At 60.9% G+C, this 47113-nt stretch carries 37 protein-coding genes, 1 tRNA gene and 2 pseudogenes; 24 read left to right on the forward strand and 16 right to left on the reverse strand.

The genetic code is table 11. The annotated features are described in order from the left end of the window. Positions 1 to 289: 289 nt before the first annotated feature. From trpA to PG896_RS10840, 6 genes are all read right to left on the reverse strand, one after another. Complete coding sequence (gene trpA / locus PG896_RS10815) at positions 290 to 1096, reverse strand: tryptophan synthase subunit alpha (RefSeq protein ID WP_041213215.1); 807 nt, start codon at positions 1094 to 1096, stop codon at positions 290 to 292. Then, positions 1093 to 2286, reverse strand: coding sequence for a tryptophan synthase subunit beta (gene trpB / locus PG896_RS10820; RefSeq protein ID WP_041213214.1), 1194 nt, complete (start codon positions 2284 to 2286; stop codon positions 1093 to 1095). Before trpB ends, trpA begins: the two co-directional genes overlap by 4 nt. 64 nt (positions 2287 to 2350) lie before the next feature. After that, positions 2351 to 3856 carry a bifunctional indole-3-glycerol-phosphate synthase TrpC/phosphoribosylanthranilate isomerase TrpF gene (trpCF, locus tag PG896_RS10825; RefSeq protein ID WP_244812520.1) on the reverse strand — a complete coding sequence of 502 codons (1506 nt, stop codon included), beginning with the start codon at positions 3854 to 3856 and terminating at the stop codon, positions 2351 to 2353. After that, entirely contained in the window at positions 3856 to 4869 is a 1014-nt protein-coding gene (gene trpD / locus PG896_RS10830; RefSeq protein WP_160837483.1) for an anthranilate phosphoribosyltransferase, read from the reverse strand. The genes trpCF and trpD overlap by 1 nt, the downstream gene beginning before the upstream one ends. 10 nt (positions 4870 to 4879) lie before the next feature. Further along, positions 4880 to 5479 carry an aminodeoxychorismate/anthranilate synthase component II gene (locus PG896_RS10835; RefSeq protein WP_069785302.1) on the reverse strand — a complete coding sequence of 200 codons (600 nt, stop codon included), beginning with the start codon at positions 5477 to 5479 and terminating at the stop codon, positions 4880 to 4882. Then, positions 5472 to 7106: an anthranilate synthase component 1 gene (locus PG896_RS10840; RefSeq protein WP_103859105.1), complete on the reverse strand. Its 1635-nt coding sequence runs from the start codon at positions 7104 to 7106 to the stop codon at positions 5472 to 5474. Before PG896_RS10840 ends, PG896_RS10835 begins: the two co-directional genes overlap by 8 nt. Before the next feature lie 424 nt (positions 7107 to 7530). Here PG896_RS10840 and rnm point away from each other — a divergent pair, with 424 nt between their 5' ends. The 7 genes from rnm (at position 7531) to tesB (ending at position 13311) form a co-directional block, all read left to right on the forward strand. Further along, positions 7531 to 8412 carry an RNase RNM gene (rnm, locus tag PG896_RS10845; protein WP_111896898.1) on the forward strand — a complete coding sequence of 294 codons (882 nt, stop codon included), beginning with the start codon at positions 7531 to 7533 and terminating at the stop codon, positions 8410 to 8412. A 125-nt stretch (positions 8413 to 8537) separates the two neighbouring features. Beyond that, on the forward strand, positions 8538 to 9158 hold the full coding sequence (locus PG896_RS10850; RefSeq protein WP_010673702.1) for an L-threonylcarbamoyladenylate synthase: 621 nt from the start codon (positions 8538 to 8540) through the stop codon (positions 9156 to 9158). Then, complete coding sequence (locus tag PG896_RS10855; protein WP_010673703.1) at positions 9151 to 10032, forward strand: segregation and condensation protein A; 882 nt, start codon at positions 9151 to 9153, stop codon at positions 10030 to 10032. Before PG896_RS10850 ends, PG896_RS10855 begins: the two co-directional genes overlap by 8 nt. Before the next feature lie 41 nt (positions 10033 to 10073). Then, positions 10074 to 10766, forward strand: coding sequence for an SMC-Scp complex subunit ScpB (scpB, locus tag PG896_RS10860; RefSeq protein ID WP_043155571.1), 693 nt, complete (start codon positions 10074 to 10076; stop codon positions 10764 to 10766). Next, positions 10759 to 11682: a 23S rRNA pseudouridine(2605) synthase RluB gene (gene rluB / locus PG896_RS10865; protein ID WP_270835694.1), complete on the forward strand. Its 924-nt coding sequence runs from the start codon at positions 10759 to 10761 to the stop codon at positions 11680 to 11682. Before scpB ends, rluB begins: the two co-directional genes overlap by 8 nt. A 205-nt stretch (positions 11683 to 11887) precedes the next feature. Continuing rightward, positions 11888 to 12259 (forward strand): endonuclease domain-containing protein, encoded by a 372-nt coding sequence (locus PG896_RS10870; protein ID WP_161470207.1) that lies wholly within the window; start codon positions 11888 to 11890, stop codon positions 12257 to 12259. A 188-nt stretch (positions 12260 to 12447) separates the two neighbouring features. After that, the gene (tesB, locus tag PG896_RS10875; RefSeq protein WP_039039188.1) at positions 12448 to 13311 is read left to right on the forward strand and encodes an acyl-CoA thioesterase II; all 864 of its coding nucleotides are present in this window, start codon (positions 12448 to 12450) and stop codon (positions 13309 to 13311) included. 63 nt (positions 13312 to 13374) lie between these two features. Here the strand turns inward: tesB and PG896_RS10880 are convergent, their stop codons facing one another. The 3 genes from PG896_RS10880 to PG896_RS10890 form a co-directional block, all read right to left on the reverse strand. After that, a complete protein-coding gene (locus PG896_RS10880) occupies positions 13375 to 14550 on the reverse strand; it encodes a dicarboxylate/amino acid:cation symporter (protein ID WP_104454446.1) in 1176 nt (391 codons plus the stop codon). Between the two features lie 168 nt (positions 14551 to 14718). Next, positions 14719 to 15282 carry a class I SAM-dependent methyltransferase gene (locus PG896_RS10885; RefSeq protein ID WP_223954481.1) on the reverse strand — a complete coding sequence of 188 codons (564 nt, stop codon included), beginning with the start codon at positions 15280 to 15282 and terminating at the stop codon, positions 14719 to 14721. Between the two features lie 91 nt (positions 15283 to 15373). Next, a complete protein-coding gene (locus tag PG896_RS10890) occupies positions 15374 to 16009 on the reverse strand; it encodes a TetR family transcriptional regulator (protein ID WP_045524073.1) in 636 nt (211 codons plus the stop codon). 154 nt (positions 16010 to 16163) lie between these two features. Between PG896_RS10890 and PG896_RS10895 the strand changes: the two genes are divergently transcribed. The 4 genes from PG896_RS10895 (at position 16164) to PG896_RS10910 (ending at position 23246) form a co-directional block, all read left to right on the forward strand. Further along, positions 16164 to 17345 (forward strand): efflux RND transporter periplasmic adaptor subunit, encoded by a 1182-nt coding sequence (locus PG896_RS10895; protein ID WP_104453166.1) that lies wholly within the window; start codon positions 16164 to 16166, stop codon positions 17343 to 17345. Positions 17346 to 17362: 17 nt separating this feature from the next. Continuing rightward, positions 17363 to 20512, forward strand: a complete 3150-nt coding sequence (locus PG896_RS10900; RefSeq protein ID WP_041213203.1) for an efflux RND transporter permease subunit — start codon at positions 17363 to 17365, stop codon at positions 20510 to 20512. Beyond that, positions 20505 to 21920: an efflux transporter outer membrane subunit gene (locus PG896_RS10905; RefSeq protein ID WP_043155092.1), complete on the forward strand. Its 1416-nt coding sequence runs from the start codon at positions 20505 to 20507 to the stop codon at positions 21918 to 21920. The genes PG896_RS10900 and PG896_RS10905 overlap by 8 nt, the downstream gene beginning before the upstream one ends. A 330-nt stretch (positions 21921 to 22250) precedes the next feature. Continuing rightward, positions 22251 to 23246 carry a sulfate ABC transporter substrate-binding protein gene (locus PG896_RS10910; RefSeq protein WP_270835695.1) on the forward strand — a complete coding sequence of 332 codons (996 nt, stop codon included), beginning with the start codon at positions 22251 to 22253 and terminating at the stop codon, positions 23244 to 23246. A gap of 240 nt (positions 23247 to 23486) precedes the next feature. Here PG896_RS10910 and PG896_RS10915 read toward each other — a convergent pair. Both PG896_RS10915 and PG896_RS10920 read right to left on the reverse strand, forming a co-directional pair. Beyond that, positions 23487 to 23562: transfer RNA gene (locus PG896_RS10915), tRNA-Thr, on the reverse strand. An 87-nt stretch (positions 23563 to 23649) separates the two neighbouring features. Beyond that, positions 23650 to 24390: a phosphatase gene (locus PG896_RS10920; RefSeq protein ID WP_039041236.1), complete on the reverse strand. Its 741-nt coding sequence runs from the start codon at positions 24388 to 24390 to the stop codon at positions 23650 to 23652. A 469-nt stretch (positions 24391 to 24859) separates the two neighbouring features. Between PG896_RS10920 and PG896_RS10925 the strand changes: the two genes are divergently transcribed. The 4 genes from PG896_RS10925 to PG896_RS10940 all read left to right on the forward strand — a co-directional run bounded on the left by PG896_RS10925 (position 24860) and on the right by PG896_RS10940 (position 32168). After that, positions 24860 to 25513, forward strand: a complete 654-nt coding sequence (locus PG896_RS10925; RefSeq protein ID WP_005324182.1) for a TetR/AcrR family transcriptional regulator — start codon at positions 24860 to 24862, stop codon at positions 25511 to 25513. Between the two features lie 47 nt (positions 25514 to 25560). After that, positions 25561 to 27885 carry an acyl-CoA dehydrogenase gene (locus tag PG896_RS10930; RefSeq protein ID WP_119197479.1) on the forward strand — a complete coding sequence of 775 codons (2325 nt, stop codon included), beginning with the start codon at positions 25561 to 25563 and terminating at the stop codon, positions 27883 to 27885. Between the two features lie 161 nt (positions 27886 to 28046). Continuing rightward, the gene (locus PG896_RS10935; RefSeq protein ID WP_270835696.1) at positions 28047 to 31109 is read left to right on the forward strand and encodes an efflux RND transporter permease subunit; all 3063 of its coding nucleotides are present in this window, start codon (positions 28047 to 28049) and stop codon (positions 31107 to 31109) included. Between the two features lie 15 nt (positions 31110 to 31124). After that, positions 31125 to 32168 carry an efflux RND transporter periplasmic adaptor subunit gene (locus tag PG896_RS10940; RefSeq protein WP_270835697.1) on the forward strand — a complete coding sequence of 348 codons (1044 nt, stop codon included), beginning with the start codon at positions 31125 to 31127 and terminating at the stop codon, positions 32166 to 32168. Positions 32169 to 32234: 66 nt separating this feature from the next. On the opposite strand, the gene pyk is transcribed toward PG896_RS10940, so the two are convergent. Then, the gene (gene pyk / locus PG896_RS10945; protein ID WP_041214849.1) at positions 32235 to 33674 is read right to left on the reverse strand and encodes a pyruvate kinase; all 1440 of its coding nucleotides are present in this window, start codon (positions 33672 to 33674) and stop codon (positions 32235 to 32237) included. A gap of 160 nt (positions 33675 to 33834) precedes the next feature. Further along, positions 33835 to 34689 carry a MurR/RpiR family transcriptional regulator gene (locus PG896_RS10950; protein ID WP_029314760.1) on the reverse strand — a complete coding sequence of 285 codons (855 nt, stop codon included), beginning with the start codon at positions 34687 to 34689 and terminating at the stop codon, positions 33835 to 33837. A gap of 348 nt (positions 34690 to 35037) precedes the next feature. On the opposite strand from PG896_RS10950, the gene glk reads away from it, so the two are divergent. Both glk and PG896_RS10960 read left to right on the forward strand, forming a co-directional pair. Beyond that, positions 35038 to 36006 carry a glucokinase gene (gene glk / locus PG896_RS10955; RefSeq protein ID WP_270835698.1) on the forward strand — a complete coding sequence of 323 codons (969 nt, stop codon included), beginning with the start codon at positions 35038 to 35040 and terminating at the stop codon, positions 36004 to 36006. A gap of 242 nt (positions 36007 to 36248) precedes the next feature. Then, a pseudogene (locus PG896_RS10960) lies at positions 36249 to 36356 on the forward strand (IS5/IS1182 family transposase); the annotation flags it as partial. A 24-nt stretch (positions 36357 to 36380) separates the two neighbouring features. Here the strand turns inward: PG896_RS10960 and manA are convergent. From manA to PG896_RS10975, 3 genes are read right to left on the reverse strand one after another with little or no spacing between them, the layout of a single operon-like run. Further along, positions 36381 to 37592 (reverse strand): mannose-6-phosphate isomerase, class I, encoded by a 1212-nt coding sequence (gene manA / locus PG896_RS10965; protein WP_102948658.1) that lies wholly within the window; start codon positions 37590 to 37592, stop codon positions 36381 to 36383. Positions 37593 to 37624: 32 nt separating this feature from the next. After that, on the reverse strand, positions 37625 to 39007 hold the full coding sequence (locus PG896_RS10970) for an ATP-binding protein (protein ID WP_270835699.1): 1383 nt from the start codon (positions 39005 to 39007) through the stop codon (positions 37625 to 37627). Then, positions 39007 to 39681 (reverse strand): response regulator, encoded by a 675-nt coding sequence (locus PG896_RS10975; RefSeq protein ID WP_025327574.1) that lies wholly within the window; start codon positions 39679 to 39681, stop codon positions 39007 to 39009. The genes PG896_RS10970 and PG896_RS10975 overlap by 1 nt, the downstream gene beginning before the upstream one ends. A gap of 997 nt (positions 39682 to 40678) precedes the next feature. Between PG896_RS10975 and PG896_RS10980 the strand changes: the two genes are divergently transcribed. The 7 genes and pseudogenes from PG896_RS10980 to PG896_RS11010 form a co-directional block, all read left to right on the forward strand. Next, a complete protein-coding gene (locus PG896_RS10980; protein WP_270835700.1) occupies positions 40679 to 41659 on the forward strand; it encodes an IS5-like element IS5 family transposase in 981 nt (326 codons plus the stop codon). 194 nt (positions 41660 to 41853) lie between these two features. Further along, complete coding sequence (rfbB, locus tag PG896_RS10985) at positions 41854 to 42975, forward strand: dTDP-glucose 4,6-dehydratase (protein WP_270835701.1); 1122 nt, start codon at positions 41854 to 41856, stop codon at positions 42973 to 42975. After that, complete coding sequence (rfbD, locus tag PG896_RS10990; protein ID WP_270835702.1) at positions 42975 to 43862, forward strand: dTDP-4-dehydrorhamnose reductase; 888 nt, start codon at positions 42975 to 42977, stop codon at positions 43860 to 43862. The genes rfbB and rfbD overlap by 1 nt, the downstream gene beginning before the upstream one ends. Before the next feature lie 125 nt (positions 43863 to 43987). Then, positions 43988 to 44866, forward strand: coding sequence for a glucose-1-phosphate thymidylyltransferase RfbA (gene rfbA, locus PG896_RS10995; RefSeq protein ID WP_270835703.1), 879 nt, complete (start codon positions 43988 to 43990; stop codon positions 44864 to 44866). Positions 44867 to 44928: 62 nt separating this feature from the next. After that, entirely contained in the window at positions 44929 to 45483 is a 555-nt protein-coding gene (gene rfbC, locus PG896_RS11000; protein WP_270835704.1) for a dTDP-4-dehydrorhamnose 3,5-epimerase, read from the forward strand. Continuing rightward, complete coding sequence (locus PG896_RS11005; protein WP_270835705.1) at positions 45483 to 46721, forward strand: flippase; 1239 nt, start codon at positions 45483 to 45485, stop codon at positions 46719 to 46721. The genes rfbC and PG896_RS11005 overlap by 1 nt, the downstream gene beginning before the upstream one ends. 76 nt (positions 46722 to 46797) lie before the next feature. Beyond that, a pseudogene (locus PG896_RS11010) lies at positions 46798 to 46974 on the forward strand (transposase); the annotation flags it as partial. Between the last annotated feature and the right edge of the window lie 139 nt (positions 46975 to 47113).

Consider the following 47113-nt stretch of genomic DNA (forward strand, 5'->3'; position numbering starts at 1 on the left):
GAGCAGTGGCTCAACCTACGACCTCGGAAATGTCTCGGATTCAGGCAGCCTGTCAAGGTATTCGAAGAGTACCGTCAGGCGGCATAGGCGAGTGTCGCACTTCGAAGTTGAATTCGCGTTCTTCTCCTATTGCCTTCCCAAGAAACGGTACAACGATGTTAATGATCATAACAAATACGAAATAGAAAGGGAGCCGGTTAGGCTCCCTTTGGTACGCTGATATCATTATGGCTGAGGCGGATACGCAGCCGGACCATTCACGGCCAAGGGCATGTGGCCAGTGCGCCCCTTATCGATTGGTCGCGGCCTTCATCCCTTCCACAAACTCCTTCAGACGGGTGAGCATATGCTCCGGGTTCTGGTGGTGGGTCTCGATGATCTTCACCACTGCCGAACCCGAGATGGCGCCGGCGGCGCCAGCCTTGATGGCATCGCGTACCTGGGCCGGTTCGCTGATGCCAAAGCCGAGCAAGGCGGGGGGGGCGTTGAACTCGCGCAGGGAGTTGATGAGGCCCTCCACCGGCATGCCGGCCTTGGTCTCGGCACCGGTCACGCCAGCACGGCTCACCAGATAGGTGTAACCGTTACCCAGCTCCGCCACCTGCTTCAGGGTTTCGGCGTCGCCATTGGGCGGGGCGATAAAGATGCTGTCGATGCCGAACTTGTCGGCCGCCGCCTTGTAGGGGGCGCACATCTGCACCGGCACGTCGGCCACCAGCACCGAATCCACCCCCGCCTGCTGGCACTTCTCGTAGAAGCCGTCGATGTGGCGCACATAGACCAGGTTCGCGTAGACCAGGAGGCCAATGGGGAGCTGCGGGTACTTGGCGCGGATGCGGGCGAGCAGGCCGAAGCAGTCGTCCGGGGTGGTGTGGCTGGCAAAGGCACGCAGGGCGGCACCCTGAATGGTGGGGCCGTCCGCCACCGGATCGGAGAAGGGAATACCGAGCTCGAGGGCGTCGGCGCCCCCTTGGACCAGGGCATCGACGATGGCCAGGGACAGTTCGGGGGTGGGGTCACCCAGCATCACGAAGGGCACGAAGGCGCCCTGATTGGCCTTGTCCAGACGGGAGAAGAGTTGAGCGTAACGGTTCATGACAAGGTTCCTTCTTTTTCAAAGATGTCGGCAACGGTGAAGATGTCTTTGTCGCCACGGCCGGAGAGGTTGACGATGAGCACCTGCTCTTTTTCCGGTTCACTGCGGGCCATCTTGAGGGCATGAGCCAGGGCGTGAGAGGACTCCAGCGCCGGGATGATCCCTTCGGATTTGGCCAGCTCCTGGAAGGCGTCCAGTGCCTCCTTGTCGGTCACCGAGGGGTACTCGGCGCGGCCGATGGCGGCCAGGTGGGCGTGCTGGGGGCCGACGGAGGGGAAGTCCAGCCCCGCCGAGACGGAGTAGGACTCCTGGATCTGGCCCTGGTTGTCCTGCATCAGGAAGGAGTGCATGCCAAAGAAGACCCCCTTGCTGCCGTGACCCAGCGGCGCGCCGTGCTCGCCGCTCTCGATGCCGTGACCACCGGGTTCGACCCCGATAAGGCGCACTTCAGGGTTGTCGATAAAGTCCGCAAACATGCCGATGGCATTCGAGCCGCCGCCGACGCAGGCGATCACCGCATCCGGCAGGCGCTCCTCCTTCTCGAAGCACTGGGCCTTGGCCTCTTCCCCGATCATCTTCTGGAACTCCCGCACGATAGTGGGGAAGGGGTGGGGGCCGGCGGCGGTACCGAGCAGGTAGTGGGCGGTTTCATAGTTGGCAGCCCAGTCGCGCAGTGCCTCGTTGCAGGCATCTTTGAGGGTGCTGGAGCCGGAGTGCACCGGGATGACGGTGGCGCCCATCAGCTTCATGCGAAATACGTTGGGCTTCTGGCGCTCGCAATCCTTGGCGCCCATATAGACCCGGCACTTGAGGCCGAGCAGGGCACAAGCCAGGGCAGTGGCGACGCCGTGCTGACCGGCGCCGGTCTCGGCGATGATCTCGTGCTTGCCCATGCGCTTGGCAAGCAGGGCCTGACCCAGCACCTGGTTGGTCTTGTGGGCGCCGCCGTGCAGCAGATCTTCACGCTTGAGGTAGAGGCGGGTCTTGGTGCCCTTGGTCAAATTGCGGGTGAGGGTGAGCGGTGTCGGGCGACCGGCGTACTCGGTCAGGAGCGCCTGAAACTCGGCGACGAAGGCCGGATCATCCTTGGCATCGACAAAGGCCTTCTCCAGCTGGAGCAGGGCGGGGATGAGGATCTGGGGCACATACATACCACCAAATTCACCGAAAAACGGATTGAGCAGGGTCATACATTATTCCTTGTGCTTATGGGCAAACGCAGTTCATTAATTCGTTGAATGAGTCACGGGGCGCTCACAGTTGGCGCAGGGCACCAAAGGCGGCCGCCAGCTTGTGGGCATCCTTCCTGCCCGGGGCACTCTCCACCCCGGAGTTGAAATCAAGGCCCACACAGCCCACCCGGGCGGCCTCGAGGGCGTTGTCGGGGTTGAGCCCCCCTGCCAGCATCAGTTTGCTCTTGTCGAGCCCGGCCAGCAGAGTCCAGTCGAACGCCTGACCGGTGCCGCCGCTCTGGCTGCCGACTTTCGTATCCAGCAGCAGGCGATCCGCCGGGTAGTCGAGGGCGGGCAGGGGCTCGCCACTTGTGACTCCAACCGCTTTCCAGATCTGGCAGCCTGCCGGCAGCAGCGCGCGCAGTGCCTCGACATAGGCGGCATCTTCATCCCCGTGCAGTTGCACGGCGGCGAGCCCCAGCGCATCCACCGTCTTGGCGATGGTGGCGGGCTGGGCATTGCGAAACACCCCGACGTAAGAGAGCGGCGCACCCGCCATCACGGCGCGGGCGGCGGGAATGTCCACGTAGCGCGGGCTTTTCGCCACAAAGATAAGGCCGCCGAACACGGCGCCCGCCTGATGGGCGGCGGCGGCGTGCTCGGGACGAGTCAGGCCGCACACCTTGTTCTGGCCGAGCACGAGCTTGCGCACCGCGGCCTCCAGATCCGGCTCCGCCATGAGGGAAGAGCCCACCAGGAAGCCCTTGGCGTGGTGGCGCAGGGCCGCCACCTGGGCGCGGTGGTTGATGCCGGATTCGCTGATCACCACCCGATCCCCCGGGATCCTGGCCGCCAGCTGCCGGGTGCGGGCGAGATCGACGCTCAAATCCCGCAGATCCCGGTTGTTGATGCCAATCACCGGGGCGCCGAGGTCGATGGCGCGGGTCAGCTCCTCCTCGTTGCTCACCTCGGTGAGCACTCCGAGGCCCAATTCTTTCGCCACTTTGAACAGGGCGCGATACCCCTCGTCGGTGAGCACGGAGAGCATCAGGAGGATGGCGTCCGCCTGATAGTGGCGGGCCAGATAGACCTGATAGGGGTCAATCATGAAGTCCTTGCAGAGCACCGGCTGCTGGACGCGGCCCCGTACCCGGGGCAGGAAGGCGAAATCCCCCTGGAAGAACTTCTCGTCCGTCAGCACCGAGATGGCGGTGGCGTAGTGGCCATAGATGTCGGCGATGGCCTCCGGGCTGAAGTCGTTGCGGATCAAGCCCTTGGAGGGGGAGGCCTTCTTGCACTCCAGAATGAAGCGGGTGGAGCCTTGGCGCAGATCCCCCTCGAAGTCCCGATCGCTCGGGGTGAGCGCGTCCTGGAAGCTCGCCAGGGGCTGGCTCTCCTTGCGGGCGGCGACCCACTCCTGCTTGGCCGCCACGATCTTGCCGAGAATGGTCTGGCTGATGGAGGCCATGTTCAGAAAGGCGTGGGGAGCAATGACATCTGACATCTCGTTATCCTTGCGAAGCTGGCTGTTGCCCGTCGGGCGTTCTGGGTGAGTGCCCCTGGGGCACGCTGTGGTGGTGGCTGACATCATGCCTCCTGATGGCTCAGGGTGGCGAGATCCCGGGCGAGGAGGGCGGCCTGGCCGCTTGCCAGCACCGCCAGCACCCGGGCGGCGGCCTGCCGAAAGTCCGGGGCCTCGCCCGCCATGACCAGGAGCGGCGCCACGTTGGCGGCGATGGCGGCGTTGTGGGCCGGGCTGCCGCGCCCTTCCAGGATGGCGGCGGTGATGGCGCGGTTCTCCTCGGGCTCACCGCCCTGGATGGCGCTGACCGGGTAGGTGTCGAGGCCAAAGTCCGCCGGGGTGAGCAAGTACTCGCGAATTTCGCCGTCGCGGATCTCCGCCACCTGGGTCGGGCCGTGGATGGCAATCTCGTCGAGACCGGCGCCGTGCACCACCATACCGGTTTTCAGGCCGAGTGCCAGCAGGGTTTCGGCGATGGGGCGCACCAGCTCGGGGGCATAGACCCCCATCAGCTGATAGCTGGGGCGGGCGGGGTTGATAAGCGGCCCCAAGACGTTGAATAGCGTCCTGGTTTTCAAGGCCTGACGCACCGGCATGGCGTGGCGCACCCCGGCGTGGTACTGGGGGGCGAACAGGAAGCAGACCCCGAGCTCGTCCAGGCAGCGGCGGGCCTGGGCCGGGCTCATGTCGAGCTTGATGCCCATTTTATCGAGCAGATCGCTCGACCCCGACTTACTCGAGACCGAGCGGTTGCCGTGCTTGGCCACTTTCAGGCCGCAGGCGGCGGCCACCAGGGCCGAGGTGGTGGAGACGTTGATGGTGTTGAGGCCGTCTCCCCCGGTGCCGACGATGTCGCAGAAGGCATAGTCCGGGCGCGGGAAGTCGCGGGCTTCGGCCAACAGCGCCTCGGCGGCGCCGGCGATCTCCTCCGGGGTCTCCCCCTTGATCTTGAGGGCGGTCAAAAGGCTCGCGAGCACGATGGGATCCACTTCACCACGAACCACCTGGCCGAAGGCGTCGCGGGCGGCGTCGCGGGTGAGAGACTGACCCTGATAGAGGGTGTTGAGATGTTGATGCATGGTCTCTTCCTTACCGCACGTGGCTTTCTGGACGGGTGACATGGGCGAGGGCCTGGGTGAGCAGGCGGGCCCCTTCGCTGGTCATGATGGATTCCGGGTGGAACTGGAAGCCCAGCACCCGCTCGTCACGCTGCTCGATGGCCATGGGCATGCCCTGATAGTGGGCAATCACCTGCAACTCTTGTGGCACATAGGTGGCCACCAGGGAGTGGTAGCGGGCCACCGGCAAGGGGCTCGGCAGCCCCGCGAAGGCGCCATGGCCGTTGTGCTCGATGAGGGAGCGCTTGCCGTGGACGATTTCCCCCGCCGCCCCGACGGTGCCGCCGTAGGCTTCGCACAGGGCCTGATGACCGAGGCAGATGCCGAGGATGGGCACCCGGCCCCGGGCCAGCTTGATGAGGTCGATGAGGCAGCCCGCCTCATGGGGCGCGCCCGGCCCCGGGGAGAGCACCAGGACGGCGTCCCCTTCGCAGGCGTCGATCTCACTCATGATGCGGCTCGCCTGCAGGCTGTTGCGGTAGATGCGCACCGGGTAGCCCAGGGTGCGGAACTGGTCGACGAGGTTGTAGGTAAACGAGTCGAAGTTGTCGAGCAGGAAGATGTTAGTCATGGCTCACGTCCTTGTGTTGTTCCTGCTGGGCGCTGAGGGCCTGCAGGGAGGTGCCATGGCTGGCAGCGATGGCGGCCAGCACGGCCGCCGCCTTGGCACGGGTCTCGTCCGCCTCGGCCTGGGGTTTGGAGTCATAGACCACCCCGGCGCCGGCCTGGACATGGGCTACCCCCTCTTTCACGAAGGCGGAGCGGATGACGATGCAGGTGTCCATCTCCCCCGCGCCGTTCAGGTAACCCACGGCGCCGCCGTAGCTGCCGCGACGCTTGCCTTCCACCATGCGGATAAGCTCGCTGGCGCGCAGCTTGGGGGCACCGGTCAGGGTGCCCATGTTCATGCAGGCCTGGTAGGCGTGCAGGGCGTCAAGGTCGGCGCGAAGGGTGCCCACCACCCGGGAGACCAGGTGCATGACGTGGCTGTAGCGATCCACTTTCAGCAGATCCTTGACGTAGCGGGTACCGGGGGCGGAGATGCGGGCGATGTCGTTGCGACCCAGATCCACCAGCATCAGGTGCTCGGCCACCTCTTTCTCGTCCTGGCGCAGCTCCAGCTCGATGCGGCCGTCCAGATCCAGGTTGATGCTGCCGTCCGGGTTGAGGCCACGGCGGCGGGTGCCGGCGATGGGGTACATCTCCACCTGGCGGCTGTTGGCGCAGAACTTGACCGCGCTCTCGGGGGAGGCGCCAAACAGGGTGAAGCCCTCGTCCTGCACGTAGAACATGTAGGGGCTGGGGTTGGTCTGCTTGAGGCGGCGATAGGCGGCGACGGGATCCGGGCAGGGGAGGGAGAAGCTGCGGGACGGCACCACCTGGAAGATGTCACCACGGCGGATGAAGCCCTTGAGCTTCTCGACCTCGGCGCAGAACTGCTTGTCCCCCTTGTCGACGGCCAGGACGCCGGTCAGCGGCGCCGAGCCCTGCGGCGCAGGCAGCGGCTGCTGACAGGCCTGCTTGAAGGACTCGAGGCGAGCGGTCAGGCGGGCGTAGCGCGCGTCCAGCTGCTCATCCTCTTCGCCGCCGAACAGGCAGGCCAGCAACTGGGTACTCTGCTTGATGTGGTCGATGGTGATCAGGGTCTCGGCCACATAGAAGCAGTAGTCAGGGCAGTCGTTGCTCCCCTCTGGCACCTCGGGCAAGTCTTCAAAGGAGGCGATGAGGTCGTAGGCGAAGCTGCCCGCCATGAAGAGGGCCTCTTTGCCCTGCTGGCATTGCAGCTCCCGCTGCAGGGTGCGCAGCACGTCCAGCACGCTGCTGCCCTTGAGGCGGCTGTCTTCGTCAAGCTCCCGATCGGACGCCGGGAAGTCGAGGTGCAGCTCGTCCGCCACCCGGGTCTGGGTGATGACGGCGGGCAGGCGCTGCTCCAGCAGGCGCAGCAGGGCGGCGCCGTTGTCGCCGAGGGGGCGCACCTGCACGGCGCGGCCGCGGCACTCGATGCGCAGGCAGGCATCCACCAGCAGCAGGCTCTGGGTACCGGCCTTGGAGTCGATCTCCACCGATTCGAGCAGCAGGTTGTTGGGTCTGTCCTGGCAGAGTCGAGTATAGAGTGCCAGGGGGTCTGTCACATAGGGGGCATTGAGCCGGATGGTATCGAATTCGCCCAGGGGCAAACGGGTCTTGTTGCCTGTCATAATGCCTTCCCTTGCATGTGTTGTGTGTCACCGATGGTCATGGCGCTGTCTCTCTTGAAAATGGGTCGGGTTCGGGTCACGTCAGCGAGTTCGCCATCGCCATGTCAGTGTGCTTCTCTGAATTGTCGGTTTCATCACAGGTCCATTTGCCGGATAATAAAAAAGCCCGCTGGGGTCAGCGGGCTTTTTCTTTGGGTTCTTAACTTGCTGTCAGATTACAGGTACAGCAACGACCACACGCCCGCATGTCAGGGAGTGTGCCACCACCAGATGGTCAGGATGGAAGTCGCTTGCATGAGATTGAGTCCTGTAAAAAGATGTTTGCAATGAAGTGCCTACAGAAAACGATAAAGCCGCGGCCAAGTCAAGTCGCTTTTTTGCCGGCCTTTTCCAGGCAGGTCCCAAACAAGAGCGAAACACGCCGATGAGATTCGATCTTCATTGCCACACCACCGCCTCGGACGGGGTGCTGAGCCCCGCCGACCTGGTGCGCCGCGCCGCCGAAAAAGGGGTGGAGGTGTTAGCGGTCACTGACCACGATACCCTCGACGGGCTTGAGGAGGTGCGCCAGACCATCTTGGCCGACCAGTTGCCACTGCGCCTGGTGAGCGGGGTGGAGATCTCCACCGGGTGGGAGCATCACGAGATCCACATCGTGGCCCTCGGGGTGGACGAGAAAAATCCCCAGTTGCTCGCCTTTCTGGCAGGGCAGCGGGCTCGCCGGGAGGCGCGCGCCGAGGAGATCGGGCGTCGTCTGGAGAAGTGCCTCATCCCGGGCACCTATGAAGAGGCCAAGCAGCTTGCCGGTGACGCCGCCGTGACCCGGGCCCACTTTGCCCGGGTGCTGGTGGCGCGCGGGGTGGCCGACAATATGCAGAAGGTGTTCAAGAAGTACCTGAGCCGGGGCAACAAGGGCTATGTGCCCGCCGAGTGGCCCGGGATGGGGGAGGCCATCGAGGCCATCCACGCCGCAGGCGGGCTGGCGGTGCTGGCTCACCCGAGCCGCTACAATCTCACCGCCAAGTGGATCAAGCGGCTGCTGGTGGCCTTCAAGGCCGTCGGGGGGGATGCCATGGAGGTCTCCCTGCCCCAGCAGAGCCCCCAGGAGCGGGCGAATCTCGGCCAGTGGGCCAGGGAGCACGATCTCTATATTTCGGTGGGGTCCGATTTTCACTTCCCCTCCAACTGGACCGAGCTTGGCCGCCACCTCTGGCTCCCCAAGGAGGGGATGCCGCTGTGGCTCGGTCACCCCGGTCATTTCGGGCTCACCCCCGAGGAGCATGCGGGCCTGCTGGCCAGCCGCTGACCCCCCGGGCCGGCATCTTTGATGCAGGCGAGTCTGCGTCAAACAGGTTAAGGTAGTGTCATGGGCCAAGGGGCCCTTGACCATGAAGCGGGCAACGAGCGTGCCCCCTATCGCGAGAAGAGCATATGAGTCAGCATTTTTACGTACATCCCGACAATCCCCAGGTTCGCCTCATCAGCCAGGCGGTGCAGATCCTGCAAAACGGCGGCGTCATCGTCTATCCCACCGACTCCGGCTACGCCCTGGGCTGCCAGATGGGCAACAAGGATGCCCTGGAGCGCATCTGCCGCATCCGTCGCATCGAGCCGAACCACGACTTCACCCTGGTGTGCCGTGATCTCTCGGAGATCTCCACCTATGCCAAGGTGGACAACACCGCCTTCCGGCTGGTCAAGAACAACACCCCCGGACCCTACACCTTCATCTTCAAGGCCACCAAGGAGGTGCCGCGTCGCCTCATGAACGAGAAGAAGAAGACCATCGGTATCCGGGTCCCGGCCAACAACATCGCGCTGGCCTTGCTTGAGGCCCTCGGTGAGCCGCTGCTCTCCACCACCCTGATCCTGCCGGGCTCCGAGATGGCGGAGTTCGACCCCGAGGAGATTGCCGACAAGCTCGGCAAGCAGCTGGATCTGGTGGTCAACGGCGGGTATCTGGGCGAGCAGCCCACCACTGTGGTGGACTTCTCCGACGACGAGCCCGTGCTGCGTCGCCGCGGTGCCGGGGATCCGACGCCGTTTGAGTGATCTTGCCGACCCCGTGCCCGCGCTGACAACCCCCGCGGGCACGACGGGGGAGGCTTCCCTTCCCCCGCCCATCGCCACCGTGCTGGGGCAGCCCTATCATGAGCTGCCCCAGGACTTGTTCATCCCCCCTGATGCGTTGGAGGTGTTTCTCGACACCTTCGAGGGGCCGCTGGATCTCTTGCTCTACCTCATCCGGCGCCAGCAGCTCGACATCCTCAACCTGCCCATCCTGCAGATCACCGCCCAGTACATGGAGTACGTGGATCTGATGCAGGGGCTCAACCTCGAGCTGGCGGCGGAATACCTGCTGATGGCGGCCTGGCTCGCGGAGATAAAGTCCCGCCTGCTGCTGCCCAAGGCCCCGGAGCTGGAAGACGAGGAGGAGGGAGAAGACCCCCGCGTCACCCTCATTCGTCGCCTGCAGGAGTACGAGCGCTACAAGCTGGGGGCGGAGCGGGTCAATGCCCTGCCGAGGGTGGAGCGGGAGATCTTCGTCGCCGCCGCCATGGCGCCGGATTTTGGTGCCTTGAAGCCATTGGCGCCCGATGTTTCTCTGGTTGAACTCGCCCTTTACATGCAAAGTGTGGTAAAACGCGCGACTCATTTTGAACATCACCAGATCCGCCGCGAGCAGATCCCGACCCGGGTACGGATGGCGGAGATCCTCGCCATGCTCTCCCTGGGCCAGACCCTGCGCCTGGAGCAGGTGCTGCGAGCCGAGGAGGGGCGCATGGGGGTGCTGGTGACCTTCCTGGCCCTGCTGGAGCTGTGCAAGGAACAATTGATCTGGATCTTGCAGGCGGAGCCTCTGGGGCCCATCCATTTTGCCCTGGCCAGTCAGGGGAAAGGGGAGGAGCATGAGCATCTACACTGAGCGAGGGGCTGCGCCAGGGGCGTGGACCCGGGAGGTCCACCGTGGCGCTGCCTGCTGAACGATTGAAGACCCTGATCGAGGCGGCGATCTTCGTGGCGGGGCGTCCCCTCACGGTGAGCGAAATCAAGGGCAGCGTGCTCTCGGACTACCCGGTCACCGGCCGCTATGTCCAGTTGCTGCTGGCAGAGCTCAGACAGGATTACAGCGAGCGGGGGGTCGAGCTCAAAGAGGTGGCCTCCGGCTGGCGTTTCCAGGCCCGCCAGGAGTATGCCGAGGAGCTGTCGCGCCTGTGGAGCGAGCGGGCTCCCCGTTATTCCCGCGCCGTGATGGAGACGCTGACGCTGATTGCCTATCGTCAGCCCATCACCCGGGCGGAGATAGAAGCCATCCGCGGGGTGGCTGTGTCGAGCCAGATCGTCAACACCCTCAAGGAGCGTGGCTGGGTGCGCAGCATCGGCCACAAGGAGGTGGCGGGTCGCCCCGAGCTGCTCGCCACCACCCGTGAATTTCTGGACTATTTCAACCTGCAGAGCCTGGAGCAGCTCCCCGAGCTGGATCCTGAGCTGCAGGCCCCCTTGTCGCTCATGCCGGGCGAGGGCGGTGACGGTCAGCCTCTGGCAGGCCGTGCTGAGCATGAACATGGTGGGGAGGCCAACGGGGCCGTCCCACAAGAGCCAAGGTTGTCCGCGATGTCGGCGGGCAGCGATCAACAATCAGGTAAACCCGATGAGTGAAAAACTGCAAAAAGTATTGGCCCGCGCGGGTCAAGGCTCCCGTCGTGAGATGGAGGCCCTGATCACCGCAGGTCGGGTCAGCGTGGATGGCAAGATCGCCACGCTGGGGGATCGCGTCGAAGTGAACGCCGTGATCCGGGTGGATGGCCACCAGGTCAAGACCCGCGCCGCAGAGGAAGTGATCTGCCGCGTGCTGGCCTACCACAAGCCCGAAGGGGAGATGTGCACCCGCCACGATCCGGAAGGACGTCCCACCGTGTTTGATCGTCTGCCCAAGATGGATGGCGCCCGCTGGATAGCGGTCGGCCGCCTCGACGTCAACACCTCCGGTCTCTTGCTGTTCACCACCGACGGCGAGCTGGCGAACCGCCTGATGCACCCGAGCCACGAAGTGGAGCGGGAATACGCGGTGCGGGTCTTTGGCGAGATCACCGAAGCCATGTTGCAGCGCCTGCGCAAGGGCGTGCAGCTGGAAGACGGCATGGCCAAGTTCAACAAGATCAAGCCCGCCGGTGGCGAGGGGCTGAACCAGTGGTTCAACGTCACCCTGACCGAGGGCCGCAACCGGGAAGTGCGCCGCCTGTGGGAATCCCAGGAAGTGCAGGTGAGCCGCCTGATGCGTATCCGCTACGGCGACGTCAAGCTGGATCGCGGCATCCCCCGCGGCGGCTGGCAGGAGCTGAAACTCCCCGAGGTGAACTACCTGCGCGGCCTGGTGAATCTGCCGAACGAGACCGAGTCCAAGGTGGATCTGCAGCAGGACGGCAAGGCCGGTCGCCACAAGCAGGCCGCCCAGATCCGTCGCGCCGTCAAGCGCCACAAGGAGATGCAGGGCAAGGAGCCGCGCGCGCGCAGCACCACCGCCCGTCGCAAGCCGACCTCCTCCACCCGCAACTCCGGCACCGGCAGCAAGTAAGCCGTCGCCCTGTCGGCCCGGAACAACCCAAGCCCGCACCTTATGGTGCGGGCTTTTTGTTGCCTGTTCCCGCCGGGCTCCTTGAGACTGAATCGCACAGGGGAGAGAAAGGGCCAGACAGGCTCCTCCCCCTCAGAGAGGGGGAGGCCGGGAGGGGGTGGCTGTGGTTTACGCTGAAATAGTTTGTAGCCAAAGGAGCACAGCCATGAGCGAGAGGCCCGTCCGTATTTTCAACCGTGAGGCCACGCTGGATAAACGACGTGAACAAAGAGGCAATCCGACAGAGCCCGAACGGCGATTGTGGCAGGTGCTTCGGGCTGGGCAACTGGGAGTCAAGTTTCGCCGTCAACAAGGCATTGGCCCATACATTGCCGACTTTTACTGTCCCGAGCGGTTATTGGTGATAGAGGTCGATGGTGACAGCCATTTCGACGAGCGAGGCTTGAGCCATGACAAGCAACGGGATGCCTATATGGCGGCCCTGTCGTTGACGGTACTGAGATTTAGCAACAGGGAGGTGATGCAAAATCTACCCGGAGTGGTTGTATCTATTCGGGCATGGCTTGATCACGTCTGACCCCACCCCAGCCCTCCCCTTGCCAGGGGAGGGGGCCAGAGTTGCCTCTGTGTGGGTTGGAGAGCTCATGCTCCTCCCCCTTTTGAAGGGGGAGGCCGGGAGGGGGTTGCGGCCGGGATGCGCGCCAGGAAGGTTGCCCTGCCGGGACGGGCTTGTTAGCCTTTCCCGCACTGATACAGGAGAAACCAATGAGCAAGGTACTGGATGAGCTGCTGGCACTGCTGGCGCTCGAAAAGATCGAGGAGGGCCTGTTTCGGGGCCAGAGCCAGGATCTCGGGTTGCGATCCGTGTTTGGCGGACAGGTGATGGGGCAGGCCTTGTCAGCCGCCAAGCAGACGGTGGCAAGCGACCGCCAGGTCCACAGTTTCCACTCCTACTTCCTGCGCCCCGGGGATGCCAACAAGCCCATCGTCTACGACGTGGAGAACATCCGCGACGGCCAGACCGTCTCCACCCGCCGGGTCAAGGCCATCCAGAATGGCAAGCCCATCTTCTACCTCAACGCCTCCTTCCAGGTGGAGGCCGAGGGCTTCGAGCACCAGGCGAAGATGCCGGCCGGCATCACGCCCCCGGAGCAGCTCAAGAGCGAGCTGGAGCTGGTGCGTCCCTACGAGCAGATGATCCCGGCGGCCCTGCGGGACAAGATCCTGTGCGAGAAGCCCATCGAAATTCGCCCCGTGACCCTGGTGGACCCCATCCGCCCGGATGTTCACGAGCCCCTTCGCTACACCTGGTTCAAGGCCAATGGCCCGGTGCCGGATGATCAGCGGGTCCACAACTACCTGCTGGCCTATGCCTCCGACTTCCACTTCCTGTTCGCCGCCCTGCAGCCCCACGGGGTCTCCTACTGGGAGCCGGACATGCAGGTGGCCACCATCGATCACTCCATGTGGTTCCACCGGGAGTTCCGGCTGGACGACTGGCTGCTCTACGTGGTGGACAGCCCGAGCGCCAGCGGCGGTCGGGGTCTGGTGCGCGGCCAGTTCTTCACCCGGGATGGGGTATTGGTGGCGAGCACCATGCAGGAAGGGGTGATCCGTCGCCGGGGCTGAGACGCCCTCTTGCACCAATAAAAAACGGGAGCCGATGGCTCCCGTTTTTTATTGCCTGCGCTATCAGGCTGCGTCCTGCTCGGTGCTGAGTGCTGGCTCGCCCCGGGCGAAACGATCGGCCCACAGGGCGATGACGCCGTCACCGGTGACGTTGCAGGCGGTGCCGAAGCTGTCCTGGGCCAGGTAGAGGGCGATCATCAGGGCGATGGAGGCCTCACCGAAGCCGAGCATGGAAGTGAGCAGGCCGAGCGCGGACATGACACCGCCACCCGGTGCGCCCGGCGCGGCAATCATGATGACGCCCAGCATCATGATGAAGGGCACCATGGTGCCGTAGCCCGGAATGGCCAGGTGTTCGGAGAGGAACATCACCGCCGTGGCGCAGGTCACCAGGGTGATGGTGGAGCCGCACAGGTGGATGGTGGCGCACAGGGGCACGGTGAAGTTGGCGATGCCGTCGCTCACGCCGTTGCGCTTGCTGGCTTGCAGGGCCACCGGAATGGTGGCGGCGCTGGACATGGTGCCAAGGGCGGTGAAGTAGGCGGGCAGCATGTTCTTGATGAGCATGACGGGGGAGCGCCCCTGAGCGAGGCCGGTGCCGACGAACAGGACGCAGAGCCAGATCCAGTGCATGACGATGGCCATCACCAGCACCACTCCGAAGGTCTTGAGGGTGGCGAAGACGGTGCCTTCCACCGTCATCTCGACGAAGACGCCGGCGATGTAGAAGGGGAGCAGGGGAATGATCACGCGTGCCAGCAGGCGGTCGATGATGTCACGGCCCTGATCGGCGACCCGGCGCAGGTCGGTGGCCTGGGTGGCGCTGATGCCGATGCCGAACACGAAGGCGGCGGCCAGTGCCGACATCACCCCGAACAGGGGCGGGATCTCGAGGTTGATGTAGGAAGCGAGCTTGGTGGCAGCCTCGGCGGTGGGCTCGGCGGCCGTGGTCAGGTGCGGGATCAGGTGGCTTGCCACGGTGAAGGCGAACAGGCCCGCCAGTATGGTGGAGCAGTAGGAGAGCCCCACCGTCTTGCCCAGCAGCTTGCCGGAGTGCTTCGGCAGGCTGGCGATGCCGCTCATGATGAAGAAGAGGATGATGAGCGGGATGGTGAAGGTGATGAGCTGGCCTATCACCGTCTTGGCGGTGAACAGCACGCGGGCGACCCATTCGGGGGCATAGAGACCGAGCAGCAGGCCGGCGAGGATACCGGCAACCAGATTGAGAACGAGTTTCATGGGGGAATCCAGGTGTTGGTGTCTGATTTGTTATTTAATTTTGATTTTAATGCCGCTTTTTAACACAAACACCGCATCTTGTCTGCTTTATGGTGGTTAACTCAGGGTTAAATATTGTTAACGGGCTGAATGCCGTGAGGTGTCACTGTCCCCGGGGGCTTTCGCGGATCAGCGCCGCACCAGCAAGGCGTGCAGCCAGGGGCCGTTCACTTCATCTTCCCCCACCCAGCCATGGTGCAGGGTGAAGGGGAGGGGAGCGATCAGGCGTCGCAGTCCCGCCTCGTCGAGCCGGGTCTGCAGGGGATATTCCCCCGACCGTGGCAGCGGTTCGCCCTTCCCGTGGGGGAAGGAGGCGTAGAGGGGGCCCCCGGCCTTGAGCAGGGTGGCCAGATGACCGAGCGCCGGGGCTATCTCGTGCTCGGGCAGACAGGGGAGGGAGCCGCTGGCCCAGATGCCGTCATAGGGAACGACGCTTTGCATCTGCTCGACGCGGCAGACTCGCACCGGCTGACCGCACAGGCGCGAGGCGGCAGCGGCCTGCGCCCGGCTCGCATCGAAGGCGGTCACGGTGAGGCCTTGCTGGCGAAAGAGGCGCAGATCCTCTCCTGCCCCGCAACCGGCCTCCAGCAGATGACGGCCGTTGCCCAGCAGGGCCAGGAAGGGGGCATGGGCGCCTGCCACGAGGGCGGGGCGAGGGGCGGCGTCGTGCGCCGGCGCGGGGGCGTGTGGCAAGGGTGTCGGGCTCATCGTGGTGGGGGGGCGTTACTCTAGCAGGTTTGCCCCCGGCTGTTGAGCATTGGCGGGGGCGGCGCGTCTTGCCGACTCAGGGGTGGCGGCGAAGGGTGGGGCTCGCGATGAGGGTGAACAGGGTATCGAGGAGGAAGTCCGACTCCTCAATCAGATCGATGCGATCCGGGAAGTGCAGCCAGTTGATGATGTAGCCGTCCAGAGTGCAGTGGAGCAGGGTGGCGGCGCGGCGCAGATCCAGCCCCTCGGGCAGTTGGCCGCGGTGCACGGCATTGGCCAGGGTGATCTCCAGATCCCGGAAGAAATTCATGGATTGCAGGTGCATGTGCTCGCGCATGACGGCGGCCTCTCCCTCCATGGATTCCAGATTGAACATGATGGTGAACATCTGCTGGTGGGCGGGCTCGGTGCTGATCTTGAGCATCACCTCCTTGAGAAAGCTGCGCAGCTTGCCCAGGGGATCCGGCTCCGCCTCGTCGACGCAGGCATCGAGCTGATGGGAGAGGGGGGCACACAGCTCCTCCCACAGGGTGACGAACAGCTCTTCTTTATTCTTGAAGTGCCAGTAGATGGCGCCCCGGGTGAGGTCCGTCGCCTTGGCGATATCGGTCAGGCTGGTGCGTGCCAGCCCCTGTTGGCAGAAGAGATCCAGGGCCGTGCTCATGATGTTGCAGCGGGTTTGCTGCGCCTCTTCTTTGGTGCGTCTGGCCATTGACTCCGGTCCTGTTTAAAAGTGAAAAAAGTTTCTTACATACATTCATGAATGTATGTATATTGCCTCATCTTCGCCGTTTTACCAACAGGGGCCTTATAAACCCTGTGGTTTTGTCACTTCTTTTTGATTGAAACTGAGGTTCAGAGACTTGATGCATAAACATATTCTCGCACGTTCGGTCGGCCTTGCCTTGCTGGCAAGCAGCCTGCTGGCTGGCTGTGGTGACAAGGACGGGGCCCAGCAGGCCATGGGGGAGATGCCTCCCGCCGCCGTGGACGTGGTCACCCTCCATACGGCCCCCCTGCAACTGTTGTCCGAGCTCACCGGCCGCACCGCCCCCCTGCGGGTGGCCGAGGTGCGTCCCCAGGTGAACGGCATCATCCTCAAGCGCCTGTTCACCGAGGGGAGCGACGTCAAGGCCGGTCAGCTGCTCTATCAGATTGATCCCGCCGTCTATCAGGCCGAAGTGGCTTCCGCCAAGGCCAACCTCGCCAAGGCCGAGGCCAACGAGCGCAGCGCCCGCCTCAAGGCCCAGCGCTACGCCGAGCTGGTGAAGGTGAAAGCCATCAGCAGCCAGGAGTATGACGACGCCGACGCGGCCTGGAAACAGCAGCTGGCCGAGATCGGGGCCGCCAAGGCCGCATTGCAGACCGCCAACATCAACCTGGCCTACACCCGCATCACGGCCCCCATCAGCGGCCGCATCGGCAAGTCGGCGGTGACCGAGGGTGCCCTGGTCACCGCCCAGCAGGCGGACAGCCTCACCTCCATCTCCCAGCTCGATCCCATGTACGTGGACGTGCGCCAGTCCACCGCCGACCTGCTGCGCCTCAAGCGCCTGGTGGCCGAGGGCAAGCTGACCCAGGGGGAGAAGGACGGGGCCGGTGTCAGCTTCCAGCTGGAAGATGGCAGCCAGTATGGCGAGAAAGGAGCCCTCCAGTTCTCCGACGTGACCGTGGACGAGGCGACCGGCATGGTGACCCTGCGGGTGATCGTACCCAACCCGGATCAACTGCTGCTGCCCGGCATGTTCATGCGCGCCACCCTGCAGGAGGGCGAGCGCCCGCAAGGCCTGCTGGTGCCCCAGACTGCCGTGACCCGTACCCCCAAGGGCGGTGCCACCGTCATGGTGGTGACGGCGGACAACAAGGTGGAACTGCGTGAAGTGCAGGTCGGCCGCATGTCCGGCGACAGCTGGGTGGTGGAGTCCGGTCTCAAGGCTGGCGAGAAGGTGATCGTCGCCGGTCTGCAGAAAGTCAAACCCGGGGTCGTGGTGGCGCCCACTGAACGTGCCGGCAACAGCGCACAACAGACCCCGGCAACCAAGCAGTAGGATGGAGTAGTCGCCTCATGGCACGTTTTTTCATAGATAGACCCATTTTCGCCTGGGTGATCGCCCTGGTGATCATGCTGGCCGGGGCCATGGCCATCATCGGCCTGCCGGTGGCCCAGTACCCGACCATCGCCCCGCCGGCGGTTGGCATCTCCGCCAGCTACCCGGGGGCCTCCGCCAAGACGGTGGAAGACTCGGTGACCCAGATCATCGAGCAGAACATGACCGGGCTGGATCACCTGCTCTACATGTCGGCGCAATCGGACTCGTCAGGGAACGTCAGCGTGACCCTCACCTTCAAGCCGGGCACGGATCCCGACATCGCCCAGGTGCAGGTGCAAAACAAGCTGCAACAGGCCATGTCGCTCCTGCCCCAAGAGGTGCAGCAACAGGGCGTGCGGGTCCAGAAGACCTCCAGCAGCTTCCTGATGGTGGCCGCCTTCATCTCCACCGATGGCGCCATGACCAACGATGACCTGGCGGACTATGTGGTAGCCAACATCAAGGAGCCCCTGAGCCGTCTGGACGGGGTCGGTGACATCACCTTGTTCGGCAGCCAGTACTCCATGCGCGTCTGGCTCGATCCCCACAAGCTCAACCGGGTGCAGATGACCCCGGCCGACATTCAGGCCGCCATCAAGGCCCAGAACGCCCAGGTTGCCTTCGGCAAGCTGGGGGGGACCCCTGCGGTGAGCGATCAGCAATTTACCGCCACCATCATGGGCCAGACCCGGCTCTCCACCGTGGAGGAGTTCAACAACATCCTGCTGCGGGTGAACCAGGACGGCTCCAAGGTCCAGCTCAAGGACGTGGCCCGGGTCGAGCTTGCCGGTGAAAACTACGACGCGACCGCGCTCTACAACGGCCAGGCCACCGCCGCCGTCGCCATCAAGCTGGCGACCGGTGCCAACGCCCTGGACACCGCCGAGCACGTGCGGACCAAGCTGGGTGAACTCTCCGAGTACTTCCCGGCCAACATGGAGATCGTCTATCCCTACGACACCACGCCGTTCGTGAAGATCTCCATCGAGGAGGTGGTGCAGACCCTGATCGAGGCGATCTTCCTGGTCTTCTGCGTCATGTATCTGTTCTTGCAGAACTTCCGGGCAACCCTGATTCCGACCATCGCGGTGCCCGTGGTCCTGCTCGGCACCTTCGGGGTGATGGCGGCCTTCGGCTTCTCCATCAACACCCTGACCATGTTCGGTCTGGTGCTCGCCATCGGCCTCTTGGTGGATGACGCCATCGTGGTGGTGGAGAACGTGGAGCGTCTGATGAGCGAGGAGGATCTCTCCCCCCTCGAGGCGACCCGCAAGTCCATGACCCAGATCACCGGCGCCCTGGTGGGCATCGCCCTGGTGCTGTCGGCGGTGTTCGTGCCCATGGCCTTCTTCGGTGGCTCTACCGGTGCCATCTATCGCCAGTTCTCCCTCACCATCGTCTCGGCCATGGTGCTCTCGGTGCTGGTGGCCTTGATCCTGACCCCGGCCCTGTGCGCCACCCTGCTCAAACCCATGAAGCACGGTGAATTCGGCGCCCAGCGCGGTTTCTTCGGCTGGTTCAACCGCTTCTTCGACACCAACGCCAACCGTTACCAGAACGGCGTGCGCAAGGTGATCAAGCAGGGCACCCGCTACGGCATCATCTATCTGGCCATGCTGGCGGTGCTGGCGGTGCTCTTCATGCGCATGCCCACCTCCTTCCTGCCGGAAGAGGATCAGGGGGTCATCATGTCCATGGTGCAGCTCCCGGTGGGGGCGACCAAGGAGCGGACCGAGGTGGTGCTCGGGGAGATGCGCGACTACTTCCTCGAGAACGAGAAGGAGAACGTGGACTCCGTGCTGACGGTGGCGGGCTTCAGCTTCGCCGGTAGCGGTCAGAACAGTGGCATGGCCTTCATCAAGCTAAAGGACTGGAGCGAGCGCAAGGGAGAAGAGCGCAGTGCCAATGCCATCATCGGCCGCGCCATGGGGTTCCTGTTCAGCATCAAGGAAGCCCAGGTCTTCGCCTTCAACCTGCCCCCCATTCCGGAACTCGGCACGGCCACCGGCTTCGACTTCTTCCTGCAGGATCGCGGTGGTCTGGGTCACGAGAAGCTGATGCAGGCGCGCAACCAGTTGCTCGGCATGGCGGCGCAGGATCCCAACCTGGTGCGGGTACGCCCGAATGGGATGGAAGACACGCCCCAGCTCGACATCAAGATCGATTACGAGAAGGCGCTGGCCCAGGGGCTCTCCATCACCGACATCAACAACACCCTGTCGGCGGCCTGGGGCTCCTCCTATGTGAACGACTTCGTCGACAGAGGCCGGGTCAAGAAGGTCTATCTGCAGGCGGATGCCCCTTTCCGGATGAACCCGGAAGATCTGAAGCTGTGGTACGTGCGCAACAGCGCGGGCCAGATGGTGCCCTTCTCCGCCTTTGCCAGCACGGAGTGGAGCTTCGGCTCGCCCCGTCTTGAGCGCTACAACGGTGTCTCCGCCATGGAGATCGTCGGTGAGGCGGCCCCTGGCAAGAGTACGGGTGATGCCATGGCGGCCATCGAGGAGATGGTGAAACAGTTGCCGGAAGGGATCGGCATCGAGTGGACCGGCCTCTCCTTCCAGGAACGTCAGGCAGGCTCCCAGGCGCCGGCCCTGTACGCCATCTCGCTCCTGGTGGTCTTCCTCTGTCTGGCGGCCCTCTACGAGAGCTGGAGCATTCCGTTCTCGGTCATGCTGGTGGTGCCGCTCGGGGTGCTGGGGGCCATTTTGGCCGCGACCCTGCGCGGGCTTGAGAATGACGTCTACTTCCAGGTGGGCCTGCTCACCACGATCGGGCTGTCGGCCAAGAACGCCATCCTCATCGTCGAGTTCGCCAAGGAGCTGCACGACAAGGGGATGAGGCTCGGGGATGCGGTGGTGGAGGCCTCGCGTCAGCGCCTGCGCCCCATCCTGATGACCTCGCTCGCCTTCATCCTGGGGGTACTGCCCCTGGTGATCAGCACCGGGGCGGGCGCCAGCAGCCGAAACGCCATCGGGACCGGCGTGATGGGGGGGATGATCAGTGCCACCGTGCTCGCCATCTTCTTCGTGCCGCTGTTCTTTGTGCTGGTGATGCGCTATTTCACCGAACGCAAGCATGCCGGGGAAGAGAGTGTCCACACCAAGGAGATCAACCATGACTAAGACCCTGATCGCCCTGGGCGTGACCCTGATGATGGGGGGCTGCTCCATGGCCCCCGACTACCAGCGCCCCGAGCTGCCCCAAGGCGCCTCCTGGCAAGCTGACCTGGCCGCCAAGGGGGAACTTGCCCCCTGGCGCCAGCAGTTCCAGGACCCGGCCCTGCAGACGCTGATCGGCACCGCCCTTGAGAGCAACCGGGATCTGCGCCTGGCAGCCCTCAACGTCGAGGCCTACGAGGCGAAATACCGTATCCAGCGGGCGGCCCAGTTGCCGACCCTGGCCGCCAGTGGCAGCGGCACCCGCCAGCAGGGATCCGACGATCTCAGTAGTACGGGGCAGGGCACCATCAGCAGCCAGTACGGCGCCAACATCGGCATCACCGCCTATGAGCTGGATCTGTTTGGCCGGATCCAGAGCCTGAAAGATCAGGCCCTTGAGACCTATCTGGCGCAAATCGAGACCCAGCGCAGCACCCAGATTGCGCTGGTGGCCTCGGTGGCCAATGCCTACTTCACCCTGCTGGCGGATCAGGAGTTGCTGGCCCTGAGCCAGGCGACCCTCGCCACCGAGCAGGAGAGCTATGCCCTGACCGAGCACAAATACCGCCTGGGCGCCGCCTCCGAGATGGAGCTGGCCCAGGGGCGCACGGCACTGGAAAACGCCAAGGTCAGCCAGGCGCAATACCAGCGTCTGGTGAAGCAGGACAGAAACGGTCTGGCCCTGCTGCTTGGCACCGATATCCCGGTGCTGGCGGCACAACCGGCCACCCTGGCCGAGGTGAAACTGGCGCCGATCCCGGTGGGGGCTCCCTCCAGCCTGTTGCAGCAACGCCCGGACATCCTGGCGGCGGAGCACAACCTGAAGGCGGCCAACGCCAACATAGGGGCGGCCCGCGCCGCCTTCTTCCCGACCATCTCGCTCACCGCGACGGCGGGCACCGCCAGTAACCAGCTGAGTGGTCTGTTTGACGGCGGCACCGGCACCTGGACCTTCATGCCCCAGATCAATCTGCCCATCTTCGATGGCGGCAAGCGCGTTGCGGATCTGGACGTGGCCGAGGTGGGGACCAGGCAGGCGGTGGCGAGCTATGAGAAGAGCATCCAGACCGCCTTCAAGGAGGTCGCGGACACCCTAGGTGCCCAGGCTGACTACGCGCAGCAGCTGCAGGCGCAGCAGGCGCTGGTGGATGCCAATCAGACCTACTTCAGGCTGGCGGAGGTGCGTTACGAGCAAGGGGTGGACAGCTACCTGACCCGCCTCGATGCCCAGCGCTCCCTGTTCAGCGCCAAGCAGGGGCTCATCAGCACCCGGCTCGCCCAGCTGAGTAACCAGGTCGCCCTCTACAAGGCCGTCGGTGGCGGCTGGCAGGCGCCGAAGGACGCAGAGCCGGCATCAGACAAACAGGGTTGACCCCTCGGGGTTGACGTAAAAAGCATCAGGGGCGAACCACTAGGTTCGCCCCGTTTTTTTATCTGTCATGTCGAGAGGCCAAATCGAGGCAGGTGACAACGGCGCTCCCTGCCCGGAGCAGGGAGCGGGCAGGAGGAGCCCCACGCTCATGGGCGCCGCCCTCGGCAACCATCATGACCTGCCTGGAGGTGACCACCTCATCGCCGTCATCCGTTGCACCGGACCCAGGAGATGCCATTTATCGCATAAGCTGTGCCGTAATTATTCTTTCAAAGAATAAATGGTCGACTCTTATAGTCAGTCACTCGCCCCTCATTCCAAGGATGTGAAATGAAACGACTCGTGCCCGCCACCCTGCTTGTTGCAGGACTGGCTCTCGCCCCGCTGGCCCAGGCGGCCACCCTGCTCAACGCCTCCTATGACGTGATGCGCGATTTTTACAAGGAGTACAACGGAGCCTTCCTGAAGCACTGGCAGGCCGAAGGCGGGGAGCCACTGCAGATCAACATGTCCCACGGCGGATCGAGCAAGCAGGCGCGCGCCGTCATCGACGGCCTGCCCGCCGATGTCATCACCATGAACATGGCCACCGACATCAACGCCCTCGCCGAGCATGGGGGCCTGGTGCCCAAGGAGTGGGCGGATCGCCTGCCGGATCACAGCGCCCCCTTCACCTCGGCCACCGTGTTCATCGTGCGAAAGGGCAACCCCAAGGGGTTGAAGGATTGGCCTGATCTGCTCAAGGAGGGGGTACAGGTCATCGTGCCCAACCCCAAGACCTCGGGGAACGGCCGCTACACCTATCTGTCTGCCTGGGGGTATGTGCTGGAGCAGGGGGGCGATGAAGATGCGGCCAGGGCATTTGTCGGCAAGCTGTTCAAGCAGGTTCCCGTGCTCGACACCGGCGGCCGCGCTGCCACCACCACCTTCATCCAGAACCGCATAGGGGACGTACTGGTCACGTTCGAAAACGAAGCCGAGATGATTGCCCGGGAGTTCGGTCGTGGCAGCTTCGAGGTGGTCTATCCGAGCGTCACCGCCGTGGCCGAGCTGCCGGTGTCAGTGGTGGACAAGGTGGTCGACAAGCAGGGTACCCGCAAGGAGGCCGAAGCCTATCTGGCCTATCTCTGGTCTGACGAAGGCCAACGCATTGCTGCCAGCAACTATCTACGCCCGCGCAACCCGGCGATCCTCGCCGAGTTTGCAGACCGTTTCCCGAACGCCACCTTCCTCGACGTGGTGAAGACCTTCGGCGAGTGGCCTGTGATCCAGCGCACTCACTTCAAGGAGGGCGGGGTGTTCGACCAGATCTATGCCCAGCGCTGAGGCGCCCCGGGATAACGATGCTCACCCAGGTGCAGCCGGGGCGTGGCTGCCTGGCTGCCCTCTCTGATGGTGGGGCCAGGTTGGTGCGTCAGGCTCTGAAAGATGAACAGGGCCGTCGCGGATGGCGGTGTCCTGGAGGGGGAGGGGGTTCTGGCGCAGTCACACCGGCGTCTTGGCCAGAGACCCGGGACAAAAAGCACGAAGGGTTGGCCTCGCACTGAGGCCAACCCTTCGTCTGTCTGGTGCCGGTAATAGGAGTCGAACCTACGACCTTCGCATTACGAATGCGCTGCTCTACCAACTGAGCTATACCGGCGGTTTGATGTTCAGAGTCGTGAAAAAAGCCGGACAAGTCAATTGAGCCAACTCGATTTTATGAGTTGGCTCATGATGTTAAGGCATATCAGAGGTCAATGAACTCCGGGATGTGAGCACGGCCGCGGCTCTCGAGAAAATCGAGCAGTGCGCGGGGGGAGCGGGCCAGGATCCGCTCATGTGGGAAGTTGGCTTCGGTGACCAGCCGATGGCAGTGATCAAAGTCGCCGAGGCTGAATGCCACGTGGGAGTCGGAGCCGAAAGTGAGGTAGGCACCCAGATCTCGCGCCGCCTCGACGATGGCGCGGCAGTTGCTTTCGCTGCCTGCACGGGAGTGACTGAATGAGGAGTTGTTGACCTCCAGCGCCACTCGATACTCTGCCGCTGCCTTGACCACCGCCTGGATATCGATGGGGAAGGCGGGGTTGCCGGGGTGGCTTATCATGTCGACCCGACCACTTCGAATGGCGTTGATCATGGCCTGGGTGTGGGTCGCCTGATCGCAGGGGGGGAACACCGGTTCGTGAAAGCCCGCCATGATCATGTCGAGCCGCGATTCGTAGCGCTCGGGGAAGTCTATTTCACCGTCGATGTTCTTGATGTTGGCTTCTATGCCGCGCAGGATGCCGACCCCGTCCACGACTCTGGGCAACACGTGCAGATTGACGAAATGCCAGTAATGCGGGGCATCTGCCATGTCCGGGCCATGGTCCGTGGTGGCAAACAGCTTGATCCCCTTGGCTTTGGCGATGGGCAGGTAATCGTGAATGGTGCTGTAGGCGTGGGTGCTGGCGACGGTGTGCGTGTGGGTATCGACCGTATACTTCATCTTCTCTCCCCTCTGGCATGAGGCGACAGCATAGCAAGATTGGCGAAGCCGGGCCATGTGGCTGGTTGCCATACTTTGTCACAATTTTGGTCTGTGCTGACAAAGTCTGATGACGTTTCACTGCGAGGATGGCGACATCGATGCAAGCCTGAACACCCATCGATGGGTCGACACTGGATGGTCAGACCCGTTTTCCCCGCCGTCGCCCCTGCGACGGTTTTTTTTGGTTCTCTGTCGGCGCATCGGGTGACGGCAGGCCAAAAAAATGCCCAACTAGCATGGCGCAGGTTGGGCGAGACTTAATGTTTAATTGCAGTGGCATAGATATAGAGTGCCGTCTCGCCGCGAAGTTCCCGCCATCTTCCCTCTTTTTTGATTAAAAAACATTTAGCCAACACTTGTTCACATTCTCTTGACATGAGTGGGCGTGAAACGTACTTTTTAAACATTCGTTTAAGTGAGGTGTCCAGTGAGTAAAATCGATACCAAGAACCGTATTCTCGACGCCGCCGAGGTGCTGTTTGCCGAGCGGGGGTTCGCCGATACCTCGTTGCGTCTGATCACCAGCGAGGCCGATGTGAACCTGGCTTCGGTCAATTATCACTTCGGCTCCAAGAAGGAGCTTATCCAGGCGGTGCTCGACCGTTATCTGAGCCTCTTCATGCCGGCACTGGACGGGCGGTTGCAGACGTTGATGGCGCAGGATCAGCTGACCCTGTTGCAGGTGTTCGAGAGCTTTGTCGAACCCCTGATGAAACTGTCGGCCGTCAGGGCGAATGGTCCGGCGCTCTTCATGCAGTTGCTGGGGCGCGGCTATATCGACAGTCAGGGCCACCTGCGCCGCTTTATTACCACCCATTATGGGGCGACCCTGCACGGGATCACCCAGGCCATCTCCAAGGCCAATCCGGATTTGTCGCCAGCGGATCTCTTCTGGCGCCTGCACTTCACCCTGGGCACCGTCGTCTTCACCATGGCCTCTGCGGATGCCCTGCGTGACATCGCCCAGGCCGATTTTGGCCAGCAGCTCGATGTGGAAGGGCTGGTGCGCAACGTCATTCCTTATCTGGCGTCCGGTGTCGGGGCGCCCGTGGAGTCGACCAGGCTCTCCCTGGCCGTGTAACACCTAACAATAATCAACGGAAACAGTGAAATAGAAGGAACTTCGGTATGATCACATTGCTTGTCCTGCTGGTGCTGGCGATAGCCGTGGTGCTCGGTGTCCCCGCCATCCGTAAAAAGGTGGTGACCCGCCCCGTGTTCGGCATCTTCAAGAAGATACTGCCGCCCCTGTCGGCCACCGAGCGGGAGGCCATGGAGGCCGGCTCCGTCTGGTGGGACGGGGAGCTGTTTCGCGGCAACCCGGACTGGAAGAAACTGCACGGCTACGGCAAGGCCGAGCTGAGCGCAGAAGAGCAGGCCTTTATCGACAACCAGGTCGAAACCCTGCTCGCCATGGTGGACGACTTCAAGATCGTCAACGAGACCAAGGACCTGCCGGAGCCGGTGTGGGACTATCTGAAGAAAGAAGGCTTCTTCTCCCTGATCATCCCGAAATCCTACGGCGGCCGCGAGTTCTCGGCGATTGCCAACTCCACCATCGTCACCCGTATCGCCACCAAGAGCCTGAGTGTCGCGGTCACCGTCATGGTGCCCAACTCCCTCGGCCCGGGCGAGCTGCTGATGCACTACGGCACCCAGGCCCAGAAAGATTTCTGGCTGCCGGGGCTGGCCAACGGCAAGGAGGTACCCTGCTTCGCCCTGACCGGGCCGGAAGCGGGCTCCGATGCGGGCGCCATCCCGGACAAGGGGATCGTCTGCAAGGGGATGCACAAGGGTGAAGAGGTGCTGGGCATTCGCCTCAACTGGAACAAGCGCTACATCACCCTGGCGCCGCGTGCCACCGTGCTGGGGCTGGCGTTCAAGCTCTATGACCCGGAAAAACTGCTGGGTGACAAGGAAGAGATCGGCATCACCTGTGCGCTGATCCCGACCAGTCACCCAGGCGTGCGCGTCGGCGATCGCCACTACCCCATGGGGTTGGCGTTCCTGAACGGTCCGACCTTCGGCAAGGATGTGTTCATTCCACTCGACTGGATCATCGGCGGCCCGGATTACGCCGGCCGCGGCTGGCGCATGCTGGTGGAGTGCCTCTCCGCCGGTCGCGGCATCTCGCTGCCGGCCCTTGGCACCGCCTGTGGTCACATGGCGAGCCGCACCGTGGGCGCCTACTCCTATGTGCGCAAGCAGTTCGGCATGTCCATCGGCAAGTTTGAAGGTGTGCAGGAAGCGCTGGCCCGCATCGGCGGCCTCACCTATCAGCTGGAAGGGGCTCGTCGCATGACCGCAGGTTCCCTGGACTTGGGCCAGGCTCCGGCCATCGTCACCGCGATTTCCAAGTACCACATGACCGAGATGGCCCGCCAGGTGATGGATGACTCCATGGACATCCACGCCGGTCGCGCCATCCAGCTGGGCCCGAAAAACTACACTGGCTACGCCTACATGGGCATTCCGGTGGCCATCACGGTGGAAGGGGCCAACATCCTGACCCGCAACCTGATGATCTTCGGGCAAGGGGCCACCCGCTGCCATCCGTATGTGTTTGCCGAGCTGGAAGCGGCGGCCGACACCGATGTGGAGCGCGGTCTCGAGAAGTTTGACGCCCTGCTGATGAAGCACATCGCCTTCGGTACCGGCAACTTCTTCGGTGCCCTGTTCCAGGGGCTGACCCTAGGTCAGTTCAACAGTGCCCCGGTGGCTGGCGAAACCGCCCGCTACTACAAGCAACTCTCCCGCATGAGCAAGGGGCTGGCCCTGTGCGCCGACGTCTCCATGCTGATGCTGGGTGGCGATCTCAAGCGCAAGGAGATGATCTCCGCCCGTCTGGGTGACGTGCTGAGCCACCTCTACCTGGCCTCCGCCACCCTCAAGCATTACGAGGATCAGGGCCGCATGGTCTCTGATCTGCCGTTCGTGCAGTATGCGGTGGAGCGCAACCTCTACCTGATTGGCAAGGCGTTCGAGGGCTTCTTCCAGAACTTCCCGAACAAGGTGGTGGGTGCCGTACTCAAGCGGGTGGTGTTCCCGTTCGGCGTCGGTTACAAGATGCCGGCGGACGATCGCTGCCATGCCATCTGTCTGGCCATGATGACGCCGGGCGAGTTCCGGGATCGTCTGACCGCGCTCTGTTATGTGGGCAAGGACGAGGCGGATCCGGTGGGGCTGATGGAGCGTGCCTTCCAGGCCATGGTCTCGGTGCAGCCCATCGAGAAGAAGCTGGTGCAGGCCCAGAAAGAGGGCAGACTGCCCCGCAAGCTGGCGCTGCCTGAGCTGGTGGCTGCGGCCCTGTCCCAGTCCATCCTCGGCAAGGAGGAGGCGGACAAGTTGCTGGCCGCCGATGCCCTGCGCTACGAGGCTATCCAGGTGGACAACTTCGCTCCTGGCGAGCTGGAAGGATTGTCTCAAACGAACCCGGTCGAGCATGCAGCCTGACCCCGAGCGTAAACCGACAACCGGCCCTAGTGGCCGGTTTTTTGTTGTTTAACCAGGCATTTACAAGGTCGATTAATTCCAGTTTAATGCAATGGCCCCCACCCTTGGGGCAGGAAGCAAGGCCATCGGAATGGCCGATAACAACAACTCAGGAAGAGTGAATGAACCTCGCCAAAACGGCGATCGAACGCCCCATCTGGGTGGCGGTCTCGGTCGTGCTGATTTTTTTGCTGGGCCTGCTCAGCATCCGGGGACTGCCCGTCCAGCTGTTTCCCGACATAGACCGTCCTCACCTCAACATCACGGTGGACTGGCGTTCGGCCTCGCCCCAGGAGATGGAGTCGGAGATAACCGATCCCATCGAGCAGGAGATGCAGGGGGTACAGGGGCTCAAGAGCCTCAGCAGCAACAGCTACCCCGGCTTCACCGAAATCGACATGGAGTTTGCCCTCGGCACCGACATGCAGCGGGCCCAGCTTGATGTCATCTCCCGCCTGAACCGGGTCTCGGGACTGCCGGACAACATCGGTGGCCCTTACGTCAACAACTACAGCAGCAACGACACCCTGACCTTCTTCTTCATCCAGCAACTGCCCGGCGCCAAGGGGGAGATAGACGATCACCAGGCGCTGATCGAGGCGAGGGTCAAGCCCGAGCTGGAGCGGATCCCCGGGGTGTCCACGGTCGACATCGAGGGGATCAACGAGCGCCAGATCCAGATCCGTTTCGACCCTTACCGCGCCGCCGAGCTGGGGGTGGAGATCCCGGTGCTCGCCAGCCGGGCAACGACGGGCTGGGATGTGTCGGCCGGCACCCTCGACATCGGCCGCTGGGAGTACAAGCTGCGCTTTGCCGGTCGCTATGACGTGGCGGCCCTGGGGGACAAGGTGGTGGACTGGCGTGACGGCCTGCCCATCTATCTGCGGGACGTTGCCGAGATCAGAGTGGCCCGGGAGGAGAACCCGGTGCTGCGCATCCAGAACGGCAACACCGCCATCGCGGCGCAGATCTTCAAGGAGAGCGGTGCCAATGCCCTGGCGGCGCTCGAGGGGATCAAGGCCAAGGTCGGGGAGCTCAACCGGGAGGTGCTGGAGCCGGTTGGCCTGCACATGGAGCAGTCGTTTGACGCTTCTCTCTACATCAACCGGGCGGTGAGCATGGTGACCGCCAACCTGGGGCTAGGAGTGCTGCTCTCCTGCGCCATCCTCTGGGTCTTTCTGCGCCAGCTCAAGGCGACCCTGATGATCGCGATCGCCATCCCCATCAGCATCATGCTCACCTTCTGCTTGCTCAAGGTGATGGGGCGAACCCTCAATATCATCTCCCTGGCGGGCATTGCGTTTGCGGTCGGCATGGTGCTCGACGCCGCCATCGTGGTGCTTGAGAGCATCTACCGGCGCCATGAGCGGGGTGATATCAGCAAGGGAGAGGCGGCGCTGGAGGGCACCCGCCGGGTGTGGACCGCTCTGGTGGCGTCCACCCTGACCACGGTCGCCATCTTCCTGCCGGTGCTCCTGCTCAACGACGTGGAAGGGCAGTTGTTTGCCGATCTTGCGCTCACCATCGCCTGCGCGGTGACGGTCTCCATGGTGGTGGCGGTCACGGTGTTGCCTGCGGTGGCGGCGCGCTGGATGGGGCACGAGCGGCTGATTGATCCCTTTGAGCGCCTGTGGTACCGCGCCACTCGCCATGTGATCCGCTGGACTGCCACCGCCCCCAGGCGCTGGGCCATTATCGTCCTGATGATGACGGGGCCTGTGCTGGTGAGCTGGTTGATGTTGCCCAAGATGAACTACCTGCCGGATGTGAAGCGGGACGCCATCGACGTCTGGATGAGTTTCACCCCCGGGGTCAATCTCAAGGCCCAGCGGGAGGAGGTGATCGATACCCTGATTGCCCGCCTCGACCCCTATATGAAAGGGGAGAAGGATCCTGTCCTCAAGAACTACTACATCCTGCGCTACCCGGGCGGTGCCCAGATCGGGGTGCGGCCAAAGGAGGAGAGCCAGATCAAGGTACTGGAGCAGCTCTTGATGAAGCAATTGCTGGTGGGCATTCCCGACACCCGGGTGTTTGGCGGTCAGGGGTCCCTGTTTGGCGGTTTTGACAGTGAAAACAGCATCTCCCTGCTGATCCAGGGGGGTGGGCTGCCCGAACTCTATCAGGCGGCCCGGGAGAGCATGACCATAGTGCAGCGGGACTTGCCCGGCGCCCAGGTCAGGCCAGAACCCGGGCTCGATTTCACCGCTCCCGAGCTTCGGCTGGTGCCCCAGGACAGGCGCCTGGCCGAGGTGGGCTGGGATCGCTCCCCCATGCCCGCCATCATCCAGACCTTTGGCGATGGTCTGCGGGTCGGCGAATATTTCGACGGGGATGAGCGGCTCGACATCCTGCTGATGGGGCAGGCCTCCGCCAACCCGGACGAGCTTAAGGCGGTGCCGCTTGCTACCCCGTCCGGACGTATCGTTCCCCTTGGGGAACTGCTGCGGGTGGAGCCGCAACTCGGGCCTGAGAGCATCTTCCGATCCGATGGGCGGCGCAGCATCAGCCTGCAGATTTCGCCCCCTGCGGGGATGAGCATGGAGCAGGTGCTCGACACCCTGCAGCACAAGAGCTTTGCCGCCATCCGGCCGTTGCTGCCGGCCGGGGGGGAGCTGCGGGTCGCCGGCAATGCCGACAGCCTGCAGCAGGCGCTGGGCAACCTCGGCAGCATCTTCCTGTTCGCCGTGATGATACTGCTCATTCTGCTGTGGGGGGTCTTCGCCTCCCTCAAGGATGCCGTGCTGGTGCTGCTCACCTTGCCGCTCGCCACCGTAGGCGGCGTGCTGGCGCTGCACCTGAGCGGTCTGGTGGCGCCGCTGCCGATGGACTTGCTCACTATCATCGGCTTCGTCATCCTGCTCGGGTTGGTGGTCAACAACGCCATTTTGCTGGTGCACCAGACCAGGATGGCCGAGCGGGAGGGGATGAGCCGACAGTCGGCAGTCACCGATGCCCTGCAAAGCCGGATGCGTCCCATCGCCATGACCAGCCTCACCAGCATCTTCGGCATGCTGCCCCTGATGCTGAGTCCGAGCGAGGGGAGCGAAATCTACCGGGGGCTGGCCACCGTCATCGTCGGCGGCATGAGCTGCAGCACCCTCTTCACCCTGATCCTGTTGCCCGCCTTCCTGCGGTTGGGGGAGCAGACCGACATACCGCACGCCCTTCGGCAGCGTGCCTGAGCAAGGAGCTCATCGATGACACAAGGTTTCACATGGATGGTGGTGGGGGCCCTGCTGCTGACTGGCGGGCTGCCTGCGCTTGCACAAAGCAAGATGGTGACGCTGGCGGAGGTGGCCCAGGGAGAGGCGGGGGCCAGCATCTGGGTCAGCGGCACGGTGGCGAGCCGCCAGCAGGCGGCGCTCAGCGCCGAAGTGAGCGGTCGGGTGGAGTGGATAGCCGAGTTTGGCAGCCGGGTGAAGGCGGGGGATGAGTTGTTGCGCCTGGACAGCGCGACCCTGCGCCTCTCGCTGGAGCAGGCGAGTGCGGAACAAGCCAGAGAGGGGAGCAACCTGCGTTACGCTCGCGCCGAGTTCCAGCGCCTGGATCGTTTGCACCAGCAAAAGAGTGCCTCCCAGAGCCAGTATGACAAGGCGCGCTATGACGTGGAGCAGGCTGAGCTGGCCGAGCAGCTGGCGCGGGTGCAGGTGCGCCAGATTGAGGAGCAGCTGCGCAGAAGCCGCATCTTTGCCCCGTTTGACGGAGTGGTGAATGAACACTTCATCCAGCCGGGGGAGCATGTGGATGCGGGCGAACAGGCGCTTGAGCTGGTCAATCCGGACCAGCCGGACATCCGGTTGCGTGCGCCTATTGCCTGGGCCCGGCAACTGGCCACCCAGACCCGGTTGCGGGTGGAAGGGGAGCAGCTCAGCAGCCACGCCATCTATTACCAGCGGGCGGCGAGCGCCGATCCCAAGTCCCGGCTCATCGAGCTGCGCCTCAAGCCGGAAGCGGGCACGTTCATCATCGGCTCGCCAGTGCGGGTGGCGCTGCCGATGGGAGAGCAGCACACCATGCTGCTGCCACGGGATGCCCTGGTGCTCGGCACCGAGGGAAGCGTGGTCTATCAGGTGGAGCAGCGCGGCGAGGCGCTCACGGTGAACCGGGTGCCGGTCACCGTGCTCTTTGGGGACAGCCGGGAAGTGGCGGTGAGCGGCGCTCTCAAGCAGGGAGACAAGGTGGTGGTGCGCGGCGCCGGCAGCCTGCAGGATGGAGACAAGGTGGAGCTGTTTCGCGGTTGAACCTGGGCAGATCCCATAAAAAACGGCTCCCGCGGGAGCCGTTTTTGTTGCAGGGAGGAGGGGCGATTACTCGACCATCATCACCTTGCAGGTGTTGGTGCTGCCGACGGTCTCCATCTTGTCGCCGTGGGTGAGCAATACCATGTCGCCGCTTTGCAGCAGTCCCTTGGCCTTGAGCACGTCCAGCGCGTCGCGGCACACCTCGTAGACCGGCTTGGTCTCGTCGCCATCAAACAGCACGGGAGTGACGCCGCGGTAGAGGTTGGCCCAGGCCAGGGTCTTGTTGTGAGGAGACATGGCGAAGATGGGCAGGCCGGAGCTGATGCGGGACATCAGCAGCGGGGTGGTGCCCGACTCGGTCAGCGCCACGATCGCCTTGACTCCTTCCAGGTGGTTGGCCGCATACATGGTGGACATGGCCACCGCCTCTTCCACCGAGGTGAAGGTGTAGCTCATGCGGTGGTTGGAGACGTTCAGGCTCGGGTGCTTCTCGGCGCCCACACAGACGCTGGCCATGGAGGTCACGGTCTCGATGGGGAACTGGCCGGCGGCGGTCTCGGCGGAGAGCATCACCGCATCGGTACCGTCAAGCACGGCGTTGGCCACGTCCATGACTTCGGCACGGGTCGGGAGCGGCGCGTTGATCATGGACTCCATCATCTGGGTCGCGGTGATGACCACGCGATTCAGGCGACGGGAGTGGCGAATGAGCTTCTTCTGCACACCCACCAGTTCGGGGTCGCCGATTTCGACACCCAGGTCACCACGGGCCACCATGACGGCATCGGAGCCAAGGATGATGTCTTCCATCGCCTCGTCGCTGGCGACGGTCTCGGCGCGCTCGACCTTGGCCACGATCTTGGCGTTGGAGCCAGCTTCGCGGGCCAGTTCGCGGGCGTAGCGCAGATCATCGCCGCTGCGGGGGAAGGAGACCGCCAGGTAGTCCACGTTCATGCGGGCGGCGGTCTTGATGTCTTCCTTGTCCTTCTCGGTCAGGGCCGGTGCGGAGAGGCCGCCACCTTTCTTGTTGATGCCCTTGTTGTTGGAGAGAGGGCCGGCCACGGTCACCGTGGTGTGGATGCGGGTGCCTTCGACCTGCTCGACCTTCAGTTGCACGCGGCCATCGTCCAGCAGCAGGATGTCACCGGATACCACGTCCTGCGGCAGGCTCTTGTAGTCGATGCCGACCTGCTCCTGGCAGCCTTCTCCCTTGCCGAGGGCGGCATCGAGAATGAACTTGTCACCGATGGCGAGGTAGATCTTGCCATCCTTGAAGGTGGAGACGCGGATCTTGGGGCCTTGCAGATCGCCCATGATGGCCACGTGGCGGCCCAGCTTGGCGGCGATGTCACGCACCTGGTTGGCGCGCTGGATATGATCTTCAGGAGTGCCGTGGGAGAAGTTCATCCGCACCATGTCGGCACCGGCGCGAATGATCCCCTCGAGAATGCCGTCGCGATCGGTCGCCGGACCGAGTGTGGTAACAATCTTTGTACGTCTTGGCATGAAAGACTCCAATGTGAAGTTGATATGACTTGAAATACTGCCCCGTCAAGCATGTGGCATGGCGCCAACTGGCAGGCCATCTGGGTGGCCTTCTGTGATTGAATTTCGATACTACACCAAGCCCGGTGGCTTAGACAGTCGGGGGCGAACCCCCGAATGATCAGGAGGAGTGCGGGGTATCAAAGCGGGATTCGCGCAAACCTTCTTTGACTTTTTTCAGGTTTTCGCGAAATTTCATGCCACGGCGCAGGGTGAAGCCGGTGGCCAGCACATCCACCAGGGCGAGCTGGGCGATGCGCGAGGCCATGGGCATGTAGACATCGGTGTCTTCCGGCACGTCCATGGAGAGCACCAGGTTGCATTCGCGGGCCAGGGGAGAGTCCTTGGCGGTCATGCCGATGACGGTGGCATCGTTTTCCCGGGCCAGCGCGGCAATTTCCACCAGGGCCTTGGTGCGGCCTGTGTGGGAGATGAGGACAACCACGTCCCCTTCGCTGCTGTTGATGCAGCTCATGCGCATCATGACGATGTCGTCGAAGCTCACCACGGGGATGTTGAAGCGGAAGAACTTGTTCTGGGCATCCCGGGCGACGGCGGAGGAGGCACCCAGACCAAAGAAACTGATCTTCTTGGACTGGGTCAGGATGTCGACGCAGCGGTTGATGGCGGAGATGTCCAGGCTGTTCTTGGCAGCATCGAGACAGGCCATGGTGGACTCGAAGATCTTGGCTGTGTAGGTGTCGGGCCCGTCTTCCGCTTCCACGTGGCGGTTCACATAGGGGGTGCCGTTGGCCAGGCTCTGGGCGAGGTGCAGCTTGAAGTCGGGAAAGCCCTTGGTATCGAGGCGACGGCAGAAGCGATTGACGGTGGGTTCGCTGACATCCGCCAGCTTGGCCAGGGTGGCGATGCTGGAGTGAATGGCGGTCTGGGGGGATGCCAGGATCACTTCCGCCACCTTACGCTCTGATTTACTGAAACTTTCCAAATTGTTCGTAATTTTATCGAGGGTATTCATCATTACCACCAGGCATTTTTGTAATTTAACTTCAGTGTCTGTGCACTAAATTCACAGCTCAAGCAGGTTTCCAATCTCCGCGATGACTATACAAGACAAGCGCTTATCGGAACTAATCTCGTCCATACAAAGTATGACTCATGTCTAATTATTTCGTGTTTTTAGTTACAAACTTCCATTCCGCCCTTGAAAACGCTTACAAATGTTGCAAAGCAACAACACTGTGAGCGGGCGCACAGTTGCATTCATAAAACGCGCCGCCGGGAAGCGGGCTCGAGTAGTATTGCAGCCAAATAACAAGGTCGGGACGGTAAGGGCCGCCCCGAGTCGGTAACGAAGGAGTTTGTTATGCAGCATACCCATGCGCTGGTGGGCGACGTAGGCGGTACCAATGCCCGGTTGGCCCTCTGCGAGCTGGCGACCGGCGCCATTTCCCAGGCAAAAACCTATTCAGGTCTGGCCCACCCCAGCCTGGAGGCCGTGGTGCGCCTCTATCTGGAAGAACATGGCGCCAAGGTGGGCGAGGCCTGCATCGCCATCGCCTGTCCCATCAACGGCGACTGGGTCGCCATGACCAACCACAGCTGGGAGTTTTCCATCAGCGAGATGCAGGCCAACCTCGGCCTGGCGCGCCTGCAGGTGATCAACGACTTCACTGCCGTCTCCATGGCGGTGCCCGTGCTGACAGAGGCTGATCGCATCCAGCTGGGGGGCGCGGCCCCGGTGGCGGGCAAGCCCATCGCCATCTATGGCGCAGGGACCGGCCTTGGCGTTGCCCACCTGGTGCAGGCCGGTGAGCAGTGGCTGAGCTTGCCGGGTGAGGGCGGTCACGTGGACTTCGCCGCCAACACGGAAGAGGAAGATGCGGTGCTGCAGGTGATGCGCGGCGAGCTGGGCCATGTGTCGGCGGAGCGTTTCCTCTCGGGCCCCGGGCTCGTCAATCTCTATCGCGGCCTGGTCAAATCCGATGGCCGCGAGCCCGAACCCTTTGCCCCCAAGGACATCACCGAGCGTGCGCTGGCGGGGGATTGCCTCGATTGCCGCCGCACCTTGAGCCTGTTCTGCGTGCTGATGGGCCGTTTTGCCGGCAACCTGGCACTCAACATGGGCACCTTCGGCGGCGTCTATATCGCGGGCGGCATCGTGCCGCGCTTCCAGGAGTTCTTTGTTGGCTCCGGCTTCCGGGTCGCCTTTGAGGACAAGGGGCGCTTCAAGCCCTACCTCAAAGAGATCCCCGTGTTTCTCATCACCCATGAGGGGCCGGGTTTGCTCGGCGCTGGCGCCTACCTGCGCCAGTCCCTCGGGATCCGGCTCTGACAGGCTGCGGAAACGATTGCACTGCGGTTCAGTCTGGATTCAGTGACCAGAGTGTACAGTAACCACACGTACTCAAGAGGACGGGGCTTCATAAGGAATTGAAACCGGTCTTCATCCGCTGGGTGCGTTTGTCACCTGACAAGCCTGAACTGTTTCAACCGGCCCTCGCGGCCGGTTTTTTTTATTTAAAAGCGACGGCTTAATGTTGGATCCAATCGCTATCTTGCAACCTGTAACTGCCCCATCTGAAGCAATGGCGGGGTATTGCGACAAGATACGCGAAAAACACAAGCTCGTTTGTAGCGGCAGTGCAGCTCTGCTGCGCGTACTGGTGGGCTACCGTCTCATGACGACAGCCCCTAAGTTGTCCTGTCTTAGCTGCGGTTACCGGCACGAGCTACCTGTCCTTCGGCCAGTAGCTGGTAGTCGCCGGTGGCGGCGGGAATGAAGGCTGATTGCCCCTTTTCCAAACACAATTCGTTGGTGCCCTGCTTGAGGGTCGCACAACCGTCTATGACAAAGAGGATCTCTGCGCTGGCGGTGATGAGGTTGTGCTTGCCAGCCGGGTAAATACTGAAGGTGAAGTCAGGCACTGGTACCCTGAAATGCTGTACCGAATTGTCGACGCTTGGACTGAGCAGTACTTGGTTGGCAGGTTTGGCCACAAAGCGAGTACAGGCTAGCAGCTCTGGCACGTCGATATATTTGGGGGTGAGCCCGGCGCGTAAAACGTTGTCAGAGCTGGCCATGATCTCCAAGCCAGTGCCGCGCACATAGGCATGGGGAGTGCATGCGTCTAGATACATAGCCTCACCCGGTTGCAAGGTCACCGTGTTCAAGAGTAGTGGCGCGAAAAGCCCCGTATCTCCGGGATACTGGGAGGCGAGCGAGGTGATAAGTGAGAAGATCTCTTCATCCTGATGGCGGGCTGCATAGGTCAAGAGGCCCGCCAGCGCTGTATCTTTACGCTCTCCTTCCATAATCAGCAACTGACGAAAACAGTCTTGCAGTCCTGCTTCGTCCTGATTAGCTGCGTGAGCGGCGGTGAGTCCCTTTGTCAGTTCGCCTAGGACAGGCAGACTGATTCGATCGAGTAGTGCCAGAATAGCGGGAACGGTGCGAAAGCCGTTCATCGCTTGATAGGCGGTAAGGGCGAATACCAGCTCCGGCTTGTGGTTTGGATCCTTGTAATTGCGGTTGCCTGACTTGGAGGGAATGCCAGCGGTCTCTTCCTTGGCAAAACCGGCTTCGGCCTGCGCCTTGCTCGGATGTACCTGGATGGAGAGCGCCTTCTCAGCGCACAGTACTTTGAACAGATATGGCAGGCTACCGAAGCGGGCTGCGGTGGCTTCACCCAGCACCGCGGCCGGGGCTGCGTCGATAAAGGCAGAGAGCTTCTGTGTGCTATCCGTCAAGTTTACTTCGGAGCAACCGTTGGGGTGGGCACCCATCCACAGCTCGGCTTGAGGCTTGCCATCAGGGTTCTCTATGCCAAACAAGTGGGTGAGGGCGTTATGACTACCCCAGTCGTAGCACTGGATTGGGTTGTGCATCAGCAGAAAAGGGGGGAGGTCTCGGCTTTTCATAATAAATGTCTCGGGTTTTAGCTAAGAAAGAGTCAGGGAAGGGTCATCTGGAAACGGGCGCCGCCGAGGGGGGACTCGTCCACCTGAATGTCGCCGCCATAGCTGTGCACTATCTCGGTCACCACGGCGAGGCCGATACCCTGGCCGGAGGAGCTATCGGCGCGCACCCCGCGCTGGAAGATAAGCCCGGATTTGCCGGGGGCGATGCCGGGGCCGTCATCCTCCACCACGATGAGCAGGCCGCTCTCCTGACGCAACACCGACACCTGGATCTCGCTGATGGCGAACTTGCAGGCGTTGTCGAGCAGGTTGCCCATCAACTCCATCAGATCGCCCTGTTCACCGTGAAAGAAGACGTCGTCATCAAACTGGAAGCCGGTCTGCAGCTTCTTGTGGCGGTAGACCTTGGTGAGACTGGCCAGCAGCTTCTCGATGAGGGGCACCGGCTCGGTGCCCTTGCTGGCAAGGCGTTTTCGTCCGGTGACGGCACGGCGCAGCTGGTACTGGATGATCTGATCCATGGTGGTGATCTGCTCACTGATATTGTCATGGATATTGTGTCCGAGCTTGAGCTCCTGGGCGGTGATCTGGATGAGCGCCAGCCGGGTTTTCAGGCTGTGGGCCAGATCATTGAGGGCGTGCTGGTAACGCTGGGTCTGCTGGCGCTCGTTTTCCAGCAGCTGGTTGACCGATTCGGTCAGCGGCGTCAGTTCCCGCTCGTAGTCGTTGGAGAGCGACTCCCGGGAGCCGGCGCGGATCTCGTCAATCTGCCGCGCCATGGTGCGCAGGGAGGAGAGACTCCAGAAGCTGGTCAGCAGCAGCAGGGCCCCGAGCAGGCAATAAGAGAGCAGTGCCTGACGAATGCAGCGGTAGAGATACTCCCTGGTCTGAGCCTGGTAACGCTTGGCGGAATCGACCATCACCACGTAGTAGGTGGTGGGGCCGTCGCCGTGATTGCGCAGGAAGCGCAGGCTGTAGATGAAGTAGCTCTCGCCGTTCTTGATGGTGTGCAGTTTGAAGAAATAGTCCTGATCCAGGCCGCCAAGGTACTTCATCAGATCCCGGCAGATGGTTCCCTTGATGGTGATCACCTCGGGCATGTGCAGGCTGGACCAGCTCAGCTCTCCGTCGGCGCGGCAGATCAGGGTGTCGAGATTGGGATCGATGGCATCCGGGGTGAGCTTGCCTAGATCCGTCATTGCGTGGGGCTCCGGCTGCTTGGACGAGAACAGCTTGGAGAGGTTCTCCTGCATGCGGACACTGGCTTTCTGGGCCTGCTCCTCGGCGTGGCCAAGATAGAGGATATAGACCGAGAAGGTCATGATGAGCGCGATGACCAGCATGGCGCTCAACATCAGCTTGAGGTGCAGCGAGCGGTGGATCAGTTGCATGGGGCGCAGCATGAAAAGAGGCATCAGCTGCAGGAGAGGTTGAAGATGTAACCCTGTCGGCGGATGGTGGAGATGGGGGCGATGACCCCTTCCGGATCCAGTTTCTTGCGCAGTCGGCTCACCATGACCTCTATGGTGTTCGGATCCCCTTCGCCATCGCCATAGAGTTGATCCAGCAGCTGCTGCTTGGAAACCACCTGGCGGGCGTTGCGCATCAGGTATTCCAGGATCAGATACTCGAAGCTGGTGAGCACGGTGACCTCACCGGCGACGGTCAGCTCCTTGCGGGAGAGGTCCAGCTCGTAGTCGCCCGCCTTCACTCTGGGGGAGATGAAACCGGCGCTGCGGCGCACCAGCGCATTGAGTCGGGCAAGCAGCTCGTCTTTCTGGAAGGGTTTGACCAGATAGTCGTCGGCGCCGGCCTCCAGACCCTCTACCTTGTCTTGCCAGTTGCCTCTGGCCGTCAGGACTATGATGGGGAAGGGGATCTGCTGTTCGCGCAGCCGGCTGATGAGCTGCAGACCGTCCATGTCCGGCAGACCCAGATCGATGATGCCCACATCGATGGGGTAATCGGCCGCATAGTGCAGCGCCACCTGGGCACTGTCCGTGCTGTGGACTTGATTCTGGGCCTCGGTCAACAGCGTGGTGAGGTGATGATTGAGCAGCTTGTCGTCTTCAACCAGTAGGATTTTCATAAGATGCATGATGATAAGGGTCCAGGCTGTCAATTAGAGGGTGTCTAAAGGGGAGAGTCAATGAGGATCCTACATAACCCCCCTGTATCGGGACTGAATCGTGCCTGCCTTTGTTTACGGCCCTTATTTTTGCAGCGGTAACCATGCCGCCTAAGCTTCCCTGTGATCAATGCCATCAAATCAGATGAGGAATGTTGGGTTCCATTGGTGACAACTTGCGACTGTTCTGATCGCATTGATGGGGATGGAGATGCGTTGTTCTGTCGAATCATTGCGCGTCATCACGACTGGTAGAAGTCATTCCGGTTGTCAGGTCGCAGCAGGCATGCTGTTGTAATCACCTGAACGGATTCAGTTTTATCGTTTGGCTCGGATGATTGGGACAGCTCCGAGCGTGGTGCAGAGAGGAATGTTGAGCGTGAAAGGCCGGAAGGCTGAATGGGTGGTTTTTTTGAATCCCTACCGTACGAGAGGTTTTCTGCGGTTTTGACTATTCATCCCCGGGCCAAACGCGATAGAATCTGGCCCAAAATCGGGTTTAGGGCTCTCAGTTGCCCAAGGTATGAACAATGCTGCCGCCAGGAATCCCTGGCCAAGCAATGGATGCAGCTCCATTGTGAGGCATCAACCAAAACAAAAAGCTGGAGGATATGATGACCAACAGCGCGCACAATCAGGTTAAAAGCAGCATGTTGGGAGCTGTAACTCAGGGGCGGTAGCGTGATCATTTATCCATCTCAATCTTGCGTTGGTTCATAGTCGTTAATCCTCTTGCCTTGAGGACCTTTCTTCGTGCAGACAGACAGCAGACAGATAGTCACGCATGCCCACACAAATGCCACCGAGTGGGTTCAAGCATTCGTGAACTGAGCGCAATCACTTTGTTCTATGAAGAAAAAGCCAGAGTGATACACAGCCGCAGAACCTAAGGAAGGTGCGAACAAGTTCCTGATATGAGATCATGTTTGTCATCTGGAGCCATGGAGCAGGGTTCATCATGAGTCATCAACTTACCTTCGCCGACAGTGAATTCAGCAGTAAGCGCCGTCAGACCCGAAAAGAGATTTTCCTCTCACGCATGGAGCAGATCCTGCCATGGCAGGATATGACCACCGTCATCGAGCCGTTTTATCCCAAAGCCGGTAATGGTCGTCGGCCCTATCCGCTGGAAACCATGCTACGCATTCACTGCATGCAGCATTGGTACAACCTGAGCGATGGCGCGATGGAAGATGCTCTGTACGAAATCGCCTCCATCCGTCTGTTTGCCCGGTTATCCCTGGATAGCGCCTTGCCGGACCGCACCACCATCATGAATTTCCGCCACCTGCTGGAGCAGCATCAACTGGCCCGCCAATTGTTCAAGACCATCAATCGCTGGCTGGCCGAAGCAGGCGTCATGATGACTCAAGGCACCTTGGTCGATGCCACCATCATTGAGGCACCCAGCTCGACCAAGAACAAAGAGCAGCAACGCGATCCGCAGATGCATCAGACCAAGAAAGGCAATCAGTGGCACTTTGGCATGAAGGCCCACATTGGTGTCGATGCCAAGAGTGGCCTGACCCACAGCCTAGTCACCACCGCGGCCAACGAGCATGACCTCAATCAGCTGGGTAATCTGCTGCATGGAGAGGAGCAATTTGTCTCAGCCGATGCCGGCTACCAAGGGGCGCCACAGCGCGAGGAGCTGGCCGAGGTGGATGTGGACTGGCTGATCGCCGAGCGCCCCGGCAAGGTAAGAACCTTGAAACAGCATCCACGCAAGAACAAAACGGCCATCAACATCGAATACATGAAAGCCAGCATCCGGGCCAAGGTGGAGCACCCGTTTCGCATCATCAAGCGACAGTTCGGCTTCGTGAAAGCCAGATACAAGGGGTTGCTGAAAAACGATAACCAACTGGCGATGTTATTCACGCTGGCCAACCTGTTTCGGGCGGACCAAATGATACGTCAGTGGGAGAGATCTCACTAAAAACTGGGAATAACGCCTTAAATGGCGAAGAAACGGTCTAAATAGGCTGATTCAAGGCATTTACGGGAGAAAAGATCGGCTCAAACTGAAAAAATGAAATGACTGAGTCAGCCGAGAAGAATTTCCCCGCTTATTCGCACCTTCCCTAACTAAAAATCTTTCCTTTTCATTAAATTGCAATCAGGAACCTTTCAATGAAGATCCTTGTCACCGGCGGCGCCGGTTTTATCGGTTCGGCTGTTGTTCGCCATATTATTCAACATACCCAAGATTCAGTGATCAACCTCGACAAACTCACCTATGCGGGCAATCTGGAATCCTTAGCCGGTGTCGCAAACAGTGAACGTTATTCCTTTGAACTGGTGGATATCTGCAACCGCGCCGAACTGGACCGGGTGTTTGCCCTGCATCAACCGGATGCCGTGATGCACTTGGCGGCCGAGAGCCACGTCGATCGCTCCATTACCGGCCCTGCCGATTTCATCGAAACCAATATCGTTGGCACTTACATGTTGCTAGAAGCGGCCCGCGCCTATTGGAACGGTCTGGACGAGGCTCGCAAGGCGGCGTTCCGCTTCCACCATATCTCCACCGACGAGGTCTACGGCGATCTGCCCCATCCTGATGAGGTGAATACCGGTGAGGCGCTGCCGCTCTTTACCGAGAGCACCCCCTATGCCCCTAGCAGCCCCTATTCTGCCTCCAAGGCATCGAGCGACCATCTGGTGCGCGCCTGGCGCCGTACTTACGGCCTGCCAACCATAGTCACCAACTGCTCCAACAACTACGGTCCTTACCACTTCCCCGAGAAGCTGATCCCGCTGGTGATCCTCAACGCGCTGGATGGCAAGCCGCTGCCGGTGTATGGCAAGGGGGACCAGATCCGCGACTGGCTCTATGTAGAGGACCATGCCCGTGCCCTCTATACCGTGGTGACTACCGGTGTGATTGGTGAGACCTACAACATCGGCGGCCATAACGAGAAGCAAAACCTGGAGGTGGTACACACCATCTGCGATCTGCTGGACGAGATGGTACCTCTGTCTCCCTCGCACCTTGGGGGAGAGGGCCGGGGTGAGGGGAGAAGCTACCGCGATCAAATCACCTACGTGGCGGATCGCCCCGGTCACGATCGCCGTTATGCCATCGATGCCAGCAAGATGAGCGCTGAGCTCGCCTGGCAACCGCAAGAAACTTTCGAGTCCGGCATTCGCAAGACGGTGCAGTGGTACCTGGATAACCAGCAGTGGGTCAGCAACGTCAAGAGCGGTGCCTACCAATCCTGGATTGAACAGAATTACGGGGAGCGTGCCTGATGCATATTCTGCTGTTTGGCAAAAACGGCCAGGTAGGCTGGGAGCTGCAACGGGCACTGGCACCGCTCGGGCGTATCACCGCCGTTGATTTTGACTCCACTGACTATTGCGGTGATTTTAGCAATCCGGCAGGGGTGGCCGAAACGGTACGTCTGGTCAAGCCGGATGTGATTGTCAACGCCGCAGCCCACACCGCAGTCGACAAAGCAGAGAGCGAACGTGAGTTTGCCGAGCTGCTCAACGCAACCAGCGTGGCAGCGATAGCCAAAGAAGCAGAAGTATTGGGTACCTGGCTGGTACATTACTCCACCGACTATGTGTTTGATGGCAGCGGTGAGCGCCCCTGGGTGGAAACCGATGCGACCGCCCCGCTCAATGTCTACGGCGAAACCAAGCTGGCAGGGGAACAAGGCGCCGCTATTTGCTCCCGTCACCTGATCTTCCGCACCAGCTGGGTCTATGCCGCCCGTGGCGCCAACTTTGCCAAGACCATGTTGCGCTTTGGCAAAGAGCGTAGCGAGATGTCAGTCATCAACGACCAGTTCGGCGCTCCGACCGGCGCCGAGTTGCTGGCCGATTGCACGGCCCATGCGATCCGCACGGCGCAAGGCAAACCCGAGGTGGCGGGCCTCTATCATCTGATCGCCTCCGGTACCACCACCTGGTTTGATTATGCCCAGCGAGTCTTCGCCAAAGCGCGGGAAGCCGGTGTCGAGTTGGCAGTGACCCAGGTCAAAGCCGTGCCGACCAGCGCCTTCCCGACCCCGGCCAAACGCCCCCATAACTCCCGCCTTGATACCAGCAAATTCCAGCGCACCTTCGATCTGGTGCTGCCGGACTGGACGGTCGGTGTGGAGCGGATGTTGACCGAGATCCTCGGCAAGTAATAAGAAGAGGGCGAGTGGTGCGGAGATGTACGCCTCTCGCCACCAGGGATAAAACACAACAAGAGTGGCTATTGGGCACACTCTTTTTGATGGTTGCATCATTCAAATATAAGAAATTAAACATCATGACCAAACGTAAAGGCATTATTCTGGCCGGTGGCTCGGGCACCCGTCTCTATCCAGTCACCATGGCGGTGAGCAAGCAGCTGCTGCCCATCTATGACAAGCCGATGATCTACTACCCGCTCAGCACCCTGATGCTGGCGGGGATTCGCGATATTTTGATCATCAGCACGCCGCAAGATACTCCCCGCTTTGAGCAACTACTGGGTGACGGTAGCCAGTGGGGCCTGAATTTGCAATACAAGGTGCAACCAAGTCCGGACGGGTTGGCACAAGCCTTTATTCTGGGTGAAGAGTTCATCGGTTCAGATCCCTGTGCACTGGTGCTGGGCGACAACATCTTCTACGGCCACGATCTGCAGAAACAGCTGGCGGCGGCAGCGGCCAAAGAGAGCGGCGCCACCGTCTTTGCCTACCATGTGCACGACCCTGAGCGTTATGGGGTTGTTGAGTTTGATAAAGAAGGCACCGCTATCTCTCTGGAAGAGAAGCCGTTGGAGCCCAAGAGCAACTATGCGGTCACCGGCCTCTATTTCTATGACAATAGTGTGGTAGATATTGCCAAGAGCCTGAAGCCATCACCGCGTGGTGAGCTTGAAATCACCGATGTGAACCGTATCTACTTGGAGCAAGGCAATCTGTCGGTGGCGATGATGGGCCGTGGTTATGCTTGGCTTGATACTGGCACCCATGAAAGCATGATTGAAGCGAGCAACTTTATTCAGACAATCGAGACGCGTCAGGGGTTGAAAGTGGCCTGCCCGGAAGAGATTGCCTATCGCCAGACGTTCATTACTGCCGAGCAGGTGCGTGAGCTGGCGGCACCGTTGGCAAAGAATGCCTATGGGCAATATCTGCTAAAGATGGTTTCGAAAGCCTGATGTGATATTGGGGGCGGGATACGCTACCCCAATAGAGATTGAATTAAATTTGGATATCAGCAATGAATGTAATCAAAACCGAGATTCCTGACGTGCTTATCTTTGAGCCAAAAGTATTTGGCGATGAGCGTGGTTTTTTCTTTGAGAGTTTCAACCAGAAGCTGTTTGAAGAGGTTGTTGGTTATCCGGTCACTTTCGTGCAGGACAATCACTCCAAATCATCGCAAGGGGTGCTGCGTGGCTTGCACTATCAGTTGCCTCCCCATGCTCAGGGCAAGCTGGTGCGGTGTGTTGCGGGTGAAGTCTTTGATGTGGCAGTCGATATCCGCAAAAGTTCGCCGACCTTTGGGCAATGGGTTGGTGCTCACCTGTCAGGTGAGAACAAGCGACAGTTGTGGATCCCGGAAGGATTTGCCCATGGTTTTGTCACCTTGAGCAACACGGCGGAGTTTTTGTATAAGACCACTAATTACTATGCACCGCAGAGTGAAGGGGCTATCCGTTGGGATGACCCTCAGGTGGGGATTGAGTGGCCAATTGAAGGTGAAGTGAGTCTATCTAAGAAAGACCAAGAGGCCGTTAGCTTGATTTATGTAAACAATGCTGAGTTATTTTAATGAGTATATTACGTAATACCGCATGGAATTTTGCGGGGTACATATTGCCAACAATAATAACTATCCCGGCACTTGGTTATTTAAGTCGAATGTTAGGTTTTGAGTTGTTTGGTATTTTTACTCTTTCACTTGCCTTGTTTGGTTACGCAAGTATTTTTGATGCAGGCCTAACTCGAGCAGTAATTAGAGAAGTCTCATACTATCGAAACAATTTCAATGAAAAATTAAAAATAATTGCCACGTCAACAATTGTGGTAAGTTTTTTAGGGTTTATTGGTATGTTAATCATATTGTGCTTAGATAAAAAATGGCCAATATGGTTAAATGTATCAGAAGATTTTTATACAGACTTGCAAGACTCAATGAAATTGTTGGCTGTGATGGTTCCTGTTTTTTTGATAGGGCAAATTTGGTTAGCTATTCTAGAGGGTGAGGAGCGTTTTGCTAATTTAAACTTGCAAAAGACAATCACAGGCAGTGTGCAGGGTGGATTACCTGCACTATTTGTACACTTTAGTCCAACCTTGATGAGCGCTATCTCTGGGTTGCTTATTGGGCGTTTGCTGGTGATGTTTTTAGCAATTTATACTTCGCGCAAAATATTGTTCAGCATGCGTTTCAATATCGATTCTATTGTATTAAAAAGGCTAATCTCATTTGGTGGATGGATTACCCTAAGTAATATTATTAGTCCAGTAATGAGTTACTTTGATCGATTCATCGCCTCTAATATGTTAGGTGCATCACATATTGCTGCATATACTGCACCATCTGAATTTATTTCTCGTTTAAGTATTGCGCCGGGTGCTTTGTCTAGAGTGATTTTCCCTAAATTGGTTGCGTGTGATAAAGAAGAACGAAATAAAATTAAAACGAAGTCTTTTTATATTATGGCATTGCCGATTCTTGGTCTTTCTATTGTTGTTGGGGTTTGGGCTGACAAATGGCTTACAATATGGCTTGGAAGCAGTTTTTCTAACACTTCACCATTAATTTTACAAATTTTATTGGTTGGTTTTTTTTTCAATTCACTCGCATTAATTAGCTTTTCCAGCTTACAGGCCAAAGGGTTCTCTAATGTGACTGCATTTGTTCATGCTATAGAGGTGATACCATATTTACTAGCATTGCTCTATGGAATTAAGGAGTTCGGTATGATTGGTGTTGCTGTATGCTGGACCATTAGAGTGTCTATTGATTTTTTGTTGATGTTCTTTTTGGATAAAAAATTCGAATAGTCTTTCCTGATTACCCATTATTAGCAGTCACCACGAACTATACTGATCTTACGTACGGTTATCGAGGTGCAAGATCATGGCAAAAAGCAAAGTCCAATTCCAGAAAGGCTACAGCCTGTTTGTGTTTCTCAATGACTATGGCACTGAGGCTCAGTGCGAAAACGCACAGTTCACTTGGCGTTTTCCTAACGGCTTTGTCTGCCCTGAATGTGCCAACAAGACCTGTTGTCGCCTGAAAGGGCGGCCACGAGTGTGGTAATGCACCTGTTGTCACAAACCAAAACAGGCTTGTCAGCGATGGAGCTAAAGCGTCAGGTAAGTATTCACCGGAACAGTATTGACACAGGAAAAATGAGACGATCGTCTCTTGATCCCACTTTCCTGCTTGCTTG

Source organism: Aeromonas sp. QDB30 (genome assembly GCF_027707645.1).
Classification (GTDB): Bacteria; Pseudomonadota; Gammaproteobacteria; order Enterobacterales; family Aeromonadaceae; genus Aeromonas; species Aeromonas caviae.

Excerpts from the sequence above, each read along its gene's own strand:
- trpA (WP_041213215.1), bottom strand. The coding sequence starts at position 1,096 with ATGAACCGTTACGCTCAACTCTTCTCCCGTCTGGACAAGGCCAATCAG.
- trpB (WP_041213214.1), bottom strand. The coding sequence starts at position 2,286 with ATGACCCTGCTCAATCCGTTTTTCGGTGAATTTGGTGGTATGTATGTG.
- trpCF (WP_244812520.1), bottom strand. The coding sequence starts at position 3,856 with ATGTCAGCCACCACCACAGCGTGCCCCAGGGGCACTCACCCAGAACGC.
- trpD (WP_160837483.1), bottom strand. The coding sequence starts at position 4,869 with ATGCATCAACATCTCAACACCCTCTATCAGGGTCAGTCTCTCACCCGC.
- PG896_RS10835 (WP_069785302.1), bottom strand. The coding sequence starts at position 5,479 with ATGACTAACATCTTCCTGCTCGACAACTTCGACTCGTTTACCTACAAC.
- PG896_RS10840 (WP_103859105.1), bottom strand. The coding sequence starts at position 7,106 with ATGACAGGCAACAAGACCCGTTTGCCCCTGGGCGAATTCGATACCATC.
- rnm (WP_111896898.1), top strand. The coding sequence starts at position 7,531 with ATGAGATTCGATCTTCATTGCCACACCACCGCCTCGGACGGGGTGCTG.
- PG896_RS10850 (WP_010673702.1), top strand. The coding sequence starts at position 8,538 with ATGAGTCAGCATTTTTACGTACATCCCGACAATCCCCAGGTTCGCCTC.
- rluB (WP_270835694.1), top strand. The coding sequence starts at position 10,759 with ATGAGTGAAAAACTGCAAAAAGTATTGGCCCGCGCGGGTCAAGGCTCC.
- PG896_RS10870 (WP_161470207.1), top strand. The coding sequence starts at position 11,888 with ATGAGCGAGAGGCCCGTCCGTATTTTCAACCGTGAGGCCACGCTGGAT.
- tesB (WP_039039188.1), top strand. The coding sequence starts at position 12,448 with ATGAGCAAGGTACTGGATGAGCTGCTGGCACTGCTGGCGCTCGAAAAG.
- PG896_RS10880 (WP_104454446.1), bottom strand. The coding sequence starts at position 14,550 with ATGAAACTCGTTCTCAATCTGGTTGCCGGTATCCTCGCCGGCCTGCTG.
- PG896_RS10890 (WP_045524073.1), bottom strand. The coding sequence starts at position 16,009 with ATGGCCAGACGCACCAAAGAAGAGGCGCAGCAAACCCGCTGCAACATC.
- PG896_RS10895 (WP_104453166.1), top strand. The coding sequence starts at position 16,164 with ATGCATAAACATATTCTCGCACGTTCGGTCGGCCTTGCCTTGCTGGCA.
- PG896_RS10900 (WP_041213203.1), top strand. The coding sequence starts at position 17,363 with ATGGCACGTTTTTTCATAGATAGACCCATTTTCGCCTGGGTGATCGCC.
- PG896_RS10905 (WP_043155092.1), top strand. The coding sequence starts at position 20,505 with ATGACTAAGACCCTGATCGCCCTGGGCGTGACCCTGATGATGGGGGGC.
- PG896_RS10910 (WP_270835695.1), top strand. The coding sequence starts at position 22,251 with ATGAAACGACTCGTGCCCGCCACCCTGCTTGTTGCAGGACTGGCTCTC.
- PG896_RS10920 (WP_039041236.1), bottom strand. The coding sequence starts at position 24,390 with ATGAAGTATACGGTCGATACCCACACGCACACCGTCGCCAGCACCCAC.
- PG896_RS10930 (WP_119197479.1), top strand. The coding sequence starts at position 25,561 with ATGATCACATTGCTTGTCCTGCTGGTGCTGGCGATAGCCGTGGTGCTC.
- PG896_RS10935 (WP_270835696.1), top strand. The coding sequence starts at position 28,047 with ATGAACCTCGCCAAAACGGCGATCGAACGCCCCATCTGGGTGGCGGTC.
- PG896_RS10940 (WP_270835697.1), top strand. The coding sequence starts at position 31,125 with ATGACACAAGGTTTCACATGGATGGTGGTGGGGGCCCTGCTGCTGACT.
- pyk (WP_041214849.1), bottom strand. The coding sequence starts at position 33,674 with ATGCCAAGACGTACAAAGATTGTTACCACACTCGGTCCGGCGACCGAT.
- PG896_RS10950 (WP_029314760.1), bottom strand. The coding sequence starts at position 34,689 with ATGAATACCCTCGATAAAATTACGAACAATTTGGAAAGTTTCAGTAAA.
- glk (WP_270835698.1), top strand. The coding sequence starts at position 35,038 with ATGCAGCATACCCATGCGCTGGTGGGCGACGTAGGCGGTACCAATGCC.
- manA (WP_102948658.1), bottom strand. The coding sequence starts at position 37,592 with ATGAAAAGCCGAGACCTCCCCCCTTTTCTGCTGATGCACAACCCAATC.
- PG896_RS10970 (WP_270835699.1), bottom strand. The coding sequence starts at position 39,007 with ATGCCTCTTTTCATGCTGCGCCCCATGCAACTGATCCACCGCTCGCTG.
- PG896_RS10975 (WP_025327574.1), bottom strand. The coding sequence starts at position 39,681 with ATGAAAATCCTACTGGTTGAAGACGACAAGCTGCTCAATCATCACCTC.
- PG896_RS10980 (WP_270835700.1), top strand. The coding sequence starts at position 40,679 with ATGAGTCATCAACTTACCTTCGCCGACAGTGAATTCAGCAGTAAGCGC.
- rfbB (WP_270835701.1), top strand. The coding sequence starts at position 41,854 with ATGAAGATCCTTGTCACCGGCGGCGCCGGTTTTATCGGTTCGGCTGTT.
- rfbD (WP_270835702.1), top strand. The coding sequence starts at position 42,975 with ATGCATATTCTGCTGTTTGGCAAAAACGGCCAGGTAGGCTGGGAGCTG.
- rfbA (WP_270835703.1), top strand. The coding sequence starts at position 43,988 with ATGACCAAACGTAAAGGCATTATTCTGGCCGGTGGCTCGGGCACCCGT.
- rfbC (WP_270835704.1), top strand. The coding sequence starts at position 44,929 with ATGAATGTAATCAAAACCGAGATTCCTGACGTGCTTATCTTTGAGCCA.
- PG896_RS11005 (WP_270835705.1), top strand. The coding sequence starts at position 45,483 with ATGAGTATATTACGTAATACCGCATGGAATTTTGCGGGGTACATATTG.